Below are 57671 nucleotides of genomic sequence, written 5' to 3' on the forward strand. Positions count from 1 at the left end.
GGCGCCCATCTTCGGCACGGTGCCGAGAATTTCGCCTGTGGCAGGGTTGTTGACCTTGATGGTCTGACCGTTGTCCGCATCGACCCAAGCGCCATCGATAAAGGCTTGCTGGCGGAACAACTGGGCATCTTTAAGCTGCATGTCGGCTTTCCTTAACAGCACCGCGCGCACGCGGAGCGAATTAGAGTTGTTGAAAGGCGCCTTGTGGGCTGCCGTCAGGGAAATCAGCCCCAGCGCGCGAAAAAGTGAAAGGCGCACGGGAGACAGAGCGTTTGAAATCTCAAACGAATCCTAGGATCAATGGGGGTGCAGGGCAATAGTCTGTTCGAAAAAAAGAACGAAAACGGCGCTTTTGTCCAAGCTTTCGGATCAACGTACAAACGACAACACCCCCGGCGCGGATGGGCGACGGGGGTGTTGGGGGACCTGCGGATTACGACTGGAACGATTTGAGGATGGTCAACAGGCTGGTCAGGTTGTCGGCCACGCCGCCCTGGGCGACTTTCTCGGTAGCGGCGGCACCCGCGGTGGTGTCGACGCTGTAGATCTGCATCACGCCCTGGTTGGTCGCGGCCTGGGCCAGGGTGTTTTGCTGTTGCTGGGCCGAAACCGCGTTCTGGAACAGAATCGCCGTGGCCTGGCCCATGGACTGATAAATCGTGCTCATGGCCATCGCTGGCGATTCGGCGACGACCTTGACGTTGGTCTGGGTGACGGCATCGGTGATTTGCTGACTGACTGCACTCATGGTTGAAACTCCTGGATTAAGAAAGAACAACATCCGTTAGTGCTCAGGGATCAAGACTGGAATGACTTGAGCACCGTCAGCAGGCTGGTGAGGTTGTCCGAGACGCCGCCCTGGGCGACTTTCTCGGTAGCCGCGGCGCCCGCGGTAGTGTCGACGCTGTAGATCTGCATCACGCCCTGGTTGGTCGCGGCCTGGGCCAGGGTATTTTGCTGCTGCTGCGCTGAAACGGCGTTCTGGAACAGGATCGCGGTGGCCTGGCCCATCGACTGGTAGATGGTGCTCATCGCCATCGCTGGCGATTCAGCCACCACTTTGACGTTGGTCTGGGTAACGGCGTCGGTAATTTGCTCGTTGACGAATGACATGATCAATTTCCTTATTTAATACACGGTGCATTCCGTGTTCATGAATGAACGTTGTAAAACAACCGCTGTGAAGCCTTGCAGGCTAGGGTTTCGGCGCAGGGTCCAGGATCGCCTCGATCTGCACGATCAGCCCCTGGATCAGCGCCTGCACTTCCTGACGCTTGCGCGCGATCTGTGTCTCACTGTCCGCCACCGCGCCATCAAGCACCTGGCGCACCGCCGCTTCACGTTGCTCGGCGGCCACCCTTAACGCTTGCTCGTTGGCTTTGGACTGCTCAAGCACCTGGGCTGCACGCTTGAGCGTTTCATCCACGACGGCCTGGGAGGTGCCGGCGAAGGTTTGCGGGTTGCGAATCAACGCTTCGAGTCGCAGCCGATCGGCAGCGGACAGTACTGGCGGTTGCATAGGGGGAGCCATGTGAACCTCCTGGTTCGATGCTTTACCGGCAGCGAGGCCGCTAAAGCCTCACCTCGACGTTGTCTTGCCAGAAGCCGGCGAAGTAGAACAGTGATGAGGCATCGCAGAACGTCGCCAATTCTGCTGGCGTGATGGCTGAAGGCTGTTGATTGAAGATTGCCGACGGCGGTGGGACCAGATTGGCAGCGTTGTAAAGATTGCCCACTTCATAGCAGTTGGCTGCGAATTGTGAGCAAAACGAGCCACTGCCAATGTCGACCGACTCGTTGATTCGCGTCACCAGGCTGGTATCGGAACTCCAGCGCCGAAAAGCCGAAATCATGGCGGTCCACACGCTGTAGCGACCGCGAATATCGCCGCCGATCTTGTCGAAATAGAACTGCTTGGCGGCCAACGCGGCGGCTTCGCCCAATGCTTCATTCACACAGGAAAAAACCATAGCCGAACGCGGAGGTTTTTCCAGGCTCAAATCGGTCAAGGTCAGGCCACTGCCGACACTTTCAATCACCAGTGTGTCACTCACCGCAATCGCAGGATGGACGACATTCAGGTAGCACGTGTCTTGAGAAAACACCGTGGCCTTGACCAGCTGGCCAGCTTTGATAAACGCACGTGTGGCGCTGTCGTCGTCTTGTTTCACCGAGAAAATGATATCTCCAGGCTGCATGATGTCGCTCCTCACTCAAGAAAAGTTACGTTCAGGTTGCTGTTGCCGCGTTCCAGAAGGGCTCTGGAACGTCGTGCTCGGTTCAGGCCGCTGGCGCAGCCCGATTGGCCAGGGTGTCGGCGTACTTGGCGATGCTCTGGTCGATCTTGTCGATGGCCACACTGGCGGCCTCGGCCTCCATCGCCCCGGCAGCGGCAGCCACAGCGGCGGCGGCGCCCACCAGCAGGTCGGTCGCCAGTGCACCCAGCGCATCCTCGGCAGCGGCCGGCAGGTTTTCCTTGACGATGTTCTCGGTCATTTGCTGGAGCAGCACGGCTTGGGCCGCCAGCGCGATCTTGCTGACCCCGTCGAAATACCCCGCTGCCGACTGCGCCACCAACCCGGCGGCCTGGCTGATCATCATGTCGGCGGGGACGGCGATCTGCGCCGGGGCATAGGCCACGTTCTGCGCATTGGTGAACTGCACGGCCTGCACAATCTGGCTATTGAGTGCCGCAGTGCTGTCCGTGGAGGGCGTGCCGGCCTGGTTGAGCAAATGTTCGTTCATGCGCGCCATGACCGAGCGCGAAGGCGGTGCCGCTGGAGCGGGTGCAGGGGTTTCGGCGGCGGGGGTTGCGGGTGCGGCAGCAGGTTTCTTCTTGCTGAACCATGACATGATTCGTCTCCCCAGGGCTCAACCCTTCTCGCCAATCTGCATGATCAGCGCGACCGCCTTGGAGATCACCGCATTGGAGATCTGGTTCATGGCCTGCTGGCTGTTGACCGCGTTCTGCAAGGACAAGCCCGCCGCGCTGCTGGCAACCTGGTACAGCGACGCGATGGCCTGGGCCGGCGCCTCCGCAACCACCTTGACGTTGGTTTGGGTGACCGCGTCGGTGATCTGACTGTTGACCTCTGTCATACATCTCTCCTTGATGAAATGCACCCGGACATGGGCGTATTGAATGGCGGCGTGGAGTGCTCATAGAACTTGAACGCCCCCCGCCGACCGTTGTGAATAAAGTTCAGCGCAAGGCAATCCGCAGCAGTTGCACACGCTTGCGGACCAGCGGCAGTTTCACCTGCAACTCGGCAGCGATTTGCGGGTAAGGCAACTCATCCACGAAACGCATTTCGAACAGGCGCTGCTGTGAAACCGGTAACTGCGCCAGGTGCGCCTCGATCCGTTCCAGGCGTTCGTAACATTCCACGCGCTCTAGCACCGAGGCACAGGGGGCGGCGAGTTCGGCCAGGTGATCGTGTTCAAGCACCACCGAATCATCGAACACTCGCCCCTCACGCTTACTGCGCCGCAGGCTGTCAAAGAACACGTGGTCGAGCACTAGGAACAGAAAACCCTGGGGATCGCGAATACGCTCCGGTGAACGCCGAAAAAACAGCAAGGCCTTGATGGCCGTCGCTGACAGCCATTCCTGGCCCTGATCCTGATTGCCCTTAGCCCGGCGCAAGGCCCGGCGCTTGAGTTCCCCCTGTACCGAACGCCAACTCGCTTCGAACAACCGGTCGTCAGCCACGGCTGCTTTGTTCAACTCAAAAGTCATCCCCATCACGCGCACTCCCTTGCATTTTTGATGAGGGGCCAGTCTGAGAGGATTCAACGAAGCAACGCTGTTACCTGGGGAACACAGCACACACTAATTCAACGAAAAAGCCTTGCGCCGCAGGTGTTCGAGGTCATTAATCACCATCCGCTCCAAGTTGCCGCTGATCAGGCCACTGCGGCGCCAAAGCTGTAGTTGCACGTTCAGTTTGGGGCGACTGGTGTTGAGCATGGACGCCAGCACTCCCTGGTTGGCCGGCAAGGACACACTGGGCATGGCCAGGGCCAGGTCGATGTCGTCCATGTTCGCCAACAGGAATCGCGCCAGCCGCGACTCCAGCCGATGCAGGCTCACCAGCTCAAGCAACTCGATGACATGCAGCAGACGCACCATCATCAACATCAGCAGGCGCCACAGAAATACCGGTTCCTCGAACAACGCAGCAAAATGCCGGCTGCCCAATTGCAACAGGCGCGTCTGGCCACTGGCGAAGGTCGACGATTCGCGCCCATGTCCCTTGATCAAGGCGGTCTCCCCCACCACCTGCCCGGCACCGACGCTGCCGATAATCTGCTCTCGACCATCAGGGCCCTGCATCATCGAATAAATCCGCCCGTCCACCACCAACGCGATGAATTCGAGGGTGTCGTCCTTGAAATAGAGCACTTCACGATCATCCAGCGTGCGCTCCACCATATGGGTCGCGACGTGGTGCAACAGGTGTTCCGGCATACCCCGAAACAAATCGGAACGGGCCAGCAGGGTTTGTCGCAACGGGAGATCGAGCATCACGGTTCCTTTGGAATGCATGCGTTCACCTGGTCTGACGGGAAAATGCTGCGCGCGCGGCGCAGAAAGGTGCTTTAACACCTACGGAGCAAAGCAAACAAAGGGACGTTCGACCGGCGGACTTGTGAATACAGGGAAAACGCCAGCATTGGCGACACAAAACACCGGCGTGGACGCCTTGAACCGACATGGGTATGATGTCGCCCGCACAAGCATCCGTAGCTCAGCTGGATAGAGTACTGCCCTCCGAAGGCAGGGGTCGTGGGTTCGAATCCCGCCGGGTGCACCAGATACAGACGAAAAAGCCCCAGGTCGAAAGACCTGGGGCTTTTTTATGGGTGTCAATTCACCGCTTCTGCAACGCCTCCAACCTTGCCGGCAAATCCTCCCCAGGAAAGCGCGCATGCAGCGCCAGCAGCTTCTCATCCGCCGCCCTCGCCTGCCCTGCTTCACGCAGCCTCATAATTTCCCGCAAACCCTCCTCCAACGAAGGCAACGCCACCGGCGCGCGCTTGCTGAGCCTGGCGCTTGACTCATCCGCCATCGAGCCCATGACTTGCGCACTCTCGGCCTTCGGTGCAACGGCAAGGCGTGCCACGGGCGCAGGGGCGGACATCGGGGGCGGCGCCGGGCGGGCGGCTTCCTCGTGCGACGCGGAGAAGGTCGCCGTAGAGATTTCCGGCTGTGGCACGGGCGAGCGCATCACCACACCTATCATCAGCGCCAGGCCGGCCACGGTGGCGAATGCCATCTGCCAGCGCGGGCGTTGGCAGGCTTGCAGCCAGCGCTGCCACAGGGTCGGCTGTGGGGCCGAGGCTTCGCGGCGGGCGGTGGCGAGGATGAAGGCGTCGAGGGACGCAGGCGGCTCGCCGGTGCTGTGTTGACGATAGTGCTGGAGCAGCACGTCGTCGGGGTCCGGGGTGTGTCGGGAGTCGGTCATGGGGATATCTCCTCGGCCAGCAGGCGGCGCAGTTTCTGCTGGGCGTAACGCAAGCGGCTTTTCACGGTTTCCAGCGGGGTGTTGGTGAGTGCGGCGATTTGCGGCACTTCCAGGTCGCCGTGCAGGCGCAGCAGGAAGACTTCGCGCTGGTCTTCGGGCAAGTCTTGCAGGGCAGCGTCGAGGCGCGCCTGGTCGCGGCTCAGGCTCAGTTGCTGCTCGGGGCCGGCGCTGTCGTCGGCCTGGGCGTGCAGCTGCTCGTCGTAGCTGTCGTGCAACGGGTTGTGAATGCCGTGCTTGCGCCAGTAGTCGATCAGGCGGTTGCGGGCAATCTGGAACAGCCAGGTGCGAAAGCTCGCCCGGCCCTGCGGCTGGGTGTGGCTGCGGATCAGGCTGAGCCAGGTCTCCTGGTAGATTTCCTCAGCCAATTCGGCCTTGTTGCTCAGGGACACCAGGAACCGATACAAGCCTTGGCGGTGCCGCGCGTACAGAACCTCGAACGCGGCCCCCTCACCGGTTCGGTAGCGGGCCAGCAGCGCTTCGTCGCTGGGTGAATCGTCTGGGACAGCCATGCAGGTGACGAACTCCTTTCGATATTCTGTGTAGGAGCCGGCTTGCCGGCTCCTACACGTGGGCGGTTGGAATCAGTGTTTGAGGGCCTGGGCCATCTCTACCAGTTGCACGAATTCGTTGCGCAGGCCAAAGGGATCATCGCCCCGGGCCGAGCGTGCCAATGCCGCCGTGTCACTCAAACTCATGGACCCAGTGTAGCGGCCATCGCCCTTGAGCTGTTGGGCAAAGGCGGCCACTGCCGCCGAGAAGCGCAGGTCGTCGCTAGCCTTGCCTGATGCATTGCCGATCGGGCGCTCGATCAACCGGCTCTCGCCCCCCGCAGCGGGCTTGTAGCGTACGCGCAACATGGCCAGTTCCGCGGACGAGCCTGACGCAGAAGGCTCACCGGCGTAGCGCAACGGTTCTATCCACCCTTTTTTGCCCTTCGGCACAATTTCATACAACGCCGTCACCGTATGCCCTGCACCGATTTCACCCGCGTCGACCTTGTCGTTGTTGAAATCCTCACGCTTAAGCGCGCGGTTTTCATAGCCGAGCAAGCGGTACTCGCTGACCTGTGCCGGGTTGAACTCCACCTGCAACTTCACGTCCCGCGCAACAATCGCCAAGGTCGAGCTCAACTGGTCCACCAGCACTTTGCGGGCTTCGCGCAAGTTGTCGATGTAGGCGTAGTTGCCATCGCCCGCATCGGCCAACTGTTCCATCAGGTGCTCGTTGTAGTTATCCACGCCAAACCCCAGGGTGGTGAGAGAGACGCCACTTTTGCGCCGGTCCACGGCCATCTGCTTGAGGCTGTCGAAGTCGCTGACACCCACATTGAAGTCACCGTCGGTCGCCAGCAGGATGCGGTTGATGCCGTTGTCGATAAAACCTTCGCGGGCCATCTGGTAGGCCAGCTCGATACCCGAGGCTCCTGCGGTGGAGCCGCCGGCGGTGAGCTGGTCGATGGCATTGCGGATTTTCGCCTTGTCGCGGCCAGACGTAGGCTTGAGCACCACGCGCGACTCACCGGCGTACACCACCAGCGACACACGGTCTTGCTCATGCAGTTGATCCACCAGCAACTTCAAGGTGCTTTTGACCAGCGGCAGGCCTTCCGGGCGGTCCATGGAGCCGGACACGTCCACCAGGAACACCAGGTTGGCCGGCGCCAGCTGTGCCACGGCACGGTCGGACGCCTTGATGCCGATGCGCAGCAGTTGCGTGTCTGGATTCCACGGTGTGGCCGCCACTTCGGTGGTCACGCCAAAGGGTGAGCCATCCGTGGGCAGCGCGTAGCCGTAGGGAAAGTAGTTGACCATTTCCTCCAATCGCACCGCGCCGTCAGGCGGCAAACGACCTTCGTTGAGGAAACGCCGCACATTGGCGTAGCTGCCGGTGTCGACGTCCACACTGAAGGTCGAGACCGGTGTTTCGGCCACGCGGTGCACCGGGTTGTCCGGCAGGTTGGCGTATTGCTCGCGAGGCTCGCTGCGGTACGCCATTGCCGTCGAGTCTTGCGCCATCAACCGCGCAGTCATCGGGGCCGGCAGCGCCATGCGCTTGACCAGCGCGCCCTGCACCGGCTGACTGCTCAACTCGGACAGGGGCGCTGCGACGGCGGCCGCTTCAGGCTTGGCCACTTCGCGGGAAGAAGACAGCCCGCACCCGGCAAGGGCGATCAACGAGACGACGGCAAAGCCCTGGAAGAAGGGGCGCAGGTGCAACGTGGAGAGAGGGGACATGGCGACAGGACCTCGCGGATAAATGATGCCTACACAGCATCAGACGCAAGGTGCCTTCGGTTCGGGTTAGGCCTTTTTACTTTCGAGGGCGATCCTGTAAGCCCATGTGTGTATCTTTTAATTTCCCGCCACCGGTTTCCGAAACGTTCACCCATACAAATTTCTGGAACCCGTTCTAGCTCGATACCTCGGTCACAGCACTGCATTTACATTCAAACAACACATCTGCAACAGCATGCGACCTCTCCCCCCGATAGCCCTTCAAGAAACATTTAAATCATTGGCTCCCGCACTTGGCGCTGCCAACTTAATCCTCGCAATAGGATATTGCCCAACGCCATTGACCAAGGATAAAAACAAGCACTCCCTGGAACATTCCTCACATGAGAATACCTTCTGGATTTCCCGGTTTCGTCATGCCGTTCATCCGCCATCCGACGGCACAGCACTTCTTCCGGCCCTTCAATGTGCCATTGATCTTTCGCCCCTTTGTTCACCCGTTCATCAGCCATCCCTTCGTCCGACCATTCATCCAACCATTTTTTCGCCCTATGCCCCGGCTAAGCCACCAGCCCCTGACACTTGATCGAAGTGCCCCCTCAGGCACTCCGGACAAACCGACCCGACGCAACTGGGATGGGCAGGACCCAACCCTGCGTCCGAAAGATCCTTACGTCAGCCACGTCAACAAGCGCGCTTTCGACGAACAACAATCCGTCACTCAGCTGACCCGGCACGTTCTGACATGGCAGGACCGCAACAGGAACAACGTGACCGAGATTTCCTATTCGTTCTACAACGGCGGGTTCAACGAGGCACAGAAACACGAGGCGCGACGGTCGATAGAATCCTGGGCCGATGTGGCCAACCTGGAATTCCACGAAAATGGGGGCCCGGCCGAAGGCCGGTTGACGTTCGGTATTTCACCTTTTGTCGCCAGGGCAAAAGGCGCCTACCCGAATCCGTACGGGCATGGCGGCGGCGAAACCCTCTACAACTGGGACATGGTCAGTCGCGTCGTCATGACCCATGAAATCGGCCACGCTCTCGGTTTGAGACATCCGGGCAACTATAACGGCCAAGCAAGAGAAGGCCAGCGCGTCTATGCCCAGGACTCCACCGCCCACACGGTCATGAGTTACTTCGGGGATCGCAGCAGCGGCAAGGAACTGGGCGCCAAACCCAAGGCCCCCATGATGGATGACATCGCAGCCATCCAGAAGCACTACGGTGCCAACTATCAAACCCGCAAGGAAGACAACACCTACGGCTTCAATTCAAACACTCGAAGAGACTACTACACGCTGAAATCGGCCCAGGACCGCTTCGTGGCCTGCATATGGGACGGGGCAGGCAACGACACCCTGGATTTTTCCGGCTACCGCTCCAACCAGACCCTCAACCTCAAGGCCGGCGCGTTTTCCGACGTGGGAGGCCTGCAGGGTAACCTCTCGATCGCCAGGGGGTGCATCATCGAAAACGCCATCGGTGGCTCAGGGGATGATGCGCTGATTGGCAATGCGGCGAACAACCGGCTCACCGGCGGTGGTGGCGCAGACCGGTTGCGCGGCGGCGGCGGCGCCGATACGTTTGTCTACAACCACGCCAGCGACTCCACGCCCGATCAATCCGACACCTTGATGGACTTCACCAGCGGCACCGACAAGATCGACGTCTGCGGCGCCCTCCAGCAAGCCAACGTACCGGCACTGATTTTCACCTCAGCTTTCAGCGGCAAGGCCGGCGAAAGCGTTCTGGCGTATGACGAACAGACCGGGCGCGGCAGCGTCTCCATCGACCTCACGGGCGACAGGCACGCCGACCTGCTGATCAACACCCATGGGCGGGTCAACCCCGAAGACCTCGTGCAGGCCAAGCCTGGCGCACCGTTGCCGCGCAGCAGTTACCGCCTCCGAAAGCTGTGATTGCAAGCACGGTGATCACCACGGGCGCTACGTTCGTCATCATTCTGCTCTGACGTAGTGAACGGGCTTGCCCCGCGCTGGGCGGCGAAGCCGCCCTAAATCCAGGCGCCGCGTTTTACCTGATACGACGCGGCGGCCTTTTTGGGGCGGCTTCGCCACCCAGCGCGGGGCAAGCCCGCTCACTACAGACCAAGCCCCAACCCGCCAATAGGCAAGACATCAACATCCTTGAAAGAGGTCGCAGACTGTAGCGCTTCAAGGATGTTTTTTGCGCAGATCACTGATGATTCGGTTCCAATAACGCACGGCCTCAAAGTGCTGCTGGCGTGTCAACCAGGTTTTGTTCTCGGGGCTGGAAGGGTCACCCCCCAGAATAATCGGGGTGATGTCGAACAGCTCCATTCCCTTGGGGCGCGGCGCTCTTTTCTGGTCACTCATAGCTGGGGCAACCGAGTAAAAAGATCGGGCAGATCACGCGCTACCACGTCAGCGTATTGCCGCTCCATACCGACGAAGGGCATACGCACGATCGGCTTGTTCACGTCTTGCATGTCGAAACCATAGCCCTCACCACCGCCATCAGAAGCGAACAGGAAGATGCCGGGCGCGTAGGTGGCTACTTCATATTCCCGGTTGAATGCTTCAAGCTCTTCAGCCGACCAGAAAATGATGTAGTTGTCGCCGATAAAGCCTTCACCACCGTTATGGGCTCTCAAAAAATCGAGGTAGCTTTCGGGCAGTGAAAACCCCAGGGCCTTCACCACCTCATTGATGGCCTCACGCTCGGCGGGAGGGTTGAGCTGCCCTTCTGTCAGTTCATATTTCATCACTATCGTCCCAAGTCTTTCTGCAGTTGGTTCCACCAGGGCGTCACTTGCTGTCGATGAACGTCGCGCGGCAGAACCAATTTGTTGGTCGAGTCCGTTGGGCTGCCACCAAACTTGACCGGGTTGACTTCATGCACATCCACCGGCAAACCAACCAGTCCCTGGTCTTTGCGAATCGTCCGGTTGGCGTTGTTGGCGGCACTGCGGGCGGCAGCATACTCGGCGCCCTCAAGTAATCGGAAGGGCCCTGCAGGTTGCGGTACTCCCGAAGGGTAACCTGTCCAATCGGAAATCGAAAAGCTGCCCGTAGGAAGATCTGCGACGTGTTGAAGCCCGGCTCGCTCCGCGGAGTTGGCAGCAATGGTCCTCTCGGCGTTGGCAAGTACCGCCAGGTTGCCTCCATCCTTCGGTACAAGACCCGTTGGCGTTTCCATGTACAGCTTGCCGCCCGACAGCACCTCATAATTACCCGTGCGGGTATTGATGACGCGACTCGCGCCCTCAGGCAGACCGCCGCCTGTGGAGACAAACTCAGCACCGGCAGCACCCTCAGTGCGGTACCACGACGGTAGTTGCACCTTGCCGGCCGTGCTGGACTCCGCGATCACGCCTTTACCAGCCGTGCTTGCCGCGCCTTCGTAAATTACCCCGACCAAGCCCAGGCTGTTCAACAGCGCTTGAGAACCCCACATCACTCGCTGGCCGGTGGTCTGATCACCCAGGGGGCTCGCGCCGCCAGCGGCCATCCAGGTCTGGCAGCCAATGCCGATAGGCCCCATGCCACCGCATCCGGCGACAAACATCTCATCGGACTTTTCTTTCAAGACACCGCCCAAGTCCTGCTGCAAGGCCTGTTGATAGTCCTTGCCCACCTTGGCTTGTGTGTCGCTGGCCGGTTGCAGCGCCCACTCATCGCCCAACGCCGTCTTGACCGAAATGCTCGTGACCACGCAGAACCCATTGCCCGAGATGCCGCATGGCAGGACCTGCCCTGGTGTCACTTTTGTATCCGAGGCCTGCAGGAAGTCCGTCGCTTCAAAGTGATCCACCTTCAGCGTGCTACCCCCCTTTTCCAACAGCGCATTGATGTCCGCTGCCAGCGCTTTACAAGCGGTGGACGTCACGTTGAGACAGGAGGCCTTGAACTCTTTTTTCTTCTCCGTCAGGGACAAGCCTTCCAGGATGCTCAGGTGGTTGTTCTCCACCGCGTTCTTGCCGACCTGCGCCGCGGCCACCGCATTGAGCGCGTCCTTACCGACCAGCGAGCCGGAGAGCCCGGCCGCGAGTGTTGAAAGGCTGGAGATCGTCGTCTTCTGCTCCTGAGTCAGGCTTTCGTTGCTCGCGCCGCCGTAGAGTTGCTCGCGGATCAGGCGCTCGGTTTCCTGCGCTGCAACAGCCCCGGCGGCTCCGGCCAACGCCGAGTTCCCGCCGGCCCTGGCCAGCACGGCACCCAGCACCGCGTGAGCCATCAGGTTGGCGTTCGGGTCACCCTCGGTCATCTGCTTGACGGTCTGCGCCAGGTACGGCGCCGCAGCACCCGCCATCGCCCCACCGATACTGCCACCCATGGCCGCCTGCACCACGGCGGTCACCGCTTGGCTGGCCTTCTGGAAACTGCTGCCGATGCCGTAATCCTGCTGAGCTCGTTGGCTGATCTGGGCCTGTGACGGGTTGGCGACACCTTCTTCGATCAGCTTCTGCCTGGTCGCTTTGCTGATATCGCTGTTTTCGTCGCTGGCGGCTTTGATCCGCGCCGAAGCGATGGCATCGCCGATACCTTTGGTCAGCTCCATCGAGCTCTTGATCAGGTCCATGCGTTCTTGCATGGCCTTTTCATCAGGCTTGTCGAGGCGCTGATTGGCATTGGCGGTATCGCGGTTCAGACCGATCAGGTCGCCGGCACCTTGCGGGTTGCGCACCACGATTGTGCCTTCGCTGACCGCACTGCGCGTGTAACTGTGGTCCGAATCGTTGAGCGACATGCCATACAACGCGCCCGGCGACAGGGTACCCACGCCACCGCTGTAAGAGCCGGAAACGCTCACGCCCGCCGACTGGCTCTTGATCTCGCTTTTGTTCTTGATGTCGCTGACCAGCAGGCGGTCGGTCAGCAGCAGGTTCTTGTCAGCCGTGGCCTCGCTGGCAATCACCGCACCCTGCAAGGTGGTGTTCTTGGCCACATCGATGGTGTAACCGCCCTTACCGGCAAAGAAACCACTCTGGTCGGTCACCGCCTGGTAATCGCTGTTCATCTTCGACGCCGCGAGGTTGGCGGACGCCGAAACGGTGGACCCATAGCAGAACGGTGGAATACAAATACTTGCGCCAAAGCCCGCGCTGTCCTGCTTGCTCTTCGAGGTGTCAGTGTCCTGGCGCGACAGGATGTTGAGGTTGCCGCCGATGTCGGCATCGATACGGTCAGCCCGTACCTGCGCACCGGCCAAGGTGGTGTCCTGGCCACTGCTCAGCAGCAGGGAACGGGCCTCCACGGTGGTATTGACCTGCGTTACGGAACCGCCCGACCCCAGGTTCTTGGCAGTTTGTGCGCCCAGGTCCAGCGTAAAACCATTTTGCTCACCGATGTTGAAGCTGGCACCGATGGCCGTTCGGTTGCGCGAACCATCGTTTTTACGGTCGGTGGTGTTCTGTGCGCTTTGCAGCAGGATGTTGTTTTTCGCGGACAACAGCAGGCTGTCGGCCTTCAACGAACTGCCCGTGATGTTCAGGTCACCCAACGTGCCCGGCGCGTCACCCGCTGCGATGATCGAGAGTTTCTCTCCGGCATTCAGGCTGCTCTGGTGCGCGGTCTGCGCCGTGTATTCGCTGCTGCTTTTGGTCCGGGTGTTGGCCAGCTCGGTACCGATCTTGATCAGCGAACCGTTGCCGGCAGACCCGCCGGTTTTGTCCTTGAAGCCGGTGCTTTGCTTGGCAGCTTCGCCCGCCTGGTTATTGAGGTTGTAGAGCGACAAGGCCGCCTGGGCGATCTTCACCGCCTTGAGCCGCGGGTCATCGGAGCTGCGGGCCGCTTCGGCTGCATCGCGAATGCTGTTGGCGGTATCGACCACCGTGCCGGCGATCACACGGCCTACGGCGAGGCTCTTGGAACTGTCCTTGCTGGTCTGGCTGGCAGTTTCCATACCGGAGGTAATGGTGACGTTGGCACCACTGAGTTCCATGTTCTTGGTACTCACCAGGTCACTCGCCACCACCGACAGCTCGCGCCCTGCGGTCAGCGACACATTGCCTGCGCTTGAGCCAATGGTGCTGCCGGTCAAGGTCATTTCATTGGCCGTGCCGTTGTGTTTCGAGCTGTTGATGTACAGCTTCTGATTGCCGGTAAGGTCATCCAAACCGAGCGTGTTACCGGTCAGCACGCCAGTAAGGTCGCGGTTCTTTTCCTTGTGCATATCGGTGCGAGCGAATGTGTTTTGCGCCGCATCGATGGTCAGGTCGCGACCGGCTTGTACGGCGAGGTCGCCGGTGCTGACCAGCGCGGAACCGGTGACCGTTGCATCACGCTTGGCCGCCACACTGACGGTTTCGCCGGAGACCATGCTGCCCATGGCTGTGGTGCGCTTTTCGTTGACCTGGTTCTCAACCTTGCTCGACTTGAGCCCACCCCAGCTGCTTTTGCTTTCCTTGCGCTCATGACGGGCGCCGTCGGAATTGCTCACTGCCAGGATGCTCACGTCCTTGCCTGCGACCAATTGCGTGGCGCCTTTTTCAGCAGTGACGGCGCTGCCTGCCAGCAACAGGTTTTCACCGGCCACCAAGGTGCTGTGGGTGCCCGCACTGACGAGGCTGCCGACGTTATTCACCGCGTCGGTTTCGTCGAGGCGGAATGACTTGCCCTGGGACGTTTTCTTGGTCTTGCTGAAGAAGCTGTAGTCGTGGTCTTCGGCGGTCTTTAGGCTCAGGTTCTTGCCGGCCACCAGGTACGCTTCGTTGCCGGCACTCACCTGGCTGGCGACCAGTTGCAAGTCTTGACCTGCACTCAGGCTGGCATCGCCGCCAGCCTTGAGCACGGAAGACACCTGCTGCACGTGGTCCTCGATGCTCTTGACCTTCTTCGAGTTGTACGCCGAATGCTGTTCGTTGGCGGCGGTGATCACATTGAGGTTGCCGGTGGCCACGACGGCCATGTCGCGCTTGGCTTCCAGTTGACTGGCAGCGATGTTCACGTCCTGCCCGGACGTCACCTTCAAGTCGCGCCCGGCCTGGATGACCGAACCCTGCTGGGTAATGCTGGCCTGGCGCGAGCGAGTGCCGATCACGCTGCTGTTCTGGGTTTGCGCAGCGACGATGTTCACGTCGCCCACCGCCTGGGTCGTGGTGTCGGTGCCGCTGCTGAGCGCGCCGCCGACGTTGTTGATGTTGCGGCCGGCTTGCAGGGTCAGGGCACTGGCCGATTCGATACGCGCAGCGCTGTCGGCGAAGTCGGAGCGCTCGGCGCGATAGTCACTGGCACTCTGGTGGGTGGTGACCGTGCGCTCGTTGAGCAGGTCGCCGCGTGCGGCCAGGGTGACCTCATGTCCGGCGATCACGCCACCGGCCCGGTTACTCAAGGTATTGCCGGCCAGTAGATCGAGGCGACCACCCGCTTCCATCAAGCCGGCGTTACTCATGTCGCGCCCGGCGCTCGCCAACAGGCTGCCCGTGGCACGCAGGGTACCGACGTTGGTCAGGTCGCTGCCCGCCAACAGGCTGATGTCATTGCCGGTAATCAACGCGCCATTCGGGGCCAGGCGGTTGTTGGCCTGGGCCAGGTAAAGCACGGGCACCAAGACTTGCTGGCCGGCGACCGTGGCGTTTTCCATCCACACGATATCGTGGGTCAGCGCTGCCACTTGCTCGGCGGTGAGGCTCACGCCCACCGACAGGTTGAGGGCGTCCTTGCTGCTGATGGCGTTGTCCATCAGGTGCTTGAACAGGTCGGCGTCGCTGGTCTGGCCGTCGATAAAACGCTGGCCGGTGCGGGCGAGCACCGCCTGTTGGATCAGGCGTTGTTCGTAGAAACCATCGCCCAGGCGACGTTGAGCCGTGTCGGGGTCATAGCCGAGCTTGGCGAGCATGTAGTCCGAGCTCATGAACTGGCGCATGTCGGTGAGCAGCGGGTTGGTTTCGATCAGGTATTTGTGCGGGTTGGCCGCGAACTGGCTGGTGGGCAGGCCATTGACGCCATTGCCGTCGTTGAGATGGAACAAGCCGTTTTGCCCGGTGGGCAGGCCGAAGCCTGGCAGACCCAGCGGGTTGACCTGCTGTTGCGCGACGTCAGCCGGCAATTGCGCGTTGAGGTTAATCTGCGTCGAGTAAACCGGTGCGCCGCCGCCCACGGTCGCACCGCTGCCAACGTAGGTGTAGCCACCGCGTACCACGCTGTTGTCGATACCGGCCTGGGCCTTCACATCCACCGCCCCGCCGGCCTGGATCACCGCGCCATAGCGTTGGTCAGGTGTGCTCAATTCAGTGGTTTTGCGCAGCCCGGTCTGTTCGCTTTCCATCTGGCCGATAAACGACGCCATGGCCGCTTCCAGGCCGCCAAGGTTCTTCGGATCGTACTTGGCGCCGCCTTCCGAATATTGCTGGGTGAAGGCCGCCGCCGCACGGTACCAACCGTCCGGGTTACGTTCACGCTCGGAAGTGAAGATGCGCTGGTATTCGGTGTCATGGGTCACGACGCCGACGTTGGTCAGTTGGTTGACCGTGGCCGTCAGGTTGCCCCCCGCCGCGATGCTACTGCTGCTGTTGAGCAGTTCGCCGCCGGTGAGCAGCAGGTTGCCGCCCGAGGTGATGGCGGACCCCGCCGTCGCATCGCTGACGATGAAATGATCGCGCTGGGTGATCAGGAAGGGACGGTTCTGCTTGCCGCCGTCGCAGTCGCCACCGGTCACGCCTTCGATGCAGGGCGTGGGGGTGATCGACGCACTGTAGATGCCGGACTCGGTGGTGAGCACAGTGCGGATGTTCTGGATCGAGCCGGCAGCCAACGTCAGGCCTCCATCGGCCTGAATCGTCGAGGAGCTGTTGATGATGCTGCTGGCCAGCCCGCCTTGACCATCGCGGTCAATGCGCAGGTTGCCCATGGCATAGATATCGGCGGCAAGGTTTTTCAGGCGGTCGACGCGCAAGCCCATGTCGCCGCCGCTGAAGATCAAGCCATGGTCATTGAGCAGGCTGCCAACGTTCAGGTCGAGCGTGCCCTGGCTGGCCACGGTGCCGGCCAGGGTCCAGTCCTGGCCGTTGCCGACCAAGGCGCGGGTGCCGAGCAATTTGCCGGTGGCGGTCTGCTGCAGGTTGCCGACGTTGACGGTCAACTGCCCGGCCTGGATCGCGGTGCTGTTGGTCCAGCTGGCTTTGTCGAGGGTCAGCTCACCCTGGGTCACCAGGCTGCCGCCGACGTCGTCAAGGCTGATGCCACTGAGGTCCAGCGTGCCCTTGCCCACGTGCAACACACTGCCGCCGACGTTGTTGAACATGCCCGCGGCGAGGCTCAGTTCATCGTTCGCGGTTTCCAGTTTGCCGCTGTTGGCCAGCAGGCCGCCGATGGCGTAGCGGGTCTTGCCCGTGGCGCCCAGTGCGCGCATCTGGCCGCTGTTGTTGAGGCTGGCGGTGTCAACGTCGAGGGTCGTGGCGCTCTCGATCAAGCCACGGTTGGTCAGGGCGCCGCGCAGGCTGACGTCGATCTGATGGCCGGCGATCTCTCCGCCGTTATCGACATTCATGCCGCCCAGGCGCACGCGGTCGCGGGCAAACAGATAGCCGCCGCCGTTGTTGAACGCGGTGGCATCAACGACAGCATCCCCGGCTTTGGCCGTGATCTGCCCGCCGTCGTTTTCCAACGTGCCGACGGTCAGGTTGAGGCCGGCCTTTTCACTGTGAATCAAGCCATTGGTACCGTTCTGCAACAGGCCGCCCACCGTCAGGGCCAGGCCATCGTTGGCGGCCAGGGTGCCGGTGTTGCGGTTGTCGACGCTGTTGGCGAACAGGGTCAGCAGGCCCTGGCTGGTGAGCTTGCCGCCCTGATTGTCGATGTGGTCGGCACGCTTGATCAGCAACGCACCGGCACTGGCCAGCTTGGCGTTCTGGTTGACCAGGTTGCCGAGCAGATCCAGGGTGATGGTGCTGGCGCCGGTGAGGCTGCCGGCGCTGTTGTCCAGGGTATTGCCGTGCAGTTCGAAGGCCCCGGTGCTGTCGATGGAGCCGCCCTGGGTGTTATCCAGCACACCGCTGACGGTAAGTGTTTGCGCACCGTCGCTGGAAATCACGCCTTCGTGGCTGTTGTTCAGTTGGGCACTGGTGACGTTCAGGGTGTTGTCACTGAGCAGTCGGCCCTTGTTCTGGTTGTCGACCGTGTCGGCGGTGACCTTCAAGGCCTGCTTGGCACTCAAGGTCCCGCCCTGGTTCGTCAGGGTTTGCGCGGCGTTGGCGGTGAGGTTGCGGTTGGCGATCACCGTGCCGGTGTTGTTGATGTGCTGGCTGTCGAGCTTCACATCGCCACCGCTGTTGCGGGTGTTATCGGCGTTGACCCCGGCCTCGATGATGCCGTCGTTGGTCAATTGGCCGTTGCTGGCCAGGGTGATGCTGTCGCGCGCGGCGAGGGTCTTGCGGTTTTTCAGCTCGCCCTTGGTCTGCACCTTGAGCGTGGTGCCGGCGTAGACCGGCCCTTGGGCGTCGAGGCTGACCGCCTTGATGTCCACCGCACCGCTGGACGCGGCCTGGGCCATGCTCAGGTGGCCGTTGGCGTCGAGCTGGATGTCGCCGCCACTGGCGGCAAGCGTGCCGTCGAGTTTCACACCCACCCCGGCTTCGGTGCCCACCAGCTTGATCGCGCCTGCGTACATGCCGCCCAGGGCCGAGGAGTCGATGGCCAGTTCCGGCTTGGCGCTGCCGTCATCGGCGCGGGTGGTGGTTTTCAGGCTCTGCGCATCGACGTCATTGCGCCCGGCGATCACCGTGAGCTGGCGTGCGTTGATCTGCGCATTGATCTTGGCCGAACGGGTGATGACCTCGAAACGGTCGACGTTGCTCGCGTTCAAGCCCTTGCCGTCGATGGTCACGGCGCCACCGTCCACCTGGTAGTGGTCCAGGCGGCCGGCCTTGTCGATGATCGGCTTGCCAGTCGTCAGAGTAACGTTGGGGGTGTTGATGAAGCCGCAGCCGTTGCACGTGATGCCGTAGGGATTGGCGACGATGACCTTGGCCGACTGGCCCGCCACTTCGGTGTAGCCGCGTAGTTGGCTGGGGCTGCCGCCGTTGACTTCATTGAGGATGACGTTCGCGGCGCCGCCCTTGAGGTTCGGGTTGCCAACGATGATCCCGCCCAGCTGCGTGCTTTGCACCATGCCGGTGGCGTTGTTGAGGATCACGCCGTTGGGGCCGACGTTGTAGTCCTTGAACTGGTTGTGGGACAAGCCACTGCCATTGGGCGTGGCGATGTTCACCACCGGCACGCCGTTGCCCGCCTGGCCCACGGTGGTGCCGGGGCCGCTGACCACGATGCCGTCGGCCTGGGCCAGCAGTGGCTGCCAGAACAGCGCATTGGCCAGGACCAGGGCCAGGCCGCGTTGAAACAGGCTTTTCAGGGCAGAAGCGGGGCGAACATCCATATTCTTAACTCTCATGCAGCGGGCGTTGAATTACAGGAAGACATCCAGACGCAAATAGATCGGCGCTTCGCGCTCGGTCATCACGCTAGGTCGCTCCAGGGAATGGGCAAACGTCACGCTGGTGCTGACGTATTTGCCCCGCGCAAACAACTCCACGGAGTTGCTCGACACCCGGCCATGCTGGGTGTCGTTGTAACGGTCATTGCGGATCACGCCCTGGTCGTAGCCGACGCCAGCGCCGTATTCCAGGAAGGCCGGGCGCAGCCAGGCGACGTTCACCGGGCGGGTCCAGCGCAGGTCGTTACGCCAGTAGCCGCCGCTGTCGCCGGTCAGTTGCTGGTCCTTGAACCCGCGCACCGAATACGAACCGCCGAGGCTCATGCGCTGCGGTGCGTAAAGCACGTCTTCACTGCGCTGCCCGGTGGCCAGGCTGGTGAAGCTGAACGACTCGCCCCACAAGGTGAACGGCTGCAGGTAACTGGCGGTGGCGGTGTATTTGCGGTAGTTCGAGGTGGGCGTGAGGTTGCCGAAACCATCGCGAAACTGCGTATTGCTCTGGGCGTCGAAGGCACCGATGCCGTTCTGCATGCCCACGTCCAGGTTGACGAACGCGCTGGCGATGCGGCGCCCGTGGCTGATGCCCACCTGGAACTCGCTGAGGCGGTTGCTGCTCACGTCCAGGCGCGTGTCATTGATGTAGTTGTTGGTGCGCAGATGGGTCAGGCCGACGTTGACCGAGGTCTTGCTCACGTCGTCACGGTGCACCACGCGTTCGGCGCGCAATTGGTGGTTCTGGCTTTCGCCCCATTGCTTGTACTTGAAGTCGTCGACTGCACCCGGCGTGCGGTATTCGCTCTCGCTGTAGGCGTAGCTGAAGTTCCACCAGCCCCAGGGCAGGTTGTAGTAGAACATGCTGTTCTTCGAGGTTTTCTGGTGGTCGCTGATGGCATCATGGCCGCCACGCAGCACCAACTGGTCCGCCAGGCCCAGCGGGCTGTCCCACTCCAGGCCCGCGCCCCATTGCTGTTCACCGGTGCTGCGCTGGCCATCGTTGTTGCGCGACAAGCTGGCGCGCCAGGGCTTTTGCGGCACGTTCTTGACCCGCACTTCGCTGCCGCCGATTTCGCTGCCAGGGGTCAGTTCCATCTGCGCCTGCTTGGAGGGCAAACGGCTGAGCTGGTCCACCAGTTGCTCGACCTCACGCAGGTTGAGCGCTTCGCCGACCTTGCCGGGAAAGGCCATGGCCAACTCACGGTCGGTCACGTTGCTGCCCTGGGCGCCCTTGATGCCTTCGAGCTTGCCCTCCACCACCAGCACACGCAAGTGGCCGGTGGAAAGGTCCTGCTGGGGCAAATAGGCGCGGCTGGTGACGCGGCCCTTGGCGATGTAGTAATCGGTGACGACCTTGAGCAATTCATTGAGCTGCGAAACGCCCAGGCATTGGCCGATGTAGGGTTTGACCAGGCTCGCTTTAACCGAGGCCGACAGGCTCTCGGCACCTTGCAGCTCGATGTCTTTGATGGGGAAGCAGCGGGTGTCGGCAGGCAGCGCCGGGGCTTGGGAACGAGTGTCCTTGCCAGGCAGGTCCTGCAGCTCTTCCAGGCGCCGGCGCTGTTCTTCGAGCAGGCGGTTCTGCCGCTCACGAATCAGGTCTTGATCACCCGGGGTAGGCGCAGCCGTGGCGCTGTTCACACTCATGTAAGCGAGCAGGAAAGTGCACAGAAGATACCGAGTCCGTGGCAGTAACAGAGACATGTTCGATCCGTCGAAAATCAAGGGCCGGCAAACCAACATCGAACTTCAACGAATCCAAGAAAACGGATTAGTTGGACATTCGTACTAATTAAACCTGCAAGCTATTGATAAATAACAAATAAAATTTATCAAAAAGACAGAGCGCCTGTAACTGGAGTTTTAATTCCGACAAGCGGCGACTGTTTTGATAGCGATACGGAAAACAACCTGTTAATGGCCATTAGTTGGCCATCAAGTTGTCGCCGAGATAAGTTAGTACCGAGAAAGTGCGAAAAGTTCGCGAGGGTTTTGTGAATTGGATCCCATTTATCGGAATTCCAAAATCTGATCGGGAATAGGCAGGAAACGCGTGTGGCGAGCGGGATTGCCCCGTTCGCCACAACCACTTGCGTGGGTTCAGCCGATGTCTTTGTCTTTCTGCTGGCCCGGCACCAGGGTCAGCCCGGGCCGCTCCACATCACGCGACACATGGGATTTCACTTCCTCCACACCGCCGTCTTCGTCGTTGTGGATCACCAGCACACCCGGCCTGCGCAGTTGTTCGAGGTCGCCCTCGCCCAACTTGAAGCTCTCGCTCAGGGTCTTGTCGGTGAGTGCATTGGCTTCGGCGCGACGCTGGGCGAACTTGCGGCCACGGCGCTGTTGGTAGCGTGCCCAGGTGATGAGGATCAGTGCGTTAAGCAAGGCGATCCACAGGTACACCTGCAGGGTATTGAGCGCCGCAAAGATCGGCGCTTCGATACGCGGGCCACCGTGGGTTTCCAGCATCGCGTTAATCCCGCGCGCCAGCAGCCAGATCAAACCGGCCCAGGCGAGCAGGGTCAACACCACGTCGACCAGCCACATCAATCGATTCTGGCGAGTTCTGACCAGTTTCATGATCAGGCCTCCTCTTCAGCAGGTTTAATACCGCGATCCGGGCTGACCCAGCGTGCGCGCTTCTGGTGCTGGTTGAACAGCACCTTGGGAAAACTGACCAGGGTGGTGAACAAGCTGACCAGCCAGAACACCATCGGGTACCACACGGTCCAGAACAGGGTTTTCCACAGGTCCTTTTCGTAGCGACGGTCAATCATGATGCTCACCGCAAACTGCACCAGGCACACCATGGCCAGTACCAGGCCGGTGAAGGCCGGAGGCACCAGGGAGTCCACGGCGATGGCCGGTGGCAGCACCACGAATTTGCCCACCGCCCAGAAGATCACCGACAGCAGGAAAGTAAACGCCCAGCCGGTGGACAGGCAGTATTCGAACAGCAGCGGCCACAGGTAACGGTGACGCCATTGCCAGATACCGCGGATGTTCTTGAACAGCACTTCGGCGCCGCCCTGGGCCCAACGCAGGCGCTGTTTCCACAGGCCGCCGACGGTCTCGGGCATCAGGATCCAGCACAAGGCGCGCGGCTCATAGAAGATCGCCCAGTGATCGAGCTGCAGCTTCCAACTGACATCGATGTCCTCGGTGATCATGTCGGTGCTCCAGTAGTCGATGCGGTCCAGCGCCTTCTTGCGAAACGCCACCACCACACCCGACACCGTGAAGATCCGGCCGAACACCCGCTGGGTACGCTTGATCAAACCAATGATCGAGGAGAACTCACCCACCTGCACCCGGCCGATCAAGGTCGAACGTGTGCGGATCCGTGGGTTGCCGGTCACGGCACCCAGCCGTGGGTTGTCGAGCATCGGCGCCACCATGTAGGCCGCCGCGTTTTTATCCAGCAACGCATCGCCGTCGATGCACACAAGGTACTCGCTGCGCGCCGCCACGGCGCCCATGCGCAGGGCCACGGCCTTGCCCTGGTTCTGCGCCAGGTGCAGCACCCGCAGGCGCGGGTGCTGCAGCGCGAGGGCATCGAGCACGGCGGCGGTGTTGTCCTTGGAGCCGTCGTTGACCGCGATCACCTCGATATTCGGGTAGAGCTGGTCCAGCGCGGCATGAATGGTCTCCGCCGCGTTTTCGCCCTCGTTGTAGCAAGGGATGATGATCGAGATCAGCGGGTCGCCAGCCAGGGTCGGCGCCGGGGTGTCCTCTTTCCACGGCCAGTGGCGCTCCCAATGCAGCCAGAAGTACAGGCCGCCGGCGATCCACAGCGCTGACATGAACAACGGGTAGAAGAACACGAAGTCCATCAGGAACTGCCCGGTGACCAGGAAAATCAGGCCCAGGGGCACGCCCAACACCAGCGCCAACACGAATAAAGCCAGGATTCTGTCGAACATGGTCAAGGGTTCCATTGGTTGGAAAGGGCCGGACGTACTGTCTTCAAGTCCGGGGAATTTTCCAGGAAGTTATCCGGGTAGTAGCCAAAGCTCCTGACCCCCTGGCGTTTAAGCACCCCCATCCACTCCGCCATCTGCGCAGCGTCGATGTCTGGCGCTTCCTTGGTCCGCCAGTCTTTGGCCTGCAGTTCGAAGACCGTGCGCTCCAGCGCACCGGGCCGCTGCTTGACCGTCGCCACCAGTTGTTCCAGCCAGGCGTTGGACGTCTTGTACTCCTGGCCTTCCATCAGCGGCATGGCCATGGGCGCGGTCCAGTCGTAGGTCTGGAGGAAATCATCCAGGTTCTGCGCGAACCAGGTTTCGCTGCCGGGGTTGAGCATCGGCTCGGCGAAGATGTTGCGCGCGGTCTGCACCTGCGGCCCGCCGATAGCGCGCACCTTGGCGGTCAGCTCATTGGTGAAGTCGATCAGGTAGCGGCTCTTGAAGCGCGTCCAGCGCTGCATCACCGCCGGGTCGGCACGCAGGGCCTCGATGGTGTTCGGCAGGCCGTTGGCGGCGTACGCCTTGAGCGCAGCGGGGCTGGCATCTTCGAAGTCATTGAACACCGCATCGTCGTGGTACAGCACACCGTCGATGGCGTTGTTGCGGGCCAGGTCTTCATAGATTTCACCGATGATCTTGCGCACCTGCGGGTCAAACGGTGACAGGCGTTTGTATTGGTCCGGGTCCAGGCCGACCTTGCCGGTTTGCGGGTCCCAGCGCGTCACGCGTGGCAGCTTGGGGTCGAGGGCGAAACTGAGCACCGGCATCCAGGCATAGACCGCAGCATGGGCACGGGTGTGCAATTGCCAGGAGACGCGGTTGAACAAGTCAGCGCGAACCGGCAGGTGGCGGTTGGGGAAGTACAACTCGTGTACCAGGCCATCACCCTTGGGGTCGGCAAAGGCTTGCAGGAACACAGTGCCCGCGCCCATGTCCACCACACGCTGTACCAGCACGTCCAGGTTGCGCGCCTGCTGGGCCGGGTCAGGGTCGTAGACGTTGTCCAGGTCCACATGCAGCACGCGCAGCGGTGCCTTGGCCTGCACCGCCACCATGCTGTTGGCGAAATGCTCGCCATCCGGGTCGGAGGCCACCAGGAAGCGCGGGCTGTTCATCAAGTCATTGGAGCTGTCGAGGCCGTCTTCCAGGGTCAGGGCCATCTGATAGCCCTGCTCGCCCACGATGGCCAGTGACGTGCCTTTGGCGGCGCCGTAAGGCCATACCCATACGCGAGGCTTCTTGCCGGTGACTTTCTGGATTTTTTGCGTGATCGCCACTACGTCGGCACGCATCCGCGCGTCGAACTGGGCCTGGCTTTCATAGCGGCCCGTGGCCGGGTCAAACCGCAACGACGTCGCCGCCGGTTCCAGGTTGCCCTGGGGGTTGGCCAGGATGCCGGTGTGACTGGCATCGGTGTGCGCGGCGATTTCCACCAGGCCCGACTGGGACACTTCGCGGATCTGCTGCCAGGTCAGGAACTCGCCACGCGGCCTTGGCTGGCCGGCGAAATCCACCGGCTGGTTCATCGGCGTGTCGATCCAATAACCCACCGGCGCCAGCAAGGCCGGCCAATGGTAAGCCCGCAGGATCGGCATCACCCGCGTGTAGAAGCTGGAATAGCCGTCATCGAAGCTGAGCATGATGGCTTTGGGCGGCAACGCCGGCCCACCGTTGCGGGCAGCCAGGATCTGGTCGACGCTGACCGCCTGGTAGCCGTTTTCGCGCAACCAGGCCAACTGCTCGATCAAACGCTCGGTGCGCACCGCGACCACCGCCTGATCGGGGTCGCGATCCTCGACGTCGTGGTAGGCAATGCCCAGGAAATGGTTTTTCGGCCACGCCAGTTCGTTGGCCGGAGTGGGCCGCTCGGCGGGTGGAGTGAAGGGCGCGGGCTGCTGGGCACAGGCACTGGCCAGCAATACGCCCAGAATCAACAAGCAACGGCTGAGGACGGTCATGGTCAGGCTCTTCTAGAAACGGTAAGTGAGGTCGACGAGCAGGCGCAGATCGCGTTCGCGATCACCGTCGTAAGGTCGGCTGATCAGGCTCAGGTTGGCGCCGGCTTCCAGTACATCGTTCCACCGAAAGCGCTGGCCGTAGCCCACCAGGCCAATGCCACCCGTGGAGTAATCCTGTTGGCTATACGTCCCCGCACCGATCTGGAACTGCTGACTCCACTGGGTCTCGTAACGGTGATAGAGCACATGGTTGACGTTGATCACGGGCAACACGGTGAAGTCCGACTTCGGGTTGAAGTAGACCGTATCTTCCTTGCTGTTGCGGCTGGCCCCGACTTCCAGGCCCAGGTCCACTTGCAGCTTCGGCGAGCTGTAGAGGCCCTCGCGGCCACTGAGCAGGGCTTCGAAGCGGTCGTTGCCGTCACTGAAATGGGAAGGGCTGAGGGTCAGTTTCCACTCGCGGCTTTCGTTGGCGCGCCAGCGAATAAAACCGCTGCCGCCATTGGCCGTGACGCCGTCATTCAGCGCCCGCAGCGGTGTGGTGGACAGCAGGTAGCCGAGGCTGCCGCCGTATTGCCAGTTGTCGTTGATGTCGCGGGCAATCGACACCGCGGCGCCTTGTTTGGAGCCATCGCCATAGGAATGGTTGGAGACCTCGGCTTCAATCGTCATGTCGCGGGTGCGCCGCTCCACGCCTACCGTCTGCCAACGATGCTGGCCGGTGCCTTCTTCGAAATCGGCACGGGCATAGCCGGCACCGGCGAACAGGCGCCAGTCTTCGTCGATGGGCGGCGTATAGAGCCGGCTTTCAATGCCCCAGTCGCGGCTGCCCGAGACGGCGCCCGCGTCACCGTTGTTGCCACCACCGAAGCTTTTTCCGGTGTAGGCCTCGACGCGCAGCTCAGCCATATCGTGTACGTCGCGCAAACGGCTGAGGCGCTGTACCTGGCGGTTGTCCGGGTTGCGGGCGAGCACGTCATCGGTGAGCAGGTCGAGCTGGCGCCACTCCTGCAGGTCCATGGCGGTATAGGCCTGGTTCACTTCCAGGCCGATATCGCGCGGGGCCTGGGCTTCGGTTTCCTTGAGCACGCCTTCGGCGCGCCGTGGCCAATCCCGGGCGCGGTACATGTCGGCCTGGGCCAGGCGCAGGCCGACGTTACCCGGGGCCTTTTGCACCAGCGCTTCAAGCCCCGCTTCACTGGCGGGCAGGTCGGCGCCGTAGGTGCCAGCCTGAGCGGCCAGTTGTTGAGCGTCCATCCAGTTGTCATTCGGGTTGCCGATAGGCAGGCCCTTGAGTTCGACGCGCGGTTGCTGCTCCTTGGCCAGCTTGTTGGCCACTTCACGGGCCTGCTCCACCTTGTCGCTCTCCAGCAAGGCATAGAACAACGCCGTGCTGTCGTCGACACGGTAACTGGCGTCGGCATCCGGGGCGGTCAGCACCTGGCGGTACAGCGGTTCGGCTTTTTCCGGCTGGCGCTGGTCCAGGTAGGACGCCGCCACCCAGCGCAACGCGTACGTGGGCAGTTGCACCCCTTCGCCATTGAGGGTCTGGTACTCGCGAATCACCTCTGCCGTGCGTGCGCGCGCCTTGAGCGCACCCAAGCGGTCGATGCGCCAGCGCACCACGTCGTCATGGGCGCTGGCATCCGGGGTCCAGCGGGCGAGCAGCTTGTCGTAGTCTTGCAGGGCGCGGTCGGCGATCACATAGCGCTCCTGCTCGGTGCGCGTGGCGAACTCGGCCATGCGCACACGCTCGGCTGCCAGGTCGCCTTCCAGGCGGCGCTGGGTGACCTCATCCAGCAGGCCCGGGCGCTTGGCCGACAGACGCAGTGCCGGTTCCGGCAGGCGGGCCTTTTGCAGCGCGACAATGTATTCACGGGCCACTTCGGGTTTGTCACCGGCACGGATAAACGCTTGGTCGAATTCGAACAGCGCGTCGTAGTTCAAGCCGGCGCGGGTCAGCGCGTAGCCCAGCGCCATGCGCCGGTTGGGATCGTTCGGGTTGGCCGCCACCAGCGCGCGAGTGCGCTGCACGGCCTCAGTGGCCTGGCCACCGTCAGCCTGCGTCAGCGCCAGGCCTAGTTGCAGGTCGACATTGTTCGGTTCACGCAACAGTGCCTGGTTGTAGACCGCCGTCGCCTGGGCCCACTGCTTCTGGTTGCGATAGGTGCGCGCAACCGTGGCGAGCGCCTGGGTGCTCAGGTTGCGATTCTTGCCCTGGGCCTCGTACACCTTCAGCACTTCGGCGTCCTGCCCGGCCCAGCCGGCAATCACCAGGTGATCGCTGATCTGCCCCGGCGTCTGGCGCTCGGCAGACAATTGGCGCAATTGGGTCAGGGCGGGGGTGAAATTGCCGTTGCGCGCCTGAATGATCAGCGCGTCATAGGCCGGATCGGCCAAAGCGAAAGCAGGCATCAGCAGTTGGCTGCATAAGGCTGCCCCGATGAGCAGTCGCAACCGGCCTGAAGCACTGAGTGGTAGGTTTCGCAGCATATCGTGAGCTTCCTTACACACGGAAAGCTGTAACGATAGGTGGTCCTGAGCAATTTGCATCAGGGTGTCGGCGTCTAGTGACCCGACCTAGCTTTCCTGTAGGAACTATCCATTAGGAATGTAGGGAAAAGTCCAATTCAGAACAATTGTTCAGAATTGTCTTTGTTTGGAAAAAACCAGTGTGGGAGCGGAGTTGCCCACGATAACGGGGCGCTGGCCGGCACGAGTGTCGACTGTTTGACCCTTATCGCGAGCACGCCCGCTCCCACACTATTTATTTCTGCTTGATGTAGAAATGTTTACTGCGCACCGCCGACCGCACCGACCTTGGCCATCACAAAACTCAAGAACTGCTCGACGGTCATCTTCTGGCCGTTGAAGGTCACTTCATTGTTGGCGTAGTGCAGCTTGGACACCACATCGGTGCCGACCAGGGTTGCCAGTTGAGTACCCACCGCCACACCGCTGACCATTTCGGCCGCCATCTGGGATTGCTGCTCGATGGCTTTCGGATCGGTCACACCACCGGCCTGCGCCTGCAGGGCGGAAACGTCGGCGATCATTGGCTTGGACAGGGTCAGGTTGGCATCCAGCAACGCCACCATCTGCTTGCCCAGCTCAACCGGTGGCAGCTCCATGGACGTTGGTTTGGTCAGGTCGACCAGCAGGTTGAACTTGCTTTCACCATGGGTGGTTTTCAGCGACAGGTTTTCCACCGCCAGCTGCGGCTTGGCTGCCAGCACCTGGTTGACGTTGGCTTCGGCCAAGGTCTGTTCGGCTTCAGTCAGTTGCAGCTCAGGCACTGGCTCACCGGCTGCGGCGGCGGCTTGCACCGGCTGCATCTTTTCCTGGTAAAGCTTGGTCAGCACCAGCATGCCCGGGATGTCGACGTTCTTCATGCTCAGGGCCATGGCGGCCGAGCCAACAGGTTTGCCCTGATAACCGATCTCGTCGATCTTGTAGTCGACGCGGCCGGCCAGGTTGTTGTCCTTTGTTTCGCTGGAGTCTTTCTGCTCGAAGCCCTTGAGCGTCAGCACGGCTTTCTGCGGACCGAAGGTGACCTTGGTGTCGGTCAGCTCCACAGTGTTCTGCCCGGTGTAGAAGCCGAAGGTGGATTTCTCCAGATTGCTGGCCACGGTCAAACCCGCCAGTTCGGCTTCAAGCGGTTCGCCGTTGGCGTCGACCACGGCCACCTTGAGGCTGTTCATGTAGCCGCTGGCCTTGACCTTCTGGCCTTCGGCGGTGCTGTCGAAGTCCATGTTGGCGCCAGAGAAGCTCACCGAAGACTTATCGTCCTTGAGCTCCAGGGGCAGCAGTTCGACGTTGCCGGTGACCGAGCGGTTGTAGCCGATGCTGGCAACACCCTTGAGCGGTGACACGTCTTTGCTGGCGGCAAACCATTTCTCGGTGGTGGCGTTCTTTTCCAGTTCGTAGTGACTGGTGGCCATGACCGGCAACCACTTCAAGGTCACCAGACGCGAGAACGGCAGCGGGCCGTGTTCGATGTGATCGACGAACAGCAGCTCAGGGTTCGGGTTGTCTTCACCGAATACCGAACCTTGCCCCTTCAGGCGGTAGTGGGCGGTGCTGCTGAATACGCCACGGTCCAGGGAGACCAGCTCAAGGGTCGCCGTGCCGTCGACGCCGGCCAGGGAGGTCTGGATCTCCTTGTTGGCGTTCTGGATCGCGGTTTGCAGCACGGGCTCCAGTTGCTTGCCGGTGTACCAGGCACCGCCTGCACTGACGGCGCCCACGGCGACAACAAAACCCAAGAAAACAACGGCTGGCTTATTCATGAAGTGACCTGATCAAATCCTGTGAGAAGTGGGCTGTCTTCCTTGAACCCCGAGGGGGTTGGCTCAAGCCCGCCGAAAACGGGGGAAGATTAGCACTGGCGGCCGCGCACGGCCCAGTTTTCTCAGAGCGATCAAGTCGGTACTTGGTTCAGGAATACTCCATATCGATTTCATCGAGCTGGTGGTCAAAGCTCTTCAGGCGGGCGGTCCAGGTGTACACCAGCACCTCAAACTCGCGGTGAATCACCGCATTGCCCGGGGTGTCAGCCTTGGGATCGCAGAAATCCAGTTGGTAACGTTCGCGCGCCATCTGGTTGGCCACATCGGACAATTCCCGCGCATTGTTCAGCCAATGCCGGCCATCGGCGACCTGCTGGTCGAGCAGCACACACTGTTTTTTCAGGGCTTCGAGGCTTTTTTCCAGGGGCGTACCGGTGAGTTCGCCCATGACTTCCTGGAAGGTGCGCCCGGGTTGCCAATAGCTGCCCCAGAAATAGCGGTCGAACACGGTTTCGACCCGGCGCAGGGCGACTTTGGTGTCCCAGATCGCCACGCGGGTCTTGCCTTGCTCAAGCAGCCGCTTTTTCACGCGTTGATTCTGGTACGACGCCCACGCCACCACGCCGATGGACAAGGTGCCGATCACCGCGCAGGCGCTGTCGAGAAACACCATGGCCTTGTCGATTTGATGGGCCAGCATGACGCCGTAGAAATAGGCAGCCGAGAGCAACACCAGTGCGAAGAACACGCACCAGAAAGCGGGAGCATAAGGGTTTTTCATTATTGGAATCCCCATGAGCAAACGCGAGCAGTGTCAGGTGAGGCGTCACGGCGCCTCACCTGACAAAGCATAGCGTTTCGTTCAGGGTTTGCCGGGCTGTGACGCTTGCGTTCGTCCGCTTTCCCAACCGCCGCCGAGGGCCAGGAACAGATCGATCTGGCTCATGGCAACCTGGGTGTTGGCCGCCGCGAGCTGCGCCCGTACATCGGTGTAGGTGCGGGTGGCTTGCAGGTCGGCCAGGAACGACGCGCGCCCGGCCTGGAAGAAGCGGTGCGTCTGCTCCGACGCTTCCTTGGCCGACTCGCCGGCATCGGCCAGGGCGTCACGGCGTTGCAACTGAGCGGTGTACTGCGCCAGGCCTGTCTGGGTTTCGCGGATGGCGTTGAGCACCACGCCGTCAAAGTGCGCCAGGGCGCCCTGGGTGGCGGCTTCGGCCTCATGAATACGCGCCCGCGCGCCGTTGGTCGGCACCGACCAGCTGATCAGTGGACCGAAGCCCCAACGGTTGGTGGGCGCAGTGCCCAGGTCATCGAGGATACCGACCGTGCCGACGGTAGCGCCGATGCTGATGTCCGGGTACAGCGCCCCTGTGGCCACACCAATTCGGGCGGTGGCGGCCGCCAACTGGCGCTCGGCCTGGCGTACGTCAGGACGGCGCTTGAGCAGCGCGGCGCCATCGCCCACGGGCAGCAACTGGGCGATGTGCGGCAGCTCGGCGCACGTGCCGGTGCCCGCCGGCAGTTGGTCCACCGGCTTGGCCAGCAGCATCGACAGGCGGAACAGCCCGGCCTGGCGCGCCGCTGCGTAGCGCGGCATATCGGCGCGCAAGGATTTGTATTGGGTCTGCGAGCGGGTCACCTGGGTTTCATCGCCGCGCCCGGCGTCACGCAGGCGCTGGGTCAGCTTGGTGCTCTGGGCTTGCAGGTCGAGGGATTCGTTGGCAATCGCCAGCTCTTCGTTCGCCGCGCATACCTGGGTGTAGGAGCGCACCACATCCGCCACCAGCGTGATGCGTGCGATATCGGCAGCGGCCTGGGCGGCGTCGGCACTGGCCTGGGCGCTTTCGATGCCGCGCTGCAAGGTGCCGAACAGGTCGAACTGGTACGAGGTGGTGATGCCTGCGCTACCAATGTTGGCGACCGGAACTTTTTCCGTCAGCAAAAACGCTTCGCCGGATTCCTGCAGGCGCTGTACTTCAGCCTTCGCACCGGCGTTCCAGCCCCCGGCGGACTCAGCCTGTTGCACCTGGTAGCGCGAGCGTTGCAGGTTGGCGGCCGCCACGCGCAGGTCAGTGTTGGACGCCATGGCCTGGCGCACCAGCTCATCCAGGCGCGGGTCGTGGTAGAGCTTCCACCAGTCGGCCGGCACCGGCGCCGACACCACGTTGTGCCCCTCACCCGCGATCTGCCCTTGCAGGTCGCCTCGGTTGACGGCGGCGTTGTCCGGCAGCTTGTAATCCGGCCCCACCATTTGGCAGGCCGACAGCAACAACCCTAAGGCAGCGGTTGCCAGGAGCTGCTTCATGGCTTGTCTCCGTCTTTGGCCGTGTCGGCGATGATCGACACCGTCGCCGTGCGCCCGGCGATCATGCGAAAGTCCGCTGGCACGTCGTCAAAGGCAATGCGCACCGGAATCCGCTGGGCCAGGCGCACCCAGCTGAACGCCGGGTTGACGTTGGGCAGCAGGTTGGAGCCGCTGGTGCGGTCGCGGTCTTCGATGCCGGCGACGATGCTCTGTACGTGGCCGCGCAGGCGGGCGTTGTCGCCGATCACGCGGATATCCACGCCCATGCCGACGTGGATGCCGTCGAGCTTGGTCTCTTCGAAATAGCCGTCGATGTGGAAAGAGTTACTGTCCACCACCGACAGCACCGGGCGCCCAGCTGTAACGAACTCCTGAGTACGCGGTGCGCGGTCGTTGACGTAGCCGTCCACCGGGCTGCGGATCACCGAGCGGTCGAGGTTGAGCTGGGCGGCGTCCACCGTCACTTGCGCTTCGGCCAGCGCCGATTGGGCACGCGCCACGCGGGACTGGCTTTCTTCCAGTTGCTCGCTCGGCACCAGGTTGCCCAGGCCACGGTTACGCTTGTACTCGCGCTGGGCCTGGGCCAGGGTTTCCTGGCGGTCGGCCACGGCGGCCTGGGCTTGGCGCAGGGCCAGCTTGAAGCGGTCCTGGTCCACGGCAAACAGCACCTGGCCCTTGGTCACCAGTTGGTTGTCGCGCACTTCCACTTGCTGGATCAACCCGGACACGTCCGGGGCGATCTGCACGATGTCGGCACGGATGTGCCCGTCACGGGTCCAGGGCGCAAACATGTAGTACATGACCATGCGCCATACGACGACGACCGCGAAGGTCACGATCAACAACGTCAGGACTACACGGCCGATGGTCAAAAAAGGTTTTTTCATGTCATCAGGTATCGACTGAGTGAGTCCACGGCGCCCAGCAACAGCGCGTAGAGCCCCACATTGAACAATGCCCGGTGCCAGACCAGGCGATAGAAGTGGACGCGGGTCAACAACCCGTGCACCACCAGGAACAACACATACGTAATGCCCATCAGCACCAGCAGCGTGGGCAAGAAAACCCCGCTGATATCCAGATCACCGATCATAAAGGCGCTCCATCAGGTAGCGGCGCTTCCATCTCGGTGCCGCCAATGAATTCCACCCCCGGCAACAACGCCAGGCGCAGGCCAGCCAGCGCATGCAGCAAGTGCACGCGGGTGTCGTCTTCGTCTTGCAGGCCCTGGCCGTTGAGGGCGCGGCGCGTGCGGTCCAGGGTCATCAGCAGACCGCTGGGCGCAGGCAGGCGTTCACCGGCTTTCAGGCACGCCTTGAAATAGCCGCCCACGCCTTCGACCACTTGGTTGAGCAGCACCCGTGGCACGCCGAGGATGCGCGGCGAATAGGCCAGCAGGTCGAGCAGGTTCAGCGCCACGCGCAGGTCACGCAGGGCGATGCCGGTGTCCTGGTTGGTCAGGGCCAGGCGCGGCAGGTGCTGCATCAGGCGGTCGAGCATCTGCGCGGCCATGTGACGGTGCTCGGCCAGGGTCGCGGGCTCGGTCATGCCGACAATGTCGCGCCAGCTGAAACGGGTCAGGCGCTTGGCCGCCAGCTCGGCGCCGAAGGGCCGTGCGATCAGCGTCCACACAAAGGCGAACAGCAGCCCCACGGGCCCGGCCAGGTTGACGTTGGCGAAGTTGAGGAAGTCCGCGTCATAAGCACCCTGGATACTGATGAACGACGAGGTGTTCACCAGCGTCAGCAGCATGCCCAGGTAGAAACGCGGCTGTACGGTGAGCGTGCCGATGCAAATAAAGGGCACGGCGAATGCCAGCACCAGCATCGGGAAGTCATGCAGATTAGGCAGCACCAAAAACAGGTAGAGGCTGGCGAACAACACCGACATCGCGGTCCAGAAAAAGAACCGGTAGATCTGCGGTGCGGGGTCGTCCATCGACGCAAAGAAGCTGCAGGCCACGGCGGCCAGGATCACCGCGCTGCCGCCGTCGGTCCAGCCCAGCAGGATCCACAGTACCGAGGCCACGATGATCGCGCTGACGGTGGAGAACGCCGAATAGAACATCAGGCCACGGTCGAGGAATGGCGTGAGGCGGCCCAGGCGCCAGTGGCGGTACACGGCGCGCCAGGTGTCTTGGCTTTCGCACTGGATGGCGGCTTGCAGGCTGCGGCAGTCTTGCCACAGGTCGACCCATTCGGCCAGGCGATACAGCGCGTTGGAGAACAGCAGGGTGTGGCGATCGTCCAGCGCTTCACCGGTAGGCTGCTGGGCGTCGATCTGCTCACGCAGGCTGCGCCAGCTGTCCAGCGTGGCGTTTTCGGTGGTGTTTTCCAGCCACTGATTCGCCGCGTCCAGCAACGGCGTGAGGCGGTCGAGAAACGCCGGCGCACGGTGCTCGATGGCGTACAGCGCGTCGTCGAGTTCTTCCACCACCGGCAGCAGATGGATCATGCGCCCGCGCAGTTCCTTGGTATTGCGCACCGTCTGCGGCCGCGCGCCTTCGTGGGGCAGTTGGCCGATCATCAGTTCGAGGGTGTTGAAGGTGGCGACCATGCCGCCGCGCAGGTTGCTGATCTCCTCGGGCTCCACGTTGCGCGTCAGAAAGCGCTGGCTGTAGACCTGCGCGTCGGCAAACCACTTGCTCACCGAGCCATCGAACACCGGCGCCAGGCGCCGCGGCCAGAACATCGCACCCACCACCGCCGCCACGGCAATGCCAAGGAAGATTTCTTCGGTACGCGCTTCGGCCACATCCCACACGGCGAGGGGGTTGTCCACTACCGGCAAGGCGATCAGCGGCAAGGTGTAGCCGGCCAGCATCAGCGCGTAGTTGTTCGCGGTGCGAAGGTGCATGGAGAGGAACAGCAGGATGCCCGTCCACAAGGCAATCACCACCACCAGCACATAGGGCGACTGCACGAACATCGGCACGAAAAATACCGCCGCCGCCGCGCCCATGAACGTGCCGATGGCGCGGTACAAGGCTTTGGAACTGGTAGGCCCGACAAACGGGCTGGAGACGATGTACACCGTGGCCATCGCCCAGTACGGCCGTGGCATCTGCATGAGCATGGCGATGTACAACGCGATCATCGACGCGGCGAACGTGCGCACCCCGTAGAACCAGTCGCGTGCTGGTGGAAAACCGGTAAAGAATCCGTTCAAAGCGAGGCCGCCTCAAAGGCGCGCAGCACCCGCAGCGCAGCCTCCAGATCGGCGGACGCGATGTCGGCCAGGACTTCCTTGCGCAGGCGCACCAGCTGCACCTCCACCGCTTGCACCAGCTCGCGGCCACGCTCGGTGAGGCTCAGGGCCTTGGCGCGGCGGTCGTGGACGTCTTCGGTACGGCACACGTAGCCGCCTGCGCACAACTGGTCGAGCAGGCGCACCAGCGACGGGCTTTCCATCCCCGACGCCTGGGCCACCTTGACCTGATGCACACCGTCGCCCAGACGCCCGATCATCAAGAGCGGCACGGCGCAGGCTTCGGAAATACCGTAGCTCACCAGCGTGGTCTGGCAGATTTTGCGCCAGTTGCGGGCGCCCACCACCATGCTGCTGCTGAGGTTCATCTGGAGTTGTTCGAGGGTCTGGGACACTGGATAGTTCGCATACAGTTAGTTTGCTAACTATCAATATGGTGGATGGATCCAATGTCGTCAAGTTTTGAAACAATTTATGGATGGGCGGCTGGGAATAGAGGTAAGTAAAGCGGGTTTAAGCGTGGGTGCAGAATTTTCTGACACTGCAAAACGCCTGTGGGAGCTGGCTTGCCTGCGATGGCTTGGGTTCAGTCGAAAGAGATGCCGACTGACACTTCGCTATCGCAGGCAAGCCAGCTCCCACATTCGGATCAGTGCAGGTTTCAAGATTGCTGTTCGGCTTGGTCGTGCAGATGGCGCTGGATTTCGTCTACCCTCTCCAAGCGGTCTAGCAGTGCCCGCCCTGCCTCCTCCTCAATAAACTCAAACACCTCCTCCGGCACGCTGTATTGAAACTGCTTGCGCCGATGCCTGGACACCTTGCCGTCGTTATCCAGGCACATCATCACCAGCTTGGACAAATCACTCCCGCGCACGTCATAGCGCTGGTTCACGGCCTTGATCACACGGTCGTAGCGGTCGAGGAACTCGGTCTCTTCGCGCAATTCCACTTCCAGCGCACGCCTGGCCATCTGCAGGGTGAATTCGACGCAGCGGGTGGCGTCCCAGTAGCGGTAGATAGCGGAGTGGCCAATGAACTCGAAAGCCATTTGCTCACCGTCCAGCCAGGTAACATTCCAGAAGTCTCGAGTCGGCTGGGAAAATGCCTTGAGTGTCTCCAAGTAGGCTTGCTCTTCGTGTTTCATCGCAACGGAAACGGGCAGCAACAGGCCGTTTTCCAGTGCACCGAAGTGGCAGAGTGTCTGGTGGATCAGGAATCGCGACAGACGTCCGTTACCGTCCATGAACGGATGCAGGAACACAAAGCCGAAGGCGGTGACGGCCGCAGCCACAAGCGGGTCAACCTCACGCACAGGCTGATTGGCAAAGGCCATCAACTCTTCCATCAGTTCCTGGCACAGCTCAGGTGCTGGTGGTACATAGCTGACGCCCGCCGCGCCGCGCAAACCATTGTGCAGATAGTTTTGTTCGTGGCGGAATGCAACGGCTTTGTCGAAAGGGTTGGAGACAGTGCTGTTTTGCAGCTCTACCAAATAGTCTTCAGTCAGCAGCCGGCCTTCATGGGCTTGGCGTAGCAGTTGGACGAAACGGCGCGACTTTTCTTCGCTGGGTTGTTCTTTTTCGATGGCGAACGAGTCGCGGGTTTCATGGAGATAGGCCCATTGGATGGCGCGGTCCATCATTTCAGATGGAAGGGTAGCCATGAAGGACTTGGCACGGCCCAAGATGTCCAGGTTCAACAAGGCTTCGATTTCAGGCGTGCGTTCAACTGTCGCGCAATAAGCCAAAGAGCCCAGACCATTGAAATCGATACGCCAACGTGAATTACGTGTTGAGGGTCCAGTCACGTAGCGCTGTGGATCAAACAAGGGTGAAACGCGGCTGTTGATTGGCTTGTCGTAGTCCAGCCGTTGAAGCGTCAAGCCTTCCCAGAGGTAGCAGACCTTGCGAATGAACACGCCGTTGGGGGCTTTTTCCAGCTCTTGCAACAGTTGGTCCGGGCTAACCGCTTCTAGCGCCTGAGCCAGGATGCCGAGGTTGATGCCTTCATGTTTGAGTGCGAAAAGAATGTGGTCGAGTATCGCGTCGGCTGAAGGCGCAACGGTATGAGGAACCGCCAGACAGTCACCAATCATCGAGATCCGCGTAACGGGCTTGATCATCGCGGCACGAGCAGGAGCAGTCGCTTTTAACCCGAGCAATTGATGAAGATGGGCGTAACCAACCAGAGACATCGCGCAACCTCAGAAAAAGTTCACTTACGCGATTAAAGCCCAGATTTTTTCAACCAACACCAGATTTTTTCAACTTTCTGCCTATTCGCTAAGTTTTTTGCACCCCTCTTGCGCTGTGCAGCAGAAGATTCAGTTCGTCCACCACCTCGGCCCAATCTGCATCTTCCAGAATTTCATTACGCAAAAACTTCTTCTGGTTCTCCGTCCAGAAAAACGCATCCGCCAGATGCAACTCAGGCTTCAGTGGCGAATGCACTGCCACAAACTTCTCGATACTTACCGGGTCATCCGGCAGACCAAGCTGTTTGAACAGAGACGGCAAGCTGTGCACAGGCGATTCCATGGGAGGCTCCTAGAAAGACGGCTCCCCAGAGTCTAGCCCAGGCGCCAACCAGCCCAGCAACCGCTCGACGCATTGCTGGGCCGAGAGCACGCCGGTGTCCAGTTCCAGCGAGGCATGGGGGGGCGGTTCGTAGGGTGAGCCAATGCCGGTGAAACCGGGTAATTCGCCTTTGCGGGCGCGGGCGTAGTGGCCTTTGGGGTCACGTCCCTCGCACACCGCCAACGAGGCGCTGCACCACACTTCCCGATAATCGGCGCCCAGGCGCTCGGCGAAGACTGCACGCAGTTCCACCAACGGCGCGATCATCGCCAGGATCACGATTTGCCCGTTTTCCACCAGCAACGCCGCGAGTTCGCTGGCGCGGCGGATATTCTCCAGGCGGTCGCTGTCGGCAAAGCCGAGGTCTTTGTTAAGGCCACCACGCAGGGCATCGCCATCGAGCACGATGCTGTGGCGGCCTTGTTCGAACAAGGCCGCTTGCAGCCCCTGGGCCAAGGTGGATTTGCCGGACGCGGGCAACCCGGTGAGCAGGATCGCCACACCGCGATGCCCATTGCGCGCCTCGCGCTGACGGCGGCTGATGCTCGCCGTCGGCGCCACCAGGTTACTGGGCAACGGGACGCGGCGCCGGCGTTGCGATGTTGCCGGCCGCCCACGCCGATTCGCGGCTGGCCAGCGCCGTGGCGATGGTCTGCACGCGGTCCGAGTCCAACTGCTCCGGCAGCGGGTCGAGGCCGGCGCTGGCGAAGATCTGGCCGTAGGCGTTGCGCAGGTCGGCGTAGGCCAGGTCGCGGCGCAGGTCGGCTTGCAGGGTGTTGAGCTCGCCCTGTATCAGGTCCAGTTCGCCTAAACCTGCCGCTTCGTGGCGGTTGCGCAGTTGCGTGAGGATTTGCCCGTCGATATTGGCCAGTTGGTCGTTGGTCTTGAACTGGCGCACCGCGTCCTGGTAGTTGGCGTTGGCCACATAGACCTGCGCCAGCACCGCAATGGACATCGCCTGGCGCCGCGCGGTGGCGACTTCTTCACCGGCCTTGGCGACATCGATGGCCGCCGGTGCGGAGATCACGTTGAACAGGTTCCAGGTGATCTTGGCGCCATAGTCGGCCCAACGGTTGTCGGTCAGGAACGAGTTGCTGTCGTAATGGCCGCCGGCGGAGAACTCAAGGCCCGGCAGCAGGCGCAACATGGCCTTGCGGGTTTCGGCCGCGCTGATGCGGGTCTGGTAGTCCTGCTCGCGCAACTCGGGACGGTTGGCCAGGGCCTCTTGCTCCAGGCTCGCCAGATTGACCTTGAGCTGGGGCACGTCGTAGTCGTCCGGCGTGGCCAGCTTGAGGTCGGTGCCCATTGGCAGGTTGATCAAGGTGGCCAGTTCGGTCTTGGCCAGGGACAACGCACGGCGCTGTTCCTGCAGTTGGCGCGTGGCTTCGATCAGCGAGCGCTGATAACCCAGGGCCTGCACCGGGTCGCCGATGCGCTGTTCGCTCATGCTGCGGCTGTTGGTCTGGGCCTGGTCGACCCGGGCCATGAGGCTGTCGATCTGGGTCAGCAAACGCTCGGCCGCCACAGCACGCCAGTAGGCGGAGCGTACATCCTGCACGATGGTGTTGATCACCTTGCGCCGGCGCTCCTGGATGATCAGGCGCTGGTCGCCTTGCTGCTTGGCGCTGATGTAGCTGACGCCGAAGTCGAGCACGTTCCACACCATGGTCAGGTCGGCCACGCGGCGGTCGCGGTCCTGGGAGGTCGACGGTTCCAGGGATTGGGTGCCGGTGAGCACGCTCTGGCTGCTGGAGGCGTTGGTATTGTTGCGCCCGGCGTAGCCTGCCGACAGCGCCATGCGCGGCAGCATGTCGAAACTGGAGAGGTCGGACTGGCGCTTGGCCAGGGCTTCCTCCATGACTTTCAGGCGGCCTTCGAGGTTGTATTTCACCGCACGGGCCATGGCCTGGTGCAGTGTCAGCGGGCCATTTAGCGGCTCTTGATCCTTGTACATGCCTTGCAGGTCGCTGCGGGCTCGCTGCTCACTGACACTGCGCTCAATCGGCTGGCTGGTGACCGCGCAACCACTGATCGCCAGCACCAGCAAGCTGATGCCGCACACCTTATGACCTGTCTTCATCCTTGTCTTGCCCCTGTTACTGCGCCTTGAGTTAAGTGTGTTCAGGCCTGCATTTCGCTGATGCCGACCTGTTGCAGTGCATGCGCCAGGTCAACCACCTGGCGTTGTTCCGTGTCCTTGATCTGCTGCAATTGCTGGCCAAGGGTTGGCGCGCCAAACACGCCACGCAACCCTTGGGCCGGGTCGCTAACGCCCTTGATCGATTTGCTCTCGAACGCGTTGAAACCGCTGTCGTCAGCGCTGTCGCGGTTGAACAGTGTCGACAGGGTGCTCGCCCCGAAGATCCCGCCGTCCCCGCCACCAAAACCGAGGAAGCCCTTGCCGGCGCCATCCCCGCCACCGTCCGTGTTGAACACTTGCGCGAGGAAGCTAGGGGCCAACTCGCCACGATTGATAAAAATGCTGCCCACGGGGGGTAACCCGCCACCCAGTTCACGCGGCTCGAACAACGGCGGGAAACTGAGGGGTGAACCCAGGTTGCCGGTAGGCTGGCCGTAGATGATCGGCTGCAACGGCGCGTCGGGCGCGCCTTGTGGCGGCGCCGGGTTGGTGGTGCGAAACAACGGGTCGCCCGTCAGCGCAATGGTGTTGATCCCATAGTTGTTGGAGTTGGCATAGCCGCTGCCGGCGTTGCCCGACAAGTCGGTGACCAGGCTGGTGTCGAGGGTGATGAAATTGCTCGGGTCGGTGATGTTCGCCGTCGGCGTCAGGGTGGCCGTCCAGGTCTTGCCGCCATCGCTGCTGGCCAGGTTGGACAACACACCATTGGCCACGCTCAGGTCCGACAAATCAAAGCCGGTGACTTTCTCGCTGAAGGTGAAGGTCACGGTGCTGGTCTGGCCCACGGTCAGGTTCGGGTTGGACACCGTAATGGTCGCAGTGGGGCGGTCGGCGTCCACACCGTAGTTGTTGGATATGGCTATGCTGGCCCCTGCGTTGCCCGCCAAGTCATTCACCTGGCTGGTATCCAGCACGATCAGGTTGGTGGCGTCGGTAACCGCCGCGGTCGGCGTCAGGGTTGCGGTCCAGGTTTTGCCACCGTCGGCGCTCATTAAGTTGGACAACACACCGTTGGCGACACTCAGGTCAGACAGGTCAAAACCGCTCACCACTTCACTGAAAGCGATGGTAACGGTCGTCGTCTGGCCAATGCCAAGTTGGTTGTCGGCCACGGTAATGGTTGCGGTCGGGAGTTGGGTGTCAATGCTGTAGTTATTGGAATCGGTGCCCCCCACGCCCGCGTTGCCCGAGCCATTCGTCACGCCACTGTTATCCAGGGTGATGAGATTGGTGGCGTCGGTGACATTGCTGCCAGGCGTGAAAGTGGCGGTCCAGGTGATGCCGCCATCGCTGCTGCTCACAGCGCTCAACGTGCCATTGGCGATGCTCAAGTCGGCGTTGGTGAAGCCGCTCACCGCTTCGCTGAACGTGATGGTCACCAGCGAGGTTTCCCCGGCCTTGAGCGAGGGGGCGGCGATGACAATGGTCGCGGTCGGCACCTCAGTTTGCACCTGGTAATTTGCCGAACTGGTAGTCCCGGTGCCGGTGTTGCCAGCCAGGTCGGAAATACCGGTGTTGTTCAGCACAATCAGGTTAGTGAGGTCGGTAACCCCGATGTTCGGCGTGAATGTAGCCGTCCAGGTGATGCCGCCATCGCTGCTGCTCACAGCGCTCAACGTGCCATTGGCGATGCTCAGGTCAGCGTTGTCGAAACCGGTCACCGCTTCGCTGAACGTGATGATCACCAGCGACGTTTCACCTGGCCGCAGGCTGGAATCGCTCATGACGATGGTCGCGGTCGGGCGCTGGCTGTCGACGGCATAGTTGTTGGAGTCGGTAGTCCCGCTGCCTGCGTTACCCGCAAGGTCCGCGATGCCGGTGTTGTCCAGCGTGATCAGGTTGGTGGTATCGGTGATACCTGCGGCCGGCGTATAGGTGGCCGTCCAGGTGATCCCGCCATCACTGCTGCTCACAGCACTCAGTGTGCCATTGGCGACCGTCAGGTCGGCATTGGTGAAACCGGTCACGGCCTCGCTGAAGGTAAAGGTCACCAGGCTGGTCTGGCCGACTCCGAGCGCGGTATCGGCGACCACAATGGTGGCGGTCGGGCGCACGGTATCGATTGAATAATTGTTCGAGTCGGTGGTGCCACTGCCAGCGTTTCCGCTCAGGTTCTGCACGCCGCTGTTGTCCAGCGTGATCAGGTTGGTGGCGTCGGTGATGCTGGTGGTCGGCGTAAAGGTCGCCGTCCAGGTGATGCCGCCGTCGCTGCTGCTGATCGCGCTCAACGTGCCGTTGGCAATGGTCAGGTCAGCGTTGGTGAAACCGGTCACCGCCTCGCTGAAGGTGATGGTCACCAGCGAGGTTTCGCCGATTTTCAGCGCATTGTCGGCAATGATGATGGTTGCGGTCGGTGCCACGGTGTCGATGGTGTAGTTGTTGGAGTTGGTCGTGCCGCTGCCGGCGTTGCCCGCAAGATCCGCGATGCCGGTATTGGCCAGCACGATCAGGTTGCTCGCGTCGTTGACACCCACGTTCGGGGTGAAGGTCGCCGTCCAGGTGATGCCACCGTCACTGCTGCTCACCGCCGTCAGCGTACCGTTGGCAATCGTCAGGTCGGCGTTGGTGAAACCGCTCACCGCTTCGCTGAACGTGATGGTCACCAGCGAGGTTTCACCGGCCGTGAGGTTGCTGTCGGCGACCACAATGGTCGCGGTCGGGCGCACGGTATCGATCGCGTAATTATTCGAATCGGTGGTACCGCTGCCGGCGTTGCCGGCCAGGTCGGCAATGCCGGTGTTATCCAGGGTGATCAGGTTGGTGGTGTCAGTGATGCTGGCGCTCGGCGTGAACGTCGCCGTCCAGGTGATGCCGCCATCGCTGCTGCTGACTGCGCTCAACGTGCCGTTGGCGATGGTCAGGTCGGTATTGGTGAAACCGGTCACTGCCTCGCTGAAGGTGATGGTCACCAGCGAGGTTTCACCGATCCGCAGGTTATTGTCGGCCACCACGATGGTTGCGGTCGGGCGCACGGTATCGATGGCGTAGTTGTTGGAGTCGGTGGTGCCACTGCCGGCGTTGCCGTTCAGATCAGCAACACCGGTATTGTTCAGCGTGATCAGGTTGGTCGCGTCGGTGATGCTGGTGGTCGGCGTGAACGTCGCCGTCCAGGTAATGCCGCCGTCGCTGCTGCTCACCGCCGTCAGCGTGCCGTTGGCAATCGTCAGATCGGCGTTGGTGAAGCCGGTGATCGCTTCGCTGAAGGTGATGGTCACCAATGAGGTTTCGCCGATTTTCAGCGCGTTGTCCGCCACCACGATGGTCGCGGTCGGCCGCGCAGTGTCGATCGCGTAATTGTTGGAATTGGTGGTGCCACTGCCGGCGTTGCCGGCCAGATCGACGACCCCGGTGTTGTCCAGGGTCACCAGGTTGGTGGTGTCGGTAATGTTGCTGGTCGGCGTCAGCGTGGCGGTCCAGGTGATGCCGCCGTCGCTGCTGCTCAGGCCGGTCAGGGTGCCGTTGGCCACTGTCATGTCGGCGGTGGTGAAGCCGCTGACCGCTTCGCTGAAGGTGATGGTCACCAGCGACGTTTCACCCGCCGCCAGACTGGTGTCGGCAACCACAATGGACGCGGTCGGCCGCACGGTATCGATCACGTAATTGGCCGAATCAGTCGTGCCGCTGCCGGCGTTGCCGGCCAGGTCAGCGATACCGGTGTTGTCCAAGGAGATCAGGTTGGTGGTGTCAGTGATGCTGGCCGTCGGGGTGAACGTTCCGGTCCAAGTGATGCCGCCGTCGCTGCTGCTCACTGCGCTCAGCGTGCCGTTGGCGATGGTCAGGTCGGCGTTGGTGAAGCCCGTCACCGCCTCGCTGAAGGTAAAGGTCACCAGCGAGGTATCGCCGATCTTCAACGCCGTGTCGGACATCACGACAGTCACGGTCGGCCGTGCGGTATCGATCGCGTAATTGACCGAGCTGGTCGTGCCGACGCCCGCCACGCCGTCGCTGATGGCGGTCACCCCGGTGTTGTCGAGGGTGATCAGGTTGGTGCTGTCGGTAATGTTGTTGGTCGGCGTGAAAGTCGCGGTCCAGGTCAGACCGCCGTCGCTGCTGCTGACCGACGTCAGCGTGCCGTTGGGAATCGTCAGGTCGGCGTTGGTAAACCCGGTGACTGCCCGGCTGAAGGTGATGGTCACCAGCGAGGTTTCGCCGATTTTCAGGGCCGTGTCCGACATCACGATGGTCGCGGTCGGCGGTTCCACATAGGCGGTGTTGAGCGTGCCGCCGTTGTTGTAGATCGCCGCGAAGGCCAGCGGTACAGAGCCCGTCACGCCACCGCCCAGTTCTGCGCCGCCGGAACCGCTGCCAGCCGCGTTGCCGCTGATGGCACTGAAATTGGACGACGTAATCAGCACCGTGCCGCCCTGGTTCCAGATTGCGCCGACACCGCGACCGCCGTCGCCACCGTTCAGGTTATTGCTGCCCTGGCCGCTGCCGCCGCCACCACCGCCGCCCGCGCCGATGTTATTGCTGATGACCGAGGTGCCGATGATTTTCAGGGTGCCGGTGGATGCGTTGTAAATGCCGCCGGCCGCATTGCCGCCGACACCGCCAACCTTGTCCCAACCAGACCCGCCACCGCCGCCGCCGATGGAAATAGTGCCGTTGTTGGCCGTGCCGCCATTGCCGCCGTTGCTGTAATAGGACACACCCACCCCGCCGGCCCCGCCGGTGGTAGAACCGCCGCGCCCGCCCATGTGCGTCGCGTCATAGCCTCCGCCATAGCCTCCCGCGCCACCGCTGCCAGCCTGCCCGCCCAGCGTACCGGTGCCCGGCCCGGCGGTCCCGCCATGGCCACCGCCCTGACCGCCCAGGCCGCCACCACCGCCGCCACCGCCGCCGTAGTTGGCGCCCGTGACACCGCCGCCACCGCCGCCGCCCGCCGCTGCGTTGCCGGTGACTGAAACGTTATTCAAGGTCAGGATACCGGCGTTGAAAATCCCGCCGCCCATGGCGCCGGTTGCCCCGTAGCCGCCATTGCCGCCATTGCCGGAAACCAGACCACGAGTGATGACCAGACCGTCCAGCGTCACCGTACTGCCGGAGGTGATTTCCACCACCCGCGTCTTGTATTGACCATCGAGGGTAACGTCAGCGACGCCGTCGTTATTCAGGTCACCGTCCACGGTGATGTTCTTGTTGATCAGCAATTCAGAGGTGAGCTGCACCGTCATACTGCTGCTGAACGTCACAATATCGCCGTTCTGCGCCGAAGCCAGAGCCGCGCGCAGCGAGCCCACCCCGGTGTTCGCGTTGTTGGTCGCGGTCCACGTGGCCAGCCCCCACTGGTAGTCGTTCATGGCTTTGGTCGACAGCACGTTGGCGCTTTCGATGGTGCCGGCGGCGATCTCCAGGTCCCAGTCACCGCCCACACCGGTGCGGTTGGTCGACGCCGCCACGTCACGGCCGGTCAATTGCGCCAGGGAATCAACGAAATTCTGCCCGCGCTCGCCTTCGGCGGTGTAGCAGCCGTAGATCAGGATGTCGCCGCCGACATTCATGTCCTTGCCGATTTGCCCCAGCACCGCGCTGCGGGCAGCCACGTTATCCGCCGACAAGTACGTGGTGCCGAGCCACAGATCGCCCGCGTTGCCGTGGGCGATGATTTGCACCGAGCTGACGCCCTGATGCGTATCGAGGTAATCGGCGATTTGCTGCAGGCCGTCCTTGCTGCCGTCCAGCTGTACCACCTGGGTTCCGGGCGCCACGCCCTGCAGCAAGCTGGCGGAGTCTTTTACCCGGGCGTCGACAAACACCACGGTTTGCCCCGGCACCGCCACGGGTGCAGCGGCTGGCGCGTCGGCCTGGCCATGGGTGTCCTTGCTTGCGACCGGGTGGTCGCCGGTCGGCGCCTTGGCCGCGTCAGCGGTGGGGTGGCTGTCGGGCTGCGCCACGTCGGCCACGGTGGCGGCGACGGCGCCATCGAACAGCATGCGCGGTTCAAGGGGCATGATCATGGGCGAGACCCGCGCCCGTGCTACTTCGCTAACCCGCGACTTGCGATTGCTCCACCACATGCTGCTCACCCGGCGTCGAACGTTCTTTGAGAGAAAATAAAAACGCCGCGATCAATTGATCGCGGCGTTGGCCTTCATACGAATCACATTGGCGGCACTGGCTGAGCCGTCCTGCCAAAACGACAACTCGGTGTACTGCTGGAACAGGTCCGGCGGCAAAATCGTGCGCCGCGCCTGCAGGCGCACCTTGGGCTGGACCTTGTGCAAGCCGGACACACCCAGCGCCTGGTCAAACTCGGGCGCGTCGTAGACGAGGTTGTTGAAGTCATGCTCAAACCACGGCTCGCCGATAAAGTCGTACACCAGCCGCAGTACCCGCTCCGGGGCCTGACTGAGCAGGTCGTAATCGACGATCAGCAATGAGTCGGCGTGTTCGCCGTAATAGGCTTCCTTGAGCGCCGCCCACGAGAAGCCCACCAACCGGTTGCGCTGCGCCAGGGTTTCACAGCGGCTGTACACCGTGTTGCGCTCGACATCGTCGCCAAACAGCTTGGTGTTTTCGAAAGGATTGGCGCGGTACAGCCGTTCCAGGCTGTCCATGATCCAGGCGACGTTGCGCACGCAGGCAATGACTTTGGATTGGGGAAACAGGTCATGCAGCGCGGGCATGCGCGCGCACCATTGGCGGTTGGTGTCGAACACCAGCGGCGTGGCGGTTTTGTCGGCGTAGTAGGAGTCGAAGAGACCGCGCAACAGGCGGCGACGGGTATTGGCGTCAATCACCGCGCCAAACTCGCTGCCGGCGCTGCATTGCGCCAGCACGCCATTGAACAGGGTGCCAACGGGGCTGCTCATGCCCGCGTGAAAACGCGGGTTTTGCAGCAAAATCGCCGAGAGCAGGGTGGACCCTGAACGGGGCAATCCGGAGATAAAGTGATACTGCAATCCCTTCACCACTTTGTCAGACAAAAATCCATTTGTGGCCGTAGAGTAGTTCAGGATTGCGCGATCAACTAGTGGTCAATTGCCACTATTTTGGTATTCCCCTAATACCGAATGGATATTAACGGCAGCCCTCGGGCTGCGAAGGCTCTGGCCCGCGGCACAGCACGAACAGACGCGCCCGAGCCCCGCCGCCATCTTGTTGCAACAATTGGCGCCAGCCTTCGGGAATCGGCGCGAAATCGTCCGGTATGTCGGTGCTGCTGATCAGCCACACGCGCCGGGTATCGGCGGGTAATGCCGACAAACGGTCGAGGTAAATGCGCCCGCCGTCCTGGTCCACCAGGGTGCCGAAGCCATAGGCGTTCGGCCGGGTGGGCGTGCCGTCGGGCTTGGGCGGGGTATAGAGCTGCAATTGGGCGTCGGTCTGGTCGTAATACACGTAGCTGAGGTACCACATCATGTCGCTCAGGACGATGCGGTCATCCTCCTGATAGTTGCGGTTGACGAACTCCACCGGCACGTTGAACTGGTCATGTTCATCCACGGTGAAGTTGTTCTTGAGCCCCACCAGCTCCACGCCGACGAACAGCACGAACAACGCGGCGCCCAGCCACGATAGCCGTGTGGGCAGGCGGTCGATCGCCAGTGCGACAAGGATTGGCAAGCCCAACGCGTACACGGTGAGGTAGCGCTCGATAAACACCGGCGAGATAAAAGACACGCCGTACACCAGCAGCAACGGCAGCAGGAAGAACAGCGCCAGCAGGCAGGCAGGGCGCTGGCGCTCGCGGTCGCGCCAGGCAGTCACGCCGACCACGGCGATCAAAAGCAGCGGGAACAGCCAGAACAGCGGCTTCCAGAAGCCGATCCCCTCGTCCTGGAGCATGAACTGCCAGATCATCGACGGTACCGAGATCAACGACACCGGGTCTTCCCAGCCGATGTCGCCGCCGACCTTGAGCTGCTCGACATGTTGCACCAGGTCCAGCAGGTTCGGCAGCCAGGGCAGGTACAGCGCCACAACGACCGCATTGGCGCACCACCAGGACGGGCGCAGGATCAAGCGTTGGCCTGCCGGCTGGGTGCGGCACAACAGTCCCAGGTAAGCCCAGTGCACCAGCACGCACAGCGCGGTGAAATAATGGGTGTAGAAGCCAGCCGTCAGCAGCAGCACATAGGCCGCCAGGTAGCGCGTGCGTTCGGGCTGGCGGACCCAGTACACCAGCGCCAGTGTGGCGCCCAGCAGCCAGACGGCCAGCAGCGAGTACATGCGCACTTCCTGGCTGTAGCGCACCGCTGACGGAAACAACGCCAGCAGCAGGCCTGCCAACACGGCCGCGCGGCGAGTGGACACCTGCCGCGTGAGCCAGATACCCAGGCCCACCGCGACCACGCCAGGAATGGCACTCATGCCGCGGATCGACCAGATGCCGTCACCGAACAGCTCGATCCAGCCCCGCAGCATGAAAAAATACAACGGCGGGTGTACGTCATGGGCCGCGTGAAACCACAGGTCGGCCATGGCGTATTCACTGAGCAGCAGGCTGGAGCCTTCGTCGCCCCAGATCGCCGCTGCCGTCAGGCAATAAAAGCGCACGCCCATGGCCAGCGCCAGGATCGGCACCCACCACAAACGGCTGAGCCAACCGGCACCTTCCCAGGCGCCATCGAGGCGATTGACTGCGGGAAATACCCCAACCTTGTCGTCTTGTTCTACCACAGACCGTCGCACCTCAATTCCCCTGAAACTGCCCGTTGGCCGGGCAAAACCTGCACACGTGCAAACAAGCGCCACTCTAGGACAAAAGCCCCGGTTTCGCTCGCTGTTTCGCAGCCGACAGGCGGCGCGCAACAGCTGCGTCTACGCTCTGCGATGACGCCAGATCGATTGGCGTCACACCCCGTATAGCCCATACAAGGATGAGCGATTCATGGAAGTATTCATCGGCACCATTCAACCCTTTGCGTTTAACTTTGCCCCGCAAGGCTGGGCCTTGTGCGCCGGCCAGACCCTCTCCATCAACCAGAACCAGGCATTGTTCGCCCTGATCACCACCACCTATGGCGGCGATGGCGTGCAAACCTTCAAGTTGCCAGACCTGCAAGGGCGGCTGCCCGTCGGCCAGGGTAGCGGCGCAGGCCTGACCACGCGCGTCATCGGCGAGTTTTCCGGCACCGAATCCGTGACGGCCACGCTGGTCAACCTGCCGGTCCATACCCACACCGCCACCTCAATCACGGCCACAACGGCCATCCAACTGACGAGCGTGACCAGCAACCCGGTGACAACACCCACCGCCACCAACGCCTTTATCGGCGCCTCCGGCGGCGGACCGGGCAGCGCTTCGATCTACTCGGACCAACAGGGTGCCAACCCGGTGCCACTCCAGGGGGTGACCACCACGGTGACCAGCCCGACGATCGGCCCGGCCGGCCAGGGTCAACCGATGGGGTCCATGAACCCCTTCCTGGCGATCAATTTCAGCATTGCCCTGAGCGGCATCTTTCCGTCACGCGGCTGACGCACTGCCTTGGCCGAGGCTCGCGGGCCTCGGCACCTCTGACGTGGAGCCTTCCCATGCTGAACCTGGTTACTCTCGAACACTTTCGACCGTTGCTCACGCGCACCAGCGTGCTGTACCTGCCGGACGGCTCGGCGCTGCCGATCCAGGTGCAAAGCCTGCGCGAAACGCCAGACGCCACTATGCCCGGCGCCACTCGTGGAGCGTTCAGTGTGCAACTCAACAGCCTCAGCCCGACGGACTTCGTCGATGGTTTATGCCGCTTGCCACTGCCCGGGGCTTCCCTGGAACAGGTGTTCGTGTCTCGCGAGCCCGCCATGGGCCGCGACAGCGAGCGCGGTTATTTCTGCATCGTGTTCAACTGAGGCGGGTACCACACCAACCGCTGTGCGGCGGGTGTCTGCTCTTCCACCCGAAACCCCAGCGCCAGGTAATGCTGGCGCGCCTGGGGGTTACTGGCCCACACCACCGTGGCCACCGGGCAGAACACCTGCGTGGCGGCTTGCTGCACCCCTTTGAGCACCGCACGGCCAAAACCCTGGCCACGAGCGGCGGGGATAAACGCCAGGTACAACACGCGGATTTCATTGGGGCCGAAGTCTGCACTCAAGGCGCCGATGGGCGTGCCGAGCTTTTCGATCACGTAATGCAGGGCGCCGGGAAAATGCGTGTCCATGCCGGCTTCCTGAACCTGGAACTGCTGGCTGATCACCTCGTCCACCAGGCCCTGCTCGCCATCGATCCACTGCAAATCCGCCCGCGCCGAGCGGTACAAACTGTGCAAAAACGGCTGATCACTCGCCCGTGACGGGCGCATCTCCAACCCCAGCGCCAACGCGCCCTCCTTGTTCATCATCGCGTTCAACTCCTGTCAGAACCCGCTTTCCCGAACCCCCAATGCTGCTGCCCGTCGCCAGGCCACACCCAGCACCGACTCGCTGCGCCCTTGCAGCACCACCACGCCGCGCAACGGTTGGTGTGGGGTTTCGATTGTTTGCACACTTTTCAACCGCGCGCCGTATTGGGCCTGCACCGGCTCCGGGCGCTGGTTTTCATCACGGCGCACGGCAATCGGCCCGTGGTGATCGGATGTCAGCGCCTCCTGGTCCAGATAGGCCACGCCGTTGGCATCGATATCGGTCAACTCCACGGCGATGGCGGCGTGCATCGGGTCATCGGCGATAAACCGCCCGGTCGCCCCCGACGCAACCCGCCACAGTTCCGCTTCGGCCAGGTAACCGCGCAGGCGCGCGCCGTCTTCCACCACTTGCGCCAGCGCGTCCTTGGGCGACAGCCAGCGGCCCACGCTCAATTGCGGCAACACATCGCGCACGGTGCCCGCGTGGGGCGCGCGCAACAACAGGCGCTCACGCTGAGCGGCCAGCCCACGGTATTCGGCGAGGGCCTGGGACAAGCGTTGATCGTTGATGCCGGCGTCTGCCGCCGTTTCGCTGCGCCCAGCCTGGCGGCGCATCTGCAGCTGCAGAATCTCCACTTCACGGCGCACGATGCTTTGCCGGGCGTCCAGGTCCGGCGACTCCAGCTCCACCAGCACCTGGCCCTGGGTCACCACCTGGCCATCCACCACCCGCAATTGTTTGACCCGCGCCGCCACCGGCGCATGCAACGCACTGGCCCGCCCGGCTTCGAGCATGGCGGGCAATTCCACCGCGCTGCGCCATGGCACCACCAACACCAGCACGATCAACGCCAGGCCCAGGCCGCTGAGCAGCGCCCGGGGCGTGTGGGCCTGGCTGCGACGACCCCACCATTCGCGCCATTCCTTGCAGATGGGCAGGAAGATGAACCACACCAGTTCCACCAACATGAGGAAGATCCCCAGCAACTTGAAGAACAGGTGATACACCGCCAGCGCAATCCCCAGAAACAACGCCGCGCGCCACAACCACGACAGGTAGCCCCACCACAACAGCCGCCGCTGCATCACCGGCGACCAGGACTCCGGCGCCGGCTCGCCATAACCGAACAGCGCCTCGCGCAGGCGCCAGCGGCACAGGGCAAAGGCGCGGCCTTGCAAATTGTCGACGCCCCATAAGTCGCTGATCAAAAAGTAACCATCAAAACGCATGAACGGGTTGAGGTTGATCGCCAGCGTCGTCAACCACGTCGCACTGGCCAACATGAACGCGGCGGTACGCGCGGGGCCGTCCGGCAACAGCGACCACGCCAGCAACGCCACGCATGCCAGCAGCAGTTCGGCCATCACGCCACCGGCACCGATCATCAACCGCGCCCGGCGATCATTGACCCGCCAAGCGTCGCTCACATCGGTGTAGAACATCGGCAGCAACACCATGAACGCCACCCCCATGCTCTGCACGCGACAACCGGCGCGCTTGGCCATGAACGCGTGGCCGAACTCATGGCACAGCTTGGCAAAGAACAGCGCCACGCCAAATGCGAGAACGCCTCCCAGGCTGAACAGGTGCGGAAACGTCGCCAGGAAGCGCTGCCAGTCCCGCGCCACCAGGAACACGCCCAGCCCCAACACAATGGGCAAACCGTAGCGCAACAACCCCGGGCCGAAGCGCGCCAGCCATGGCCAGGCGCGGTTGAGGAATGCATCCGGCCGCCACAGCGGGATGCGGAAAAACAGGTATTGATGCAGCAGCACCTGCCACAGGCTTTGCTTCTGGGCGGCGGATTTGTAGAGATAGCTGGCGCGTTGCTCCGGGTCGAGAGCGGCGATCAGGTCGTGGGCGCGCAAGAAGCACAGCAACTCTTCCACCTCGGCACCGCCCAACGGCAAACCCGGCTCGCGGTTGGCGGCTTGCAGGACTTTTGCCGGATCCCCCAGGGACCAGTGGCGCAACAAGCGAATAGCCGTGGCGCCCAATTTGAAATAGCGCCCGCGTACCGGGTCAGCCAGGGTCCAGCGAGGCGAACCATCCAATGCCGGCCCACTGCTGGACAGTTGCAGGTCGTCGCGCAGCGGGGGCAGGCTCATCAGAGGCCAACGCTCTGGCGCAGGCCCGCCAGCGGCCGGCGCAACAGGTACAGCGCCAGCGGTGCACGCTCACCGTAGATCTTCGCCGTACCACGCAAGCCGATACGGGGCGATGCGGCATCGAACTGCGCATCCAGGCGGTAAGCCAATTGGCCGCCCGGCGTGGGCTGCGCCTCGTAGGCCGCGCGTTGCAGGGTGGCCAGGTAGCGTTGCAAGGGGTCGCTGTCGAGAAATAGCGCGACCTGGGCGTTGGGCGCCAGGGCAATCGCATCACCCACGGCCAGTTCGATGCGCAGCTCGGCCTGGCCAGGGTCGGCGATCTGCAGCAGGCGCTCACCGGTTTGCACCGGTTTACCGGTCCAGCGCTCGGCGTCGGCGAAGACCGCAATACCGTCGCGCTCGGCGCGCACTTCGCTGCGCTTGAGCAGTTCACGAGCGTAGTCGCGTTCGGCGCGTTTTTGCTCGACGCGGGCGGCCAGCAGGTCGATGCGCGAACTCGATTCGGCATCGGCGAACGCTCGCTGGGCGTTGGCCTTGAGTTCGGCTTCCGCCACGCCCAGGGCGCGCGCCGCCACATCGGCCTGGGCCGTGAGGGTGGTGCTTTCAAAGCGCAGCAGCAGGTCGCCGGTTTTCACCGTCTGATTGGGTTTGACCAGGAACTCGGCGATCACCCCATCCAGCGGTGCTGCCACCACTTGCCCGGCCAGCGGCACCACTTCGGCCGGCGCCAATACCGACTGGCGCACCGGAATCAGCAGCATCAACAGCAACGCGACCACCACCAGCACCTGGCGTTTGCGCGTCAGGCGCAAGCGCCATGGCCGGCGCGGTTGCAGTGCATGCCAGGCATGGCTGTAAGTGCCGCCTAATTGCGAAAGCAATACTTGCTCGGCAGGGTTCCACGGCGTATCCCGTGCCAGCCACAGGCCGCCGAACACTTGACCTTGCGGGTCGATCATCGGCAGCCAGAACACATGGGCAGCCGACAAACTCTGCCAATCGGCCTGCACCGCGTCGCTCAGTTGCTCGGCGGGCACCACCCGCGCCGTCTCGCCCAACCCTTGGCTGTGCAACTGCGCCACCGCCTGTTCGACAAATGCCACGAACGGCGCGTTCGGGTCGACACTGCTTACCGCTGTGACAGCCTGCACCTTGCCGGCGATCAGCAGTGCGGCATGGCGATAGCCGAACAGCGGCTGCCCATCGTTGACCAGGCTGTAGGCCAGTTGCTCGGTGGTGCGCGCGGCGCGGGTCTGGCGCTCAAGGTCGAGGAACTGCGCGAACACCCGCTCGGTGTTGCCCGGCATCGGTGCGTTCATTGCAGTTGAGCAAAGTGCGCGGTGCCGCTCATGCCGGCCATCAAGCCCGTGGCATTGGGCAGGGTGGCGACCAACAGCAGCGTCTGGCTGCCCTCATCGATACGCGCGCCGAGGCGCTTGACCGTGGCGCTGAACGCCTGGCCGGTCTCGTCGGGGGTGAAGTTGAAGGTCTGGCCGGGCTTGAGTTTGTCCATCCAGCGCGACGGCACCAACAGGTGGATTTCCAGGCTGCGGTTGTCGACGATTTCCAGCAGCGGCGCGCCCGCCGACACGCTCTCGTAGCGCTGGACCTTGCGCTGCACCACCTGGCCGTCATACGGCGCCAGCACGCTGCAGCGTTTGACCTGCACCTGATACACCTGGGATTGGGCTTGGGTTTCGGTGAGCTTGGCTTCGGCGCGGGCCACTTCAAAACGCCCGACGGAATTGAGCGCCGCCAATTGCTTGTTGTGGGCCAGCTCTTCACCGGCGCCACGGCTGGCGGCTTGGGCGGCGTTGAGCTGGGCCTGGTAGGCCGAGCAGTCAAAACGCGCCAGGGTGTCGCCCTTCTTGAACGACTCGCCCTCGCTGAACGGCAGCTCGACGATGCGCCCCGACAGCTCGCTGGCCAGCATCGCCTGGTCGCGGGCGCGCAATACGCCACGGGCCTCGCTGCTGGCGCTGGCTGCGGCGGCGGCCGGCTGATCCAGCAACGGATCCTGGGCCAGGGCCAACGGTGCAATGCCGATCCAGCAGGAAAATCCGAACACCCATCCACGTAACAGCTTCATACGATCGACCTCCCTGACGATGTCCGCAGTCTAGGGCAGAGAGGGTAAATTGCCACTACTAAAAATCGGACAAATCAGCATTTTGCGTAGGCCTTCACCGAAGCCGATGTCGGTTCAAGCTATGATTGCCCTCCTCCAAGGACTCAGGATCAAGGACACGTCATGCGCATCGGTTTTCTGTCACCCCTGGCACTGGCCCTGCTGGCCGGCGCTTCCCTGCAGGCCCAGGCCAGTTCCGACGACTCGTGTTACCCCGATTGGCGGGTGTCGCGCAGCAGCCTGGACACCTGCAGCAACCTGCCCTTCCTGAGCCCGGGCAATGACAGCCGGGTGAACCTGCGCCTGTTGCTGGCCGATAAAAAATCCGCGCCCCTGACCCCCGACGCCCTGAATGACGATGACCTGGCCCAAGGCTTCGGCCCGGTGCCGTTCCCGGTGTATCGCCTGGCGCCACGGGCCGACAGCACCACCGAGCCTGATAACGGCCCCGACGATTCGCGCACCGCTGAACTCGATACCTTGCTCGGCCCGCTGGGCATCAAGCGCGACGAGTACAAAACCGCCGGCGAAGCCTTCCTCAATGGCGAAGGCAGCCGCTGCCGCAGCAACGACGATGACAGCGCCACCGCGTTCATCAGCCAGGTGGTGAAAGCCGACATGCCCGCGCCCGAGCGCGAGCTGCTGGTCAAGGCACGCCTGCAACTGCTGAGCACCTGCGACTGGGACGGCCCGGTGGTGGCGGACCCGCAGCAGCTCCAGTCCGCTGACGGCCAGTTGCTTCTGGCCTACCTGCAAGCGGCCGCCGATTTCTACAGCGGGCGCTTCGCCGAGGCGTCCATCGGCTTCACGGCGGCCGGCAAAAGCGCTTTGCCATGGCTGAAGGAAACCGCGCAATACATGACCGCGCGCACCGCACTCAATCAGGCCCAGGCCAACGCCTACGACGAAGATGGCATGCCGCACCTGGACCGTGTGGACAAGTCCGCCCTGGCCGAGGCCGAGCAAGGTTTCGACAGCTACCTGAAGGCTTATCCACAGGGCACCTACAGCACCTCCGCACGGGGCCTGTTGCGCCGGGTGTATTGGCTGGCCAACGACAATAGCAAGCTGGCCGACGCGTTCGCCTGGCAACTGACCCAGGCGACCGATGCACAGCGCAACGTGTCGGTGAATGAACTGGTGGAAGAGGCTGACCTCAAGCTGCTGATGGTCAACAGCGAGACCGTCAACTCGCCGATGATCCAATTGGTCAGCGACCTGATGGTGATGCGCGGTGGCAACCAGCCGACCCTCAGCCGGGCAGACATCGAGAAGCAGAAAGCGGTGTTCGCCAGCGAGCCTGAACTCTATGACTACTTGCTGGCCGTGAATGCGCTGTACACCGAGCAGCAGCCCGACGCCGCCCTCAAGCTGTTGCCGCAGAGCGTGCCGTCGAGCCTGAATTACTTCGCCTTCAGTCAGCAGACCCTGCGCGCCCTGGCCCTGGAAGCCAAGCAAGATTGGAAAGGTGCCGAGGCCTTGTGGCTGCAACTGCTACCGCTGGCGAAGCTGCCACTACAACGCGACCAGTTGGAATTAGCCTTGGCGATGAACTACGAGCGCAGCGGCCAGTTGGCCAAGGTGTTTGCCGCCGACTCGCCGATCGGCGCCAAGCAGGTGCGTTACATCCTGCTGCGCAACATCGCAGGGCCCGACCTGCTGCGCCAACAGATCGCCAAGGCCAGCGACCCGGTGGAGCGCGAGACCGCCCAGTTCGTGCTGCTCTATAAAGACTTGCTGCGCGGCCAGTACGCGACGTTCGCCGACGACCTCAAGCAACTGCCCGCCTCGGCCCCCGAGGACAAGTTGGGCACCAGCCTGGGTTACATCTACAGCGCCAGCCAGACCTTGAAGCTGTTCCAGTGGAATGGCGACAAGGCCGAGTCCGGCTACGCCTGCCCGAGCATCGCGCACACTGCCGCCACCTTGCAGGCCGACGGCAAGCACCCGCAGGCGCTGAACTGCCTGGGTGAGTTCATCCTGCGCAACAACCTGGATGGCATGCCGCTGGAGCAAGCCCGTGCAGCGGGCAGCCTGGGCAGTACCGCCTCGCAGTTCAAGGGTGAAACCTTCTCGCGGCTTGATGGCTACAAGCAGGTGATCGCCAATGCCAAGGCGCCGAAGAACGACAAGGCCTACGCGCTGTTCCGCGCCATCAATTGCTACGCACCGGCCGGCTATAACAGTTGCGGCGGCGTTGATGTTGAGCCGGCCGTGCGTAAAGCCTGGTTCCGCCAACTCAAGAGCGGTTTTGCCGATACCCAGTGGGGCAAATCGCTGCAGTACTACTGGTGAGGCGCCTGTGGCTGGGCTTGCTCTTGATGGCAAGCCCGGCTTTCGGCGCCGTCGACGCTCAAGACTATGACGCCTTCTGGCTGTGGAGCGGCGTGACGCCCCAGCCGGTGCTCAAGCAGGCCAACACCCTGTACATCCTTCAGGGCCAGATCAACTCCACGCGCCGGGCGCCGGCGCGTGGTGTTCAGCTCATCGCCCAAGGCATGAGCGTGCCGCGCCTCACCCGTGGTGAAGTCTGGGTGGTGTACCGCGCCCACACGCTGCACTGGCCCGAACGGGTCTACACCCAACTGCTCGGCCAGGTGCAACGCTGGCGTGATGCGGGCAACCCGGTGGTCGGCATCCAGATCGACTTCGACGCCCGCACCCAATACCTGCATGAGTACGCCGACTTCCTGCGCGACCTGCGCCAACGCCTGCCCGCTGACCTGCGCCTGAGTATCACCGGCCTGATGGACTGGAGCAGCAACGCCGACCCCGCCGCCATCGCCCAGCTCAAAGGTGTGGTGGATGAAGTGGTGGTGCAGACTTATCAAGGGCGGCACAGCATCCCGGACTACGCGGCGTATTTGCCACGGATGAACCGGCTGGGTTTGCCGTTCAAGATCGGGTTGATCCAGGGAGGTGCTTGGGAGGAGCCGAGGTACTTGAAGGGAAGTGAGTGGTTTCGGGGGTATGTGGTGTTTTTGCAGAATCGTTGACATTTATGTCAACTCTATGCAAGAAAGTGTCCTCTGTCCGCGGACAGAGGACACTTACCTTTGGAGCCCCATGAAAAGTCAAGACATCGTGGTCCTATTCAAATTAATAAGCCTGGAGCTCCAAGCCAAAGGGGAGCGCGTGAAAAAGCGAGAGTTCTCTGTTGAAAAAGAGAACGCGTCCCTCGGGTTTCAAAGTCTTCCGGAATACATTCAAAATTTCGAGACCATTCTACTTTCCTCATTTGATGACTGGCGGGGCTGGGATGAAGTTGATGAAGACTCCGAAAAAAGCAGCCCACACAATTACTCGGTGAGGGCGTTGTCTTCTGCACTGGGTCTTAGCAAAACCGAAGTTTCTTCGTCCCTGAATCGCTGCAGGGACATTGGATTGATTTACACGAATCACACTGACGGCCTACCTCTGGTAAGAAACAAAGCGCTGCTTGACCTGGTCACCTACAGCATTCGCTATATTTTCCCGGTTAAACCAGGCCCTATCGTGCGGGGTATTCCGACGGCTTTCGCCGCGCCGATCCTGGCA

At 62.3% G+C, this 57671-nt stretch carries 45 protein-coding genes and 1 tRNA gene (2 of these 46 cut by a window edge); 7 read left to right on the forward strand and 39 right to left on the reverse strand.

Annotated elements, in window-relative coordinates:
• From gabD to M2394_RS13955, 9 genes are all read right to left on the reverse strand, one after another.
• Positions 1–141: the 5' end (the start) of an NADP-dependent succinate-semialdehyde dehydrogenase gene (gabD, locus tag M2394_RS13915; RefSeq protein WP_176997405.1), read on the reverse strand. It extends 1302 nt beyond the left edge of the window; the window shows 141 of its 1443 coding nt (coding positions 1–141); its start codon is at positions 139–141; its stop codon lies off the left edge, out of view.
• 292 nt (positions 142–433) lie between these two features.
• The gene (locus tag M2394_RS13920) at positions 434–748 is read right to left on the reverse strand and encodes a RebB family R body protein (RefSeq protein WP_176997406.1); all 315 of its coding nucleotides are present in this window, start codon (positions 746–748) and stop codon (positions 434–436) included.
• Positions 749–798: 50 nt separating this feature from the next.
• The gene (locus M2394_RS13925) at positions 799–1113 is read right to left on the reverse strand and encodes a RebB family R body protein (RefSeq protein WP_176997407.1); all 315 of its coding nucleotides are present in this window, start codon (positions 1111–1113) and stop codon (positions 799–801) included.
• Between the two features lie 82 nt (positions 1114–1195).
• The gene (locus M2394_RS13930) at positions 1196–1531 is read right to left on the reverse strand and encodes a hypothetical protein (RefSeq protein ID WP_259172853.1); all 336 of its coding nucleotides are present in this window, start codon (positions 1529–1531) and stop codon (positions 1196–1198) included.
• Positions 1532–1571: 40 nt separating this feature from the next.
• Complete coding sequence (locus M2394_RS13935; RefSeq protein WP_310522021.1) at positions 1572–2198, reverse strand: hypothetical protein; 627 nt, start codon at positions 2196–2198, stop codon at positions 1572–1574.
• Positions 2199–2280: 82 nt separating this feature from the next.
• On the reverse strand, positions 2281–2853 hold the full coding sequence (locus M2394_RS13940) for a hypothetical protein (RefSeq protein ID WP_259172855.1): 573 nt from the start codon (positions 2851–2853) through the stop codon (positions 2281–2283).
• A gap of 18 nt (positions 2854–2871) precedes the next feature.
• On the reverse strand, positions 2872–3099 hold the full coding sequence (locus M2394_RS13945) for a RebB family R body protein (RefSeq protein WP_003187543.1): 228 nt from the start codon (positions 3097–3099) through the stop codon (positions 2872–2874).
• Positions 3100–3202: 103 nt separating this feature from the next.
• Positions 3203–3745, reverse strand: coding sequence for an RNA polymerase sigma factor (locus M2394_RS13950; protein WP_176997411.1), 543 nt, complete (start codon positions 3743–3745; stop codon positions 3203–3205).
• Positions 3746–3832: 87 nt separating this feature from the next.
• Positions 3833–4549, reverse strand: coding sequence for a Crp/Fnr family transcriptional regulator (locus M2394_RS13955; RefSeq protein WP_259172856.1), 717 nt, complete (start codon positions 4547–4549; stop codon positions 3833–3835).
• A gap of 191 nt (positions 4550–4740) precedes the next feature.
• Between M2394_RS13955 and M2394_RS13960 the strand changes: the two genes are divergently transcribed.
• Positions 4741–4817: transfer RNA gene (locus M2394_RS13960), tRNA-Arg, on the forward strand.
• Positions 4818–4874: 57 nt separating this feature from the next.
• Here M2394_RS13960 and M2394_RS13965 read toward each other — a convergent pair.
• The 4 genes from M2394_RS13965 to M2394_RS13980 all read right to left on the reverse strand — a co-directional run bounded on the left by M2394_RS13965 (position 4875) and on the right by M2394_RS13980 (position 8274).
• Positions 4875–5468, reverse strand: a complete 594-nt coding sequence (locus M2394_RS13965; RefSeq protein WP_259172857.1) for a hypothetical protein — start codon at positions 5466–5468, stop codon at positions 4875–4877.
• Complete coding sequence (locus M2394_RS13970; RefSeq protein ID WP_178919329.1) at positions 5465–6037, reverse strand: RNA polymerase sigma factor; 573 nt, start codon at positions 6035–6037, stop codon at positions 5465–5467. The genes M2394_RS13965 and M2394_RS13970 overlap by 4 nt, the downstream gene beginning before the upstream one ends.
• A gap of 72 nt (positions 6038–6109) precedes the next feature.
• Entirely contained in the window at positions 6110–7762 is a 1653-nt protein-coding gene (locus M2394_RS13975; RefSeq protein ID WP_259172858.1) for a VWA domain-containing protein, read from the reverse strand.
• Between the two features lie 272 nt (positions 7763–8034).
• On the reverse strand, positions 8035–8274 hold the full coding sequence (locus M2394_RS13980) for a hypothetical protein (protein ID WP_259172859.1): 240 nt from the start codon (positions 8272–8274) through the stop codon (positions 8035–8037).
• Between the two features lie 258 nt (positions 8275–8532).
• On the opposite strand from M2394_RS13980, the gene M2394_RS13985 reads away from it, so the two are divergent.
• Positions 8533–9687 carry a M10 family metallopeptidase C-terminal domain-containing protein gene (locus M2394_RS13985; protein ID WP_259172860.1) on the forward strand — a complete coding sequence of 385 codons (1155 nt, stop codon included), beginning with the start codon at positions 8533–8535 and terminating at the stop codon, positions 9685–9687.
• A 255-nt stretch (positions 9688–9942) separates the two neighbouring features.
• Here the strand turns inward: M2394_RS13985 and M2394_RS13990 are convergent, their stop codons facing one another.
• From M2394_RS13990 to M2394_RS14095, 22 genes are all read right to left on the reverse strand, one after another.
• On the reverse strand, positions 9943–10125 hold the full coding sequence (locus M2394_RS13990; RefSeq protein WP_178919325.1) for a hypothetical protein: 183 nt from the start codon (positions 10123–10125) through the stop codon (positions 9943–9945).
• Positions 10122–10514, reverse strand: coding sequence for an SMI1/KNR4 family protein (locus M2394_RS13995; RefSeq protein ID WP_259172861.1), 393 nt, complete (start codon positions 10512–10514; stop codon positions 10122–10124). The genes M2394_RS13990 and M2394_RS13995 overlap by 4 nt, the downstream gene beginning before the upstream one ends.
• Before the next feature lie 2 nt (positions 10515–10516).
• Complete coding sequence (locus tag M2394_RS14000; RefSeq protein ID WP_259172862.1) at positions 10517–19120, reverse strand: hemagglutinin repeat-containing protein; 8604 nt, start codon at positions 19118–19120, stop codon at positions 10517–10519.
• A gap of 30 nt (positions 19121–19150) precedes the next feature.
• Positions 19151–20875 (reverse strand): ShlB/FhaC/HecB family hemolysin secretion/activation protein, encoded by a 1725-nt coding sequence (locus M2394_RS14005; RefSeq protein ID WP_310522020.1) that lies wholly within the window; start codon positions 20873–20875, stop codon positions 19151–19153.
• Between the two features lie 396 nt (positions 20876–21271).
• The gene (pgaD, locus tag M2394_RS14010) at positions 21272–21754 is read right to left on the reverse strand and encodes a poly-beta-1,6-N-acetyl-D-glucosamine biosynthesis protein PgaD (RefSeq protein ID WP_178919321.1); all 483 of its coding nucleotides are present in this window, start codon (positions 21752–21754) and stop codon (positions 21272–21274) included.
• Positions 21755–21756: 2 nt separating this feature from the next.
• Positions 21757–23097, reverse strand: coding sequence for a poly-beta-1,6-N-acetyl-D-glucosamine synthase (gene pgaC, locus M2394_RS14015; RefSeq protein ID WP_178919320.1), 1341 nt, complete (start codon positions 23095–23097; stop codon positions 21757–21759).
• A 2-nt stretch (positions 23098–23099) separates the two neighbouring features.
• Positions 23100–25097: a poly-beta-1,6-N-acetyl-D-glucosamine N-deacetylase PgaB gene (gene pgaB / locus M2394_RS14020; RefSeq protein WP_178919319.1), complete on the reverse strand. Its 1998-nt coding sequence runs from the start codon at positions 25095–25097 to the stop codon at positions 23100–23102.
• 12 nt (positions 25098–25109) lie between these two features.
• Positions 25110–27590: a poly-beta-1,6 N-acetyl-D-glucosamine export porin PgaA gene (gene pgaA, locus M2394_RS14025; RefSeq protein ID WP_259172863.1), complete on the reverse strand. Its 2481-nt coding sequence runs from the start codon at positions 27588–27590 to the stop codon at positions 25110–25112.
• A gap of 299 nt (positions 27591–27889) precedes the next feature.
• The gene (locus M2394_RS14030) at positions 27890–29386 is read right to left on the reverse strand and encodes a YdgA family protein (RefSeq protein ID WP_178919317.1); all 1497 of its coding nucleotides are present in this window, start codon (positions 29384–29386) and stop codon (positions 27890–27892) included.
• 148 nt (positions 29387–29534) lie between these two features.
• A complete protein-coding gene (locus M2394_RS14035) occupies positions 29535–30167 on the reverse strand; it encodes an NADH:ubiquinone oxidoreductase subunit N (RefSeq protein ID WP_178919316.1) in 633 nt (210 codons plus the stop codon).
• Between the two features lie 81 nt (positions 30168–30248).
• Positions 30249–31691 carry an efflux transporter outer membrane subunit gene (locus tag M2394_RS14040; RefSeq protein WP_259172864.1) on the reverse strand — a complete coding sequence of 481 codons (1443 nt, stop codon included), beginning with the start codon at positions 31689–31691 and terminating at the stop codon, positions 30249–30251.
• Positions 31688–32578, reverse strand: coding sequence for an efflux RND transporter periplasmic adaptor subunit (locus M2394_RS14045; RefSeq protein WP_259172865.1), 891 nt, complete (start codon positions 32576–32578; stop codon positions 31688–31690). The genes M2394_RS14040 and M2394_RS14045 overlap by 4 nt, the downstream gene beginning before the upstream one ends.
• Entirely contained in the window at positions 32575–32784 is a 210-nt protein-coding gene (locus M2394_RS14050) for a DUF1656 domain-containing protein (RefSeq protein ID WP_012721577.1), read from the reverse strand. The genes M2394_RS14045 and M2394_RS14050 overlap by 4 nt, the downstream gene beginning before the upstream one ends.
• Positions 32781–34859, reverse strand: coding sequence for an FUSC family protein (locus M2394_RS14055; RefSeq protein ID WP_259172866.1), 2079 nt, complete (start codon positions 34857–34859; stop codon positions 32781–32783). Before M2394_RS14055 ends, M2394_RS14050 begins: the two co-directional genes overlap by 4 nt.
• Entirely contained in the window at positions 34856–35266 is a 411-nt protein-coding gene (locus tag M2394_RS14060) for a MarR family winged helix-turn-helix transcriptional regulator (RefSeq protein WP_178919352.1), read from the reverse strand. Before M2394_RS14060 ends, M2394_RS14055 begins: the two co-directional genes overlap by 4 nt.
• Positions 35267–35559: 293 nt before the next feature.
• On the reverse strand, positions 35560–37092 hold the full coding sequence (locus M2394_RS14065) for a Fic family protein (protein WP_259172867.1): 1533 nt from the start codon (positions 37090–37092) through the stop codon (positions 35560–35562).
• Positions 37093–37180: 88 nt separating this feature from the next.
• The gene (locus M2394_RS14070; RefSeq protein ID WP_178919310.1) at positions 37181–37435 is read right to left on the reverse strand and encodes a DUF2789 domain-containing protein; all 255 of its coding nucleotides are present in this window, start codon (positions 37433–37435) and stop codon (positions 37181–37183) included.
• 9 nt (positions 37436–37444) lie between these two features.
• On the reverse strand, positions 37445–38050 hold the full coding sequence (cysC, locus tag M2394_RS14075) for an adenylyl-sulfate kinase (RefSeq protein ID WP_259172869.1): 606 nt from the start codon (positions 38048–38050) through the stop codon (positions 37445–37447).
• Entirely contained in the window at positions 38040–39554 is a 1515-nt protein-coding gene (locus tag M2394_RS14080) for a TolC family protein (RefSeq protein ID WP_178919307.1), read from the reverse strand. The genes cysC and M2394_RS14080 overlap by 11 nt, the downstream gene beginning before the upstream one ends.
• A gap of 41 nt (positions 39555–39595) precedes the next feature.
• On the reverse strand, positions 39596–45631 hold the full coding sequence (locus tag M2394_RS14085) for an Ig-like domain-containing protein (RefSeq protein ID WP_259172871.1): 6036 nt from the start codon (positions 45629–45631) through the stop codon (positions 39596–39598).
• Between the two features lie 51 nt (positions 45632–45682).
• Positions 45683–46525 carry a sulfotransferase gene (locus M2394_RS14090; RefSeq protein ID WP_178925872.1) on the reverse strand — a complete coding sequence of 281 codons (843 nt, stop codon included), beginning with the start codon at positions 46523–46525 and terminating at the stop codon, positions 45683–45685.
• 109 nt (positions 46526–46634) lie between these two features.
• Positions 46635–48248: a glycosyltransferase family 39 protein gene (locus M2394_RS14095; RefSeq protein WP_259172872.1), complete on the reverse strand. Its 1614-nt coding sequence runs from the start codon at positions 48246–48248 to the stop codon at positions 46635–46637.
• A gap of 199 nt (positions 48249–48447) precedes the next feature.
• On the opposite strand from M2394_RS14095, the gene M2394_RS14100 reads away from it, so the two are divergent.
• A complete protein-coding gene (locus tag M2394_RS14100) occupies positions 48448–49038 on the forward strand; it encodes a phage tail protein (RefSeq protein ID WP_178925870.1) in 591 nt (196 codons plus the stop codon).
• A 56-nt stretch (positions 49039–49094) separates the two neighbouring features.
• Positions 49095–49403, forward strand: a complete 309-nt coding sequence (locus M2394_RS14105) for a hypothetical protein (protein ID WP_259172873.1) — start codon at positions 49095–49097, stop codon at positions 49401–49403.
• Here the strand turns inward: M2394_RS14105 and M2394_RS14110 are convergent.
• From M2394_RS14110 to M2394_RS14125, 4 genes are read right to left on the reverse strand one after another with little or no spacing between them, the layout of a single operon-like run.
• Positions 49379–49894 carry a GNAT family N-acetyltransferase gene (locus M2394_RS14110; RefSeq protein ID WP_259172874.1) on the reverse strand — a complete coding sequence of 172 codons (516 nt, stop codon included), beginning with the start codon at positions 49892–49894 and terminating at the stop codon, positions 49379–49381. The two genes, M2394_RS14105 and M2394_RS14110, sit on opposite strands and share 25 nt — an antisense overlap.
• 15 nt (positions 49895–49909) lie before the next feature.
• Complete coding sequence (locus M2394_RS14115; protein WP_259172875.1) at positions 49910–52006, reverse strand: biotin/lipoyl-binding protein; 2097 nt, start codon at positions 52004–52006, stop codon at positions 49910–49912.
• Positions 52006–53325, reverse strand: a complete 1320-nt coding sequence (locus tag M2394_RS14120) for an efflux RND transporter periplasmic adaptor subunit (protein ID WP_259172876.1) — start codon at positions 53323–53325, stop codon at positions 52006–52008. Before M2394_RS14120 ends, M2394_RS14115 begins: the two co-directional genes overlap by 1 nt.
• Complete coding sequence (locus M2394_RS14125) at positions 53322–54095, reverse strand: efflux RND transporter periplasmic adaptor subunit (protein WP_178925865.1); 774 nt, start codon at positions 54093–54095, stop codon at positions 53322–53324. The genes M2394_RS14120 and M2394_RS14125 overlap by 4 nt, the downstream gene beginning before the upstream one ends.
• Positions 54096–54257: 162 nt before the next feature.
• Here M2394_RS14125 and M2394_RS14130 point away from each other — a divergent pair, with 162 nt between their 5' ends.
• The 3 genes from M2394_RS14130 to M2394_RS14140 form a co-directional block, all read left to right on the forward strand.
• On the forward strand, positions 54258–56429 hold the full coding sequence (locus M2394_RS14130; protein ID WP_259172877.1) for an outer membrane assembly lipoprotein YfiO: 2172 nt from the start codon (positions 54258–54260) through the stop codon (positions 56427–56429).
• Positions 56426–57130: a DUF3142 domain-containing protein gene (locus M2394_RS14135; protein WP_259172878.1), complete on the forward strand. Its 705-nt coding sequence runs from the start codon at positions 56426–56428 to the stop codon at positions 57128–57130. The genes M2394_RS14130 and M2394_RS14135 overlap by 4 nt, the downstream gene beginning before the upstream one ends.
• Positions 57131–57200: 70 nt before the next feature.
• Positions 57201–57671, forward strand: the 5' portion of a protein-coding gene (locus M2394_RS14140) for a hypothetical protein (RefSeq protein WP_259172879.1). 219 nt of this gene lie beyond the right edge of the window; 471 of the gene's 690 nt are visible here — the first part of the coding sequence; its start codon is at positions 57201–57203; its stop codon lies beyond the right edge, outside the window.

This window comes from Pseudomonas sp. BIGb0164, from assembly GCF_024810135.1.
GTDB lineage: Bacteria > Pseudomonadota > Gammaproteobacteria > Pseudomonadales > Pseudomonadaceae > Aquipseudomonas.

Coding starts and splice junctions, on each gene's coding strand:
- M2394_RS14060 (WP_178919352.1), bottom strand. CDS start 35,266: ATGAACCTCAGCAGCAGCATGGTGGTGGGCGCCCGCAACTGGCGCAAA.
- M2394_RS13940 (WP_259172855.1), bottom strand. CDS start 2,853: ATGTCATGGTTCAGCAAGAAGAAACCTGCTGCCGCACCCGCAACCCCC.
- M2394_RS13995 (WP_259172861.1), bottom strand. CDS start 10,514: ATGAAATATGAACTGACAGAAGGGCAGCTCAACCCTCCCGCCGAGCGT.
- M2394_RS14130 (WP_259172877.1), top strand. CDS start 54,258: ATGCGCATCGGTTTTCTGTCACCCCTGGCACTGGCCCTGCTGGCCGGC.
- M2394_RS14080 (WP_178919307.1), bottom strand. CDS start 39,554: ATGAAGACAGGTCATAAGGTGTGCGGCATCAGCTTGCTGGTGCTGGCG.
- M2394_RS14000 (WP_259172862.1), bottom strand. CDS start 19,120: ATGGATGTTCGCCCCGCTTCTGCCCTGAAAAGCCTGTTTCAACGCGGC.
- M2394_RS14110 (WP_259172874.1), bottom strand. CDS start 49,894: ATGATGAACAAGGAGGGCGCGTTGGCGCTGGGGTTGGAGATGCGCCCG.
- M2394_RS13945 (WP_003187543.1), bottom strand. CDS start 3,099: ATGACAGAGGTCAACAGTCAGATCACCGACGCGGTCACCCAAACCAAC.
- pgaB (WP_178919319.1), bottom strand. CDS start 25,097: ATGACCGTCCTCAGCCGTTGCTTGTTGATTCTGGGCGTATTGCTGGCC.
- M2394_RS13935 (WP_310522021.1), bottom strand. CDS start 2,198: ATGCAGCCTGGAGATATCATTTTCTCGGTGAAACAAGACGACGACAGC.
- pgaD (WP_178919321.1), bottom strand. CDS start 21,754: ATGAAACTGGTCAGAACTCGCCAGAATCGATTGATGTGGCTGGTCGAC.
- pgaC (WP_178919320.1), bottom strand. CDS start 23,097: ATGTTCGACAGAATCCTGGCTTTATTCGTGTTGGCGCTGGTGTTGGGC.
- pgaA (WP_259172863.1), bottom strand. CDS start 27,590: ATGCTGCGAAACCTACCACTCAGTGCTTCAGGCCGGTTGCGACTGCTC.
- M2394_RS14120 (WP_259172876.1), bottom strand. CDS start 53,325: ATGAACGCACCGATGCCGGGCAACACCGAGCGGGTGTTCGCGCAGTTC.
- M2394_RS14070 (WP_178919310.1), bottom strand. CDS start 37,435: ATGGAATCGCCTGTGCACAGCTTGCCGTCTCTGTTCAAACAGCTTGGT.
- M2394_RS13925 (WP_176997407.1), bottom strand. CDS start 1,113: ATGTCATTCGTCAACGAGCAAATTACCGACGCCGTTACCCAGACCAAC.
- M2394_RS14085 (WP_259172871.1), bottom strand. CDS start 45,631: ATGTGGTGGAGCAATCGCAAGTCGCGGGTTAGCGAAGTAGCACGGGCG.
- M2394_RS14100 (WP_178925870.1), top strand. CDS start 48,448: ATGGAAGTATTCATCGGCACCATTCAACCCTTTGCGTTTAACTTTGCC.
- M2394_RS14030 (WP_178919317.1), bottom strand. CDS start 29,386: ATGAATAAGCCAGCCGTTGTTTTCTTGGGTTTTGTTGTCGCCGTGGGC.
- M2394_RS14115 (WP_259172875.1), bottom strand. CDS start 52,006: ATGAGCCTGCCCCCGCTGCGCGACGACCTGCAACTGTCCAGCAGTGGG.
- M2394_RS14050 (WP_012721577.1), bottom strand. CDS start 32,784: ATGATCGGTGATCTGGATATCAGCGGGGTTTTCTTGCCCACGCTGCTG.
- M2394_RS13950 (WP_176997411.1), bottom strand. CDS start 3,745: ATGGGGATGACTTTTGAGTTGAACAAAGCAGCCGTGGCTGACGACCGG.
- M2394_RS14105 (WP_259172873.1), top strand. CDS start 49,095: ATGCTGAACCTGGTTACTCTCGAACACTTTCGACCGTTGCTCACGCGC.
- M2394_RS13980 (WP_259172859.1), bottom strand. CDS start 8,274: ATGGCTGATGAACGGGTGAACAAAGGGGCGAAAGATCAATGGCACATT.
- M2394_RS13975 (WP_259172858.1), bottom strand. CDS start 7,762: ATGTCCCCTCTCTCCACGTTGCACCTGCGCCCCTTCTTCCAGGGCTTT.
- M2394_RS14065 (WP_259172867.1), bottom strand. CDS start 37,092: ATGTCTCTGGTTGGTTACGCCCATCTTCATCAATTGCTCGGGTTAAAA.
- M2394_RS13970 (WP_178919329.1), bottom strand. CDS start 6,037: ATGGCTGTCCCAGACGATTCACCCAGCGACGAAGCGCTGCTGGCCCGC.
- M2394_RS13965 (WP_259172857.1), bottom strand. CDS start 5,468: ATGACCGACTCCCGACACACCCCGGACCCCGACGACGTGCTGCTCCAG.
- M2394_RS14045 (WP_259172865.1), bottom strand. CDS start 32,578: ATGAAAAAACCTTTTTTGACCATCGGCCGTGTAGTCCTGACGTTGTTG.
- M2394_RS13920 (WP_176997406.1), bottom strand. CDS start 748: ATGAGTGCAGTCAGTCAGCAAATCACCGATGCCGTCACCCAGACCAAC.
- M2394_RS14040 (WP_259172864.1), bottom strand. CDS start 31,691: ATGAAGCAGCTCCTGGCAACCGCTGCCTTAGGGTTGTTGCTGTCGGCC.
- M2394_RS14125 (WP_178925865.1), bottom strand. CDS start 54,095: ATGAAGCTGTTACGTGGATGGGTGTTCGGATTTTCCTGCTGGATCGGC.
- M2394_RS14005 (WP_310522020.1), bottom strand. CDS start 20,875: ATGTCTCTGTTACTGCCACGGACTCGGTATCTTCTGTGCACTTTCCTG.
- M2394_RS13955 (WP_259172856.1), bottom strand. CDS start 4,549: ATGCATTCCAAAGGAACCGTGATGCTCGATCTCCCGTTGCGACAAACC.
- M2394_RS14035 (WP_178919316.1), bottom strand. CDS start 30,167: ATGAAAAACCCTTATGCTCCCGCTTTCTGGTGCGTGTTCTTCGCACTG.
- M2394_RS13930 (WP_259172853.1), bottom strand. CDS start 1,531: ATGGCTCCCCCTATGCAACCGCCAGTACTGTCCGCTGCCGATCGGCTG.
- M2394_RS13990 (WP_178919325.1), bottom strand. CDS start 10,125: ATGAGTGACCAGAAAAGAGCGCCGCGCCCCAAGGGAATGGAGCTGTTC.